Annotated in this window: 51 protein-coding genes and 2 pseudogenes (1 of these 53 running past the window's edge); 18 read left to right on the forward strand and 35 right to left on the reverse strand. The window is 40.1% G+C overall.

The features are described from left to right. Window positions 1-320: 320 nt before the first annotated feature. Window positions 321-881: a sugar O-acetyltransferase gene (locus ASC42_RS03495; protein ID WP_055440587.1), complete on the forward strand. Its 561-nt coding sequence runs from the start codon at window positions 321-323 to the stop codon at window positions 879-881. Window positions 882-908: 27 nt separating this feature from the next. Here the strand turns inward: ASC42_RS03495 and ASC42_RS03500 are convergent, their stop codons facing one another. Next, complete coding sequence (locus ASC42_RS03500; RefSeq protein ID WP_055440588.1) at window positions 909-1,730, reverse strand: undecaprenyl-diphosphate phosphatase; 822 nt, start codon at window positions 1,728-1,730, stop codon at window positions 909-911. A gap of 208 nt (window positions 1,731-1,938) precedes the next feature. Here ASC42_RS03500 and ASC42_RS14335 point away from each other — a divergent pair, with 208 nt between their 5' ends. Then, on the forward strand, window positions 1,939-2,070 hold the full coding sequence (locus ASC42_RS14335) for a hypothetical protein (protein ID WP_280790522.1): 132 nt from the start codon (window positions 1,939-1,941) through the stop codon (window positions 2,068-2,070). A gap of 231 nt (window positions 2,071-2,301) precedes the next feature. After that, window positions 2,302-4,488: a catalase/peroxidase HPI gene (gene katG / locus ASC42_RS03505; RefSeq protein WP_055440589.1), complete on the forward strand. Its 2,187-nt coding sequence runs from the start codon at window positions 2,302-2,304 to the stop codon at window positions 4,486-4,488. Between the two features lie 37 nt (window positions 4,489-4,525). Here katG and ASC42_RS03510 read toward each other — a convergent pair. The 11 genes and pseudogenes from ASC42_RS03510 to ASC42_RS03560 all read right to left on the reverse strand — a co-directional run. Next, window positions 4,526-4,750 (reverse strand): annotated as a pseudogene (locus ASC42_RS03510) (nucleotidyltransferase domain-containing protein); the annotation flags it as partial. Between the two features lie 166 nt (window positions 4,751-4,916). After that, window positions 4,917-5,300, reverse strand: coding sequence for an RNA-guided endonuclease InsQ/TnpB family protein (locus tag ASC42_RS03515; protein ID WP_245191137.1), 384 nt, complete (start codon window positions 5,298-5,300; stop codon window positions 4,917-4,919). Between the two features lie 229 nt (window positions 5,301-5,529). After that, entirely contained in the window at window positions 5,530-6,903 is a 1,374-nt protein-coding gene (locus tag ASC42_RS03520) for a M20/M25/M40 family metallo-hydrolase (protein WP_055440590.1), read from the reverse strand. A gap of 66 nt (window positions 6,904-6,969) precedes the next feature. Next, window positions 6,970-8,043, reverse strand: a complete 1,074-nt coding sequence (locus tag ASC42_RS03525; protein ID WP_245191138.1) for a tetratricopeptide repeat protein — start codon at window positions 8,041-8,043, stop codon at window positions 6,970-6,972. A gap of 138 nt (window positions 8,044-8,181) precedes the next feature. Next, window positions 8,182-8,976, reverse strand: coding sequence for a hypothetical protein (locus ASC42_RS03530; protein ID WP_245191139.1), 795 nt, complete (start codon window positions 8,974-8,976; stop codon window positions 8,182-8,184). Window positions 8,977-9,055: 79 nt separating this feature from the next. Continuing rightward, entirely contained in the window at window positions 9,056-10,039 is a 984-nt protein-coding gene (locus ASC42_RS03535) for a winged helix-turn-helix domain-containing protein (RefSeq protein ID WP_082435682.1), read from the reverse strand. A gap of 343 nt (window positions 10,040-10,382) precedes the next feature. Beyond that, window positions 10,383-12,287: a DUF1998 domain-containing protein gene (gene drmB / locus ASC42_RS03540; RefSeq protein WP_055440592.1), complete on the reverse strand. Its 1,905-nt coding sequence runs from the start codon at window positions 12,285-12,287 to the stop codon at window positions 10,383-10,385. Continuing rightward, window positions 12,284-15,787: a helicase-related protein gene (locus ASC42_RS03545; RefSeq protein ID WP_055440593.1), complete on the reverse strand. Its 3,504-nt coding sequence runs from the start codon at window positions 15,785-15,787 to the stop codon at window positions 12,284-12,286. The genes drmB and ASC42_RS03545 overlap by 4 nt, the downstream gene beginning before the upstream one ends. Window positions 15,788-15,802: 15 nt before the next feature. After that, window positions 15,803-17,344, reverse strand: a complete 1,542-nt coding sequence (locus tag ASC42_RS03550) for a DrmE family protein (protein WP_072242656.1) — start codon at window positions 17,342-17,344, stop codon at window positions 15,803-15,805. Continuing rightward, the gene (locus ASC42_RS03555; protein WP_055440595.1) at window positions 17,323-18,318 is read right to left on the reverse strand and encodes a hypothetical protein; all 996 of its coding nucleotides are present in this window, start codon (window positions 18,316-18,318) and stop codon (window positions 17,323-17,325) included. The genes ASC42_RS03550 and ASC42_RS03555 overlap by 22 nt, the downstream gene beginning before the upstream one ends. Window positions 18,319-19,279: 961 nt before the next feature. Further along, window positions 19,280-20,498: pseudogene (locus ASC42_RS03560) on the reverse strand (IS66 family transposase). A 397-nt stretch (window positions 20,499-20,895) separates the two neighbouring features. Here ASC42_RS03560 and ASC42_RS03565 point away from each other — a divergent pair. Continuing rightward, window positions 20,896-21,117, forward strand: coding sequence for a helix-turn-helix domain-containing protein (locus ASC42_RS03565; protein ID WP_055440596.1), 222 nt, complete (start codon window positions 20,896-20,898; stop codon window positions 21,115-21,117). Between the two features lie 12 nt (window positions 21,118-21,129). Further along, the gene (locus tag ASC42_RS03570; RefSeq protein WP_055440597.1) at window positions 21,130-22,317 is read left to right on the forward strand and encodes a phospholipase D-like domain-containing protein; all 1,188 of its coding nucleotides are present in this window, start codon (window positions 21,130-21,132) and stop codon (window positions 22,315-22,317) included. A gap of 143 nt (window positions 22,318-22,460) precedes the next feature. Here the strand turns inward: ASC42_RS03570 and ASC42_RS03575 are convergent, their stop codons facing one another. The 4 genes from ASC42_RS03575 to ASC42_RS03595 all read right to left on the reverse strand — a co-directional run bounded on the left by ASC42_RS03575 (window position 22,461) and on the right by ASC42_RS03595 (window position 27,675). Further along, a complete protein-coding gene (locus ASC42_RS03575; RefSeq protein WP_055440598.1) occupies window positions 22,461-23,237 on the reverse strand; it encodes a hypothetical protein in 777 nt (258 codons plus the stop codon). Between the two features lie 58 nt (window positions 23,238-23,295). Next, the gene (locus tag ASC42_RS03580; protein ID WP_055440599.1) at window positions 23,296-24,426 is read right to left on the reverse strand and encodes a DNA cytosine methyltransferase; all 1,131 of its coding nucleotides are present in this window, start codon (window positions 24,424-24,426) and stop codon (window positions 23,296-23,298) included. 497 nt (window positions 24,427-24,923) lie between these two features. Further along, window positions 24,924-27,356 carry a DEAD/DEAH box helicase family protein gene (locus ASC42_RS03590; RefSeq protein ID WP_055440731.1) on the reverse strand — a complete coding sequence of 811 codons (2,433 nt, stop codon included), beginning with the start codon at window positions 27,354-27,356 and terminating at the stop codon, window positions 24,924-24,926. Then, the gene (locus ASC42_RS03595; RefSeq protein WP_055440601.1) at window positions 27,349-27,675 is read right to left on the reverse strand and encodes a nucleoside triphosphate pyrophosphohydrolase; all 327 of its coding nucleotides are present in this window, start codon (window positions 27,673-27,675) and stop codon (window positions 27,349-27,351) included. Before ASC42_RS03595 ends, ASC42_RS03590 begins: the two co-directional genes overlap by 8 nt. Window positions 27,676-27,894: 219 nt before the next feature. Between ASC42_RS03595 and speD the strand changes: the two genes are divergently transcribed. Continuing rightward, complete coding sequence (speD, locus tag ASC42_RS03600) at window positions 27,895-28,668, forward strand: adenosylmethionine decarboxylase (RefSeq protein WP_055440602.1); 774 nt, start codon at window positions 27,895-27,897, stop codon at window positions 28,666-28,668. Here the strand turns inward: speD and bioC are convergent. The 8 genes from bioC to ASC42_RS03640 form a co-directional block, all read right to left on the reverse strand. Continuing rightward, complete coding sequence (bioC, locus tag ASC42_RS03605; protein WP_055440603.1) at window positions 28,661-29,428, reverse strand: malonyl-ACP O-methyltransferase BioC; 768 nt, start codon at window positions 29,426-29,428, stop codon at window positions 28,661-28,663. The two genes, speD and bioC, sit on opposite strands and share 8 nt — an antisense overlap. Next, window positions 29,421-30,101: an alpha/beta fold hydrolase gene (locus tag ASC42_RS03610; protein ID WP_055440604.1), complete on the reverse strand. Its 681-nt coding sequence runs from the start codon at window positions 30,099-30,101 to the stop codon at window positions 29,421-29,423. Before ASC42_RS03610 ends, bioC begins: the two co-directional genes overlap by 8 nt. Continuing rightward, window positions 30,098-31,267, reverse strand: coding sequence for an 8-amino-7-oxononanoate synthase (gene bioF / locus ASC42_RS03615; protein ID WP_055440605.1), 1,170 nt, complete (start codon window positions 31,265-31,267; stop codon window positions 30,098-30,100). The genes ASC42_RS03610 and bioF overlap by 4 nt, the downstream gene beginning before the upstream one ends. Before the next feature lie 64 nt (window positions 31,268-31,331). Continuing rightward, window positions 31,332-32,342 (reverse strand): FecCD family ABC transporter permease, encoded by a 1,011-nt coding sequence (locus ASC42_RS03620; RefSeq protein ID WP_055440606.1) that lies wholly within the window; start codon window positions 32,340-32,342, stop codon window positions 31,332-31,334. Next, window positions 32,339-33,313, reverse strand: a complete 975-nt coding sequence (locus tag ASC42_RS03625; RefSeq protein ID WP_055440607.1) for a FecCD family ABC transporter permease — start codon at window positions 33,311-33,313, stop codon at window positions 32,339-32,341. Before ASC42_RS03625 ends, ASC42_RS03620 begins: the two co-directional genes overlap by 4 nt. Before the next feature lie 60 nt (window positions 33,314-33,373). Further along, the gene (locus tag ASC42_RS03630; protein WP_425339066.1) at window positions 33,374-34,306 is read right to left on the reverse strand and encodes an iron-hydroxamate ABC transporter substrate-binding protein; all 933 of its coding nucleotides are present in this window, start codon (window positions 34,304-34,306) and stop codon (window positions 33,374-33,376) included. Further along, a complete protein-coding gene (locus ASC42_RS03635; protein WP_055440608.1) occupies window positions 34,242-35,102 on the reverse strand; it encodes an ABC transporter ATP-binding protein in 861 nt (286 codons plus the stop codon). The genes ASC42_RS03630 and ASC42_RS03635 overlap by 65 nt, the downstream gene beginning before the upstream one ends. 118 nt (window positions 35,103-35,220) lie before the next feature. Continuing rightward, window positions 35,221-37,518, reverse strand: a complete 2,298-nt coding sequence (locus tag ASC42_RS03640) for an EAL domain-containing protein (protein WP_055440609.1) — start codon at window positions 37,516-37,518, stop codon at window positions 35,221-35,223. Between the two features lie 194 nt (window positions 37,519-37,712). Between ASC42_RS03640 and ASC42_RS14430 the strand changes: the two genes are divergently transcribed. Continuing rightward, complete coding sequence (locus ASC42_RS14430; RefSeq protein WP_055440610.1) at window positions 37,713-38,999, forward strand: globin-coupled sensor protein; 1,287 nt, start codon at window positions 37,713-37,715, stop codon at window positions 38,997-38,999. An 87-nt stretch (window positions 39,000-39,086) separates the two neighbouring features. On the opposite strand, the gene ASC42_RS03650 is transcribed toward ASC42_RS14430, so the two are convergent. Both ASC42_RS03650 and ASC42_RS03655 read right to left on the reverse strand, forming a co-directional pair. Then, window positions 39,087-40,208 (reverse strand): glycerate kinase, encoded by a 1,122-nt coding sequence (locus tag ASC42_RS03650; protein ID WP_055440611.1) that lies wholly within the window; start codon window positions 40,206-40,208, stop codon window positions 39,087-39,089. Further along, complete coding sequence (locus ASC42_RS03655) at window positions 40,205-40,636, reverse strand: hypothetical protein (RefSeq protein WP_032099839.1); 432 nt, start codon at window positions 40,634-40,636, stop codon at window positions 40,205-40,207. The genes ASC42_RS03650 and ASC42_RS03655 overlap by 4 nt, the downstream gene beginning before the upstream one ends. A 120-nt stretch (window positions 40,637-40,756) precedes the next feature. On the opposite strand from ASC42_RS03655, the gene ASC42_RS03660 reads away from it, so the two are divergent. From ASC42_RS03660 to ASC42_RS03685, 6 genes are all read left to right on the forward strand, one after another. Continuing rightward, window positions 40,757-41,989 carry an aminopeptidase gene (locus tag ASC42_RS03660; RefSeq protein ID WP_055440612.1) on the forward strand — a complete coding sequence of 411 codons (1,233 nt, stop codon included), beginning with the start codon at window positions 40,757-40,759 and terminating at the stop codon, window positions 41,987-41,989. 71 nt (window positions 41,990-42,060) lie between these two features. Next, window positions 42,061-43,143 (forward strand): diguanylate cyclase, encoded by a 1,083-nt coding sequence (locus ASC42_RS03665; protein WP_245191140.1) that lies wholly within the window; start codon window positions 42,061-42,063, stop codon window positions 43,141-43,143. 52 nt (window positions 43,144-43,195) lie between these two features. Next, on the forward strand, window positions 43,196-44,170 hold the full coding sequence (locus ASC42_RS03670) for a hypothetical protein (RefSeq protein WP_055440733.1): 975 nt from the start codon (window positions 43,196-43,198) through the stop codon (window positions 44,168-44,170). Between the two features lie 13 nt (window positions 44,171-44,183). Beyond that, window positions 44,184-44,444 carry a hypothetical protein gene (locus ASC42_RS03675; protein ID WP_055440613.1) on the forward strand — a complete coding sequence of 87 codons (261 nt, stop codon included), beginning with the start codon at window positions 44,184-44,186 and terminating at the stop codon, window positions 44,442-44,444. 72 nt (window positions 44,445-44,516) lie between these two features. Continuing rightward, a complete protein-coding gene (locus ASC42_RS03680) occupies window positions 44,517-44,942 on the forward strand; it encodes an Hsp20/alpha crystallin family protein (protein WP_055440614.1) in 426 nt (141 codons plus the stop codon). Window positions 44,943-45,014: 72 nt separating this feature from the next. Further along, complete coding sequence (locus ASC42_RS03685; RefSeq protein ID WP_055440615.1) at window positions 45,015-45,803, forward strand: EcsC family protein; 789 nt, start codon at window positions 45,015-45,017, stop codon at window positions 45,801-45,803. Here ASC42_RS03685 and ASC42_RS03690 read toward each other — a convergent pair. Continuing rightward, window positions 45,800-47,443 carry a glycerol-3-phosphate dehydrogenase/oxidase gene (locus ASC42_RS03690; RefSeq protein ID WP_055440616.1) on the reverse strand — a complete coding sequence of 548 codons (1,644 nt, stop codon included), beginning with the start codon at window positions 47,441-47,443 and terminating at the stop codon, window positions 45,800-45,802. The two genes, ASC42_RS03685 and ASC42_RS03690, sit on opposite strands and share 4 nt — an antisense overlap. Window positions 47,444-47,837: 394 nt before the next feature. On the opposite strand from ASC42_RS03690, the gene ASC42_RS03695 reads away from it, so the two are divergent. After that, window positions 47,838-48,260: an Hsp20 family protein gene (locus ASC42_RS03695; protein ID WP_055440617.1), complete on the forward strand. Its 423-nt coding sequence runs from the start codon at window positions 47,838-47,840 to the stop codon at window positions 48,258-48,260. Between the two features lie 21 nt (window positions 48,261-48,281). Here ASC42_RS03695 and ASC42_RS03700 read toward each other — a convergent pair whose 3' ends face one another. Beyond that, the gene (locus tag ASC42_RS03700) at window positions 48,282-48,608 is read right to left on the reverse strand and encodes a YppG family protein (protein ID WP_055440618.1); all 327 of its coding nucleotides are present in this window, start codon (window positions 48,606-48,608) and stop codon (window positions 48,282-48,284) included. A gap of 154 nt (window positions 48,609-48,762) precedes the next feature. Here ASC42_RS03700 and ASC42_RS03705 point away from each other — a divergent pair, with 154 nt between their 5' ends. Further along, the gene (locus ASC42_RS03705; RefSeq protein ID WP_032099846.1) at window positions 48,763-48,975 is read left to right on the forward strand and encodes a YppF family protein; all 213 of its coding nucleotides are present in this window, start codon (window positions 48,763-48,765) and stop codon (window positions 48,973-48,975) included. A gap of 60 nt (window positions 48,976-49,035) precedes the next feature. Beyond that, window positions 49,036-49,203, forward strand: a complete 168-nt coding sequence (locus ASC42_RS14010) for a hypothetical protein (RefSeq protein WP_167338091.1) — start codon at window positions 49,036-49,038, stop codon at window positions 49,201-49,203. Window positions 49,204-49,235: 32 nt separating this feature from the next. On the opposite strand, the gene ASC42_RS03710 is transcribed toward ASC42_RS14010, so the two are convergent. Next, window positions 49,236-49,439 carry a hypothetical protein gene (locus ASC42_RS03710; protein WP_032099847.1) on the reverse strand — a complete coding sequence of 68 codons (204 nt, stop codon included), beginning with the start codon at window positions 49,437-49,439 and terminating at the stop codon, window positions 49,236-49,238. 427 nt (window positions 49,440-49,866) lie between these two features. Here ASC42_RS03710 and recU point away from each other — a divergent pair, with 427 nt between their 5' ends. Then, complete coding sequence (gene recU / locus ASC42_RS03720) at window positions 49,867-50,466, forward strand: Holliday junction resolvase RecU (RefSeq protein ID WP_055440619.1); 600 nt, start codon at window positions 49,867-49,869, stop codon at window positions 50,464-50,466. A 15-nt stretch (window positions 50,467-50,481) separates the two neighbouring features. Continuing rightward, window positions 50,482-53,100 (forward strand): transglycosylase domain-containing protein, encoded by a 2,619-nt coding sequence (locus ASC42_RS03725; RefSeq protein WP_055440620.1) that lies wholly within the window; start codon window positions 50,482-50,484, stop codon window positions 53,098-53,100. Window positions 53,101-53,130: 30 nt separating this feature from the next. On the opposite strand, the gene ASC42_RS03730 is transcribed toward ASC42_RS03725, so the two are convergent. The 6 genes from ASC42_RS03730 to ASC42_RS03755 form a co-directional block, all read right to left on the reverse strand. Continuing rightward, on the reverse strand, window positions 53,131-53,622 hold the full coding sequence (locus ASC42_RS03730; protein ID WP_055440621.1) for a YpoC family protein: 492 nt from the start codon (window positions 53,620-53,622) through the stop codon (window positions 53,131-53,133). After that, complete coding sequence (gene nth, locus ASC42_RS03735; RefSeq protein WP_055440622.1) at window positions 53,623-54,273, reverse strand: endonuclease III; 651 nt, start codon at window positions 54,271-54,273, stop codon at window positions 53,623-53,625. It abuts the gene before it with no gap. Window positions 54,274-54,286: 13 nt separating this feature from the next. Then, window positions 54,287-54,958, reverse strand: coding sequence for a DnaD domain-containing protein (locus ASC42_RS03740; RefSeq protein WP_032099853.1), 672 nt, complete (start codon window positions 54,956-54,958; stop codon window positions 54,287-54,289). Between the two features lie 67 nt (window positions 54,959-55,025). Beyond that, window positions 55,026-56,318 carry an asparagine--tRNA ligase gene (gene asnS, locus ASC42_RS03745; protein ID WP_055440623.1) on the reverse strand — a complete coding sequence of 431 codons (1,293 nt, stop codon included), beginning with the start codon at window positions 56,316-56,318 and terminating at the stop codon, window positions 55,026-55,028. Between the two features lie 114 nt (window positions 56,319-56,432). After that, a complete protein-coding gene (locus ASC42_RS03750) occupies window positions 56,433-57,620 on the reverse strand; it encodes a pyridoxal phosphate-dependent aminotransferase (protein WP_032099855.1) in 1,188 nt (395 codons plus the stop codon). Continuing rightward, window positions 57,617-57,671: the final stretch of a cell wall elongation regulator TseB-like domain-containing protein gene (locus ASC42_RS03755; RefSeq protein WP_032099856.1), read on the reverse strand. It continues 434 nt past the right edge of the window; only the last 55 of its 489 coding nucleotides appear in the window; the start codon falls outside the window, past its right edge; its stop codon occupies window positions 57,617-57,619. Before ASC42_RS03755 ends, ASC42_RS03750 begins: the two co-directional genes overlap by 4 nt.

The raw sequence follows: 57,671 nt of genomic DNA on the forward strand, positions 1-57,671 counted from the left end.
TCATCGACTTGGAGTTTCTGATACGATTGATTCACCGGTTCTTCGTCATCCCAGTCTGTGAGGGACTTTCCAAAAAGTACACCTAGTAAATAAATAATGATTTGATATTGGATCTTGATTATTTGGAGCATTTTGATTAATAATTGAGGTAACAAGCTTGTCACTCCTTTGTTTTGATTGGGTGTGGGGTTACCTCAATCGTACCAAAAACAGCAGGGGTGGCAAGCTTTTTTTGTCGAAAACCGCATAAAATCAATAAAAACTTAGGGTATGTCTTTAAAACTTTTGACAATACCAAGGAAAATAAAGGAGTTGAAAAAATGAAATCAGAAAAAGAAAAAATGGTAAGTGGTCAATTGTATCGGGCTACCGATCCAGAGTTAGTGAAAGAACGTGAACATGCCCGTAAATTAACAAGACTATTGAATGAAACGTTAGAAACGGAGCATGAACGACGTGTTTCTTTATTGAAAGAACTGTTTGGTTCAACAGGAGAACACGTATATATTGAGCCACCTTTCTATTGCGATTACGGATATAACATTCACGTCGGGGAAAACTTCTTTGCAAATTTCAATTGCGTTTTTTTAGATGTATGTGAAATTCGCATCGGAGACAATTGCCTTATTGGTCCCGGCGTTCATATTTATACTGCTACTCACCCCATTGATCCAACGGAAAGAGCATCAGGATTAGAATACGGAAAGCCAGTCATCATTGGTGATCATGTATGGATTGGTGGCGGAGCCATTATTAATCCAGGAGTAAATATCGGAAACAACGTTGTCATCGCGTCTGGTGCCGTTGTCACAAAAGACGTTCCTAATAACGTTGTCGTCGCGGGCAACCCAGCAAAAATAATCAAACAGTTAAACGTATAAAAGGCTCCCACGAAAGGAGCCTTTCACTTACGCAAAATAAACGATATAAATAACCGCTGCGAGCACGATGCGATAGATTGCAAACGGCACGAGACGAACGCGGTTAATTAAATGCAAGAAAAAGCGAATAGCTAGCAAGGCGAAAATAAACGCACTAATAAAACCAACAACAAAAAATGGTAAAGCATCAATCGTGATGTACTGCCAGTTCTTTAACAACGAAATGCCACTCGCCCCTGCCATAATCGGCACGGCCATAATAAATGTAAAATCAGCGGCAGCACGGTGGCTCATCCCGACAAGCACACCGCCTGAAATGGTCGATCCTGAGCGCGAAAACCCAGGCCAAAGAGATAAACATTGCACAAGACCGACAATAAACGCTTGCTTATATGTAATATCATCTACTGTTTGTGCAATTGTTCGTTTTCCGAAACGATCTGCTGCAATCATTAACAACGCCCCGAGCACGAGCCCAATGAGCACCGTTTCCGTTGAAAACAAATGTTCATCAATATAGTCTTCGAATAAAACTCCTAACACCCCAGCTGGCACAAGTCCAATAAAAATGTGCATGAGCGTTAAATGCGGTCCTGTTTTTTTGTCACGTTTACGCAAATAAAGCAACTCAAAAAACTTATCTTTAAACACAACAACGGCAGCTAAAACGGAACCGAGCTGAATGACGACTTTAAATGTATTTGCCCCATATTTCCCCAAAAACTCACCTGACTTCAACCACATATCGTCAACAATAATCATATGCCCCGTCGATGAAACAGGCGCAAACTCTGTCACCCCTTCGACTAGCCCTAAAATGATCGCTTTCATTAATTCAATAATATGCATGCATGTCCATCCTTTCTTAATTGGTGAAATATGTATAATTCCTTTTCATGACCTACTTCATTGTACTACAAACGCTCTATTTCTACTACACGTACATAAAAAATATCAAAACCATTCGCAAAATAATTATATAACAGATATTGATTTTTTAAATCTGTTATATTACAATGTAATTAACAAAAGAAACGTGTGAAAGGAGTTTTTGTTTATGGATATGTACACAAAAGCTTATCAACGATACGTTGAAAAATGCCATGAGTTTGGTATCGAAGCAATCGATTTAATCGAATTTATTCGCAACTTAACAACAGAACAAGTCAAGCATATGATCCAAAGTTAAAGATTGGAGTGAAACGATGAACGAACAAACAGATGTAGACGTATAAATCCCCCATTTTATTCTGCGAACAGAATGAAATGGGGGATTTTTATAATTTTTTAAAAAGAATATTTTTTATACTTTACTAACAAATATTAATTTAGTATAATTCTAATGTACTAATCATTATCACTATCAACGATTTAGCAACGAAACTGTATTGATTTATATGCACGAAAGGAGAATAAAAGAATGGAAAACAAATGCCCGTTCCATGGAAGTGTGACGAGTCATACTTCAAACAAAACAACAAACAAAGACTGGTGGCCAAATCAATTAAACTTAAACATTCTTCATCAGCACGACAGAAAAACGAATCCTCATGACGAAGCGTTTGACTATGCTGAACAATTTCAAACACTTGACTATTGGGCGTTGAAAGAAGATTTGCGCAAGCTCATGACGACAAGCCAAGATTGGTGGCCTGCTGACTACGGACATTACGGACCGTTGTTTATTCGCATGGCTTGGCATTCTGCGGGAACGTACCGCATCGGGGACGGACGAGGCGGTGCCTCAACAGGTACACAACGTTTCGCTCCGTTAAACAGTTGGCCAGACAACGCGAATTTAGATAAAGCACGTCGCCTATTGTGGCCAATTAAAAAGAAATACGGCAATAAAATTTCTTGGGCGGACTTGATCGTGTTAGCCGGCAACGTAGCAATCGAGTCCATGGGGGGAAAAACAATCGGTTTTGGTGCTGGCCGTGAAGATGTATGGCATCCAGAAGAAGATATTTATTGGGGAGCTGAAAAAGAATGGCTCGCCTCGGAACGGTATACCGGCGACCGTGAATTAGAAAATCCGCTTGCTGCTGTGCAAATGGGGCTCATTTATGTCAATCCAGAAGGTCCTGACGGCAAACCAGATCCGCTGGCAGCGGCGCGTGACATTCGTGAAACGTTTCGACGGATGGGCATGAACGACGAAGAAACAGTCGCGCTCATCGCAGGTGGTCATACGTTTGGCAAGGCGCATGGGGCTGGGGATGCTTCACATGTCGGTCCTGATCCAGAAGCAGCTCCAATTGAAGCGCAAGGGTTAGGTTGGATGAGCTCGTACGGAAAAGGAAAAGGTCGCGATACGATTACAAGCGGTCTTGAAGGCGCTTGGACACCGACACCTACAAAGTGGGATAATAGCTATTTGGAGTTGCTATTTGAATATGAATGGAAACTCACGAAAAGCCCAGCTGGCGCGTATCAATGGGAAGCAATTGATTTAAAAGAAGAACATTTCGCACCTGATGTAGAAGATGAAAATGTGAAAGTACCGCCGATGATGTTGACAACTGATTTAGCGTTGCGTTTTGACCCAGCATATGAAAAAATTGCTCGCCGTTTCTATGAACATCCTGAAGAGTTCGCGGATGCGTTTGCTCGCGCTTGGTTTAAACTTATTCATCGCGACATGGGACCAAAAGCGAGATACCTTGGTCCTGAAGTGCCAAAAGAAGATTTCATTTGGCAAGACCCGATTCCAGAAGGAGATGTGGAATTAACGGAGGCAGAAATTGAAGACATTAAAACACGCATTTTACAATCAGGACTCACAGTAAGCGAGCTTGTGAAAACAGCTTGGGCGTCCGCTAGCACGTTCCGCCATTCTGATAAACGCGGTGGCGCAAACGGCGCGCGCATTCGACTCGCTCCACAAAAAGATTGGGAAGTGAACGAACCGGAACGACTCGCAAAAGTTCTCTCTGTTTATGAAGACATTCAGCGCGAGTTACCTAAAAAAGTAAGCATCGCTGATTTAATCGTGCTTGGCGGCAGCGCCGCTGTCGAAAAAGCCGCACGCGACGCTGGGTTTGACGTTCGCGTACCGTTTATGCCTGGGCGAGGCGATGCAACAGAAGAACAAACGGATGTCGAAAGCTTTGCGGTATTAGAACCGTTTGCCGACGGATTCCGCAACTATCAAAAGAAAGCATACAGCATCACACCAGAGGAGCTTCTTGTCGACAAAGCCCAATTGCTCGGCTTAACCGCTCCAGAAATGACTGTATTAGTTGGCGGCTTGCGCGTCTTAGGGGCAACGTACCGCGATTTGCCTTACGGAGTATTCACTGACCGCATCGGTGTGCTAACGAATGATTTCTTTGTTAACCTCGTGGATATGAACTATGAATGGGTACCGAAAGAAGATGGCTTGTATGACATTCGCGACCGGAAAACAAAGGCAGTCCGCTGGACAGCAACGCGTGTCGACTTAGTGTTCGGATCGAACTCGATTCTTCGCTCCTACGCCGAACTTTACGCCCAAGACGACAACAAAGAAAAGTTTGTCCACGACTTTATTCAAGCTTGGGTAAAAGTGATGAACGCTGACCGCTTCGACCTGCGGAAAAAAACAAAAACATCGGTCACGATTTAAATGAAAAAAGCAGGCGGACGATGTTGTCCCCTGCTTTTTATTTCTCATAAATAATAACCCCATCACGCGCAATTTGCTGTGCGATTTCTTTGTTCAACGAGCCAGCAAACAACACATCGAATGAATAAATACCGATGATTTCATCAATCGCATCGATGACTTTCCACTTTTGCTTTCCTGTATAATCAATGCATAGATCAATATGAGAGTTATAGCGTACCATCCCTTTTCCACGCGAACCGAATAAAATGACTTTTGGAATACCGTTACAGAAAACTTACAAAACTTTATAAATAATCTATTCATTATTTATAAAGTTTACGTTTCTTTCCTTGTTCATCACGCCCAATTTCGCAAAAAGCTACTCTCGTTTGCTCGGCGCTCCGAAGGCTTTACTTCCCCACTAACGTATGGGTACATGTGGTGATTCACTTGGCATATTGTTTCAAGTTGATACTAGCGTTAAGATCACGGTCGATTTCTAGCCCGCACGCTTCGCAACGGTACGTCCGTTCCGATAAAGAAAGGTGGTCTTTCACATGACCACAACGGCTACACATTTTGCTAGACGGATAAAAACGATCTGCCACGATCAACTTGATGCCATGCCATGCACATTTGTACATCATTTGGCGCTTGAACGCGTGGAATGTTTGTTGTTGGATTGCTTTCGATAGCTTGCGATTTTTTAACATGCCACTTGTGTTCAAATCCTCCATCACGACATACGCTGGCTTGGCTTTCACCAACGTTGTTGTGATGTGGTGGGTATAGTTAAGTTGTATATTTTTTAGCCTTCGGCGTTTTTTCAAAACAAGGAACTCCAGTTTCTGTTAACTCCTTAACCATTCTCTTGGCTTTATTTGTTCTTTTTCCTTGTAATTTTTTATAAATTGTATATAGAGTTTTATGGATTTTTACAAAAATATTTTAACAGTTACTAACCTTCTTCCATTATACAACATTTAACACTCTATTTGGAGTCATTTTCTTATGCATCCACTAAAAAAGGACGTCCAAATGACGCCCCTTATTTTCACCTCACATCCACGTCACTGTTACCACTTCTCGATTGGCCATACGCACATCCCGTAACGTTTTTGAAAGTTCTCTCGAGTGAGTAAACACCGCTTGAATGAGCCGTACCGTCTCATAACAAGCATCTATATCTAATGTTTCATCGTCTGTATGTTCGCACTCGTATCCGACGGACAAGTTCACGCTTTGGATGCCATGTTGTGCCCAAATTCTCGTATCACTACTTCCACCAGCTGTGCATTTCCAGCCAGTTAACCCGGCATCGTAAGCTACTTGTTCGAAAAACTGTCCGTATCGAATATCGCAAAATGGCTGGGTCGTGCCGCATGACGTGACGATATCGCCCGTTCCCCTCCGATCGACGACAATTGCTGCATCAACGCCCCATAAAAAATATTCACTAAGCTTGCTTGCACCAACAAGCCCGCACTCCTCTTCAACCGTAAAAACAAATTTAACCGTTCCGTTAAACGAAGACGCTTCAAGCCATTTCGCTATTTCAAGCAACACTGCCACCCCAGCGCGATCATCCGCTCCTAAAATGCCTTCACTGCTCGACCAAATCGCTCCTTGTTTAACAATCGTTCTTCCTGGCGCAAACGATTCTACCGTATCTAAATGCGCATTCAACAAAATCGTTGGTCCATTCCCTGATTTATATGTTTTTTGCGCAAGCAAGTTTCCGTATCGATCGATTGTAATGTGATCGACATATGGTTCAAGTTTCTCATATACGACTGAGCGAATATGATGTTCATTTCCGCTTTCTCCTGAAACGCCAAGCAACTCTTCAAGCTCATAGAGAAATAGCATTTTGCGGATATAGGCTTCCCCTTGTTCTAACCAATCGATTTGTACTTTCCTCATTTGTTCAGCGAGGTCCAGAAGTCGTTCTCTTTTTGTCAAAAACACGACTTCAGGAAAACGAGACGGTCTCAAACGCACATGGACCTGCAATGCATGAAACAATTGCATCACTTTTTCCATATTGGTTTGCCCATCGAAAGATACATAAGGACGACGTTGGTCATGACCATCACAACAAGACACTGTACGCAATCCAAGACGATTCAACTCACGAATGACACCACTCATATACGTATCTAACTCAAATACTTTCGGCTCCGCTACCCCGATTGCTTCCCAAACGCCACGCTGATAAAACTCAACTGCTTCAAGCCATTGTTTTTCGCTAATCGGCGGACTCGCAATCGTTAATACATCGTCACAAAACGTATAATCGACATTCGCCATATCTAAACGTTTCAACAAAAACTCGGCGTTTTCTTTTCTCTCATTTGCGCAAATAAACTCATTCGGACTTTTTTCCTCCAACATAAAACCTTGACGAATAAATAGTTGATTCCATGTTTTCATCTCATCATCGCTCCTTTTCCTTATTTACAAACTTAGTATAAAAAAAGAGCGATGACACACATGTCATCACAAATAGTCTTCAAACATAAACGTATAATCGCTTCGATACATAATGATATAATCGACAGAACCGTTATAATAATAGGCGGTTTCGTCTCTAAATTGGCATGATTCGATTATATCGGGCACTTGAATACGACTTAGCCTTTCTCGAAGGCGCCTTACTTTTTGGACAAACGTATTTGTCGAAATTTCTCCATCCCGTCTAGGTTGAAAAAACATAGCCACATCATGTTTCGTTGCCGGACGCGTTTCATTTGTTTTCACCAAAAAATAACAAAGCATCTCCGCAGGATCACAAGGTAAACACACTTCCCTGCCGTGATAAGCTACAACGTTTTCCCGATCAGAAAAATAAACAACAACTGTATTCACAGGAGGATTCATCATGAGTTGTTCACATTCTTCTTTCGAACTATACGCTTTTCCATTCCGAGTCTGTTTCGTAAACGCTCGCATCGCTAAAATATTTTCACTTTGTTGCAACAACGTGTGCAAAGATGAAAGTTGCGCAGGCGCACCTTGATCGTTTATATAATCAGGAAATTTCTCAAGCGATCGATACGTTTTTTCTGCCATAAACAAAGCGCTGTTCGCTGAATACAGATGAGCATAATATAGCTGTTGCTCATTTAAGCAAAACTCCGGATTCGAATACGTCTTTTGATATTCAAGCGCTTTTTCAAAGTAACGCTGCGCCGTTGCGTACTCTTTCTCCTTATACGCTAAAAATCCGAGACGATAATGAGCAATCGGATTCGTTTTATCATACCCCAACGCGTCTTCAAAAGCTTTTTTCGCCATATAATCATCTTTCATAAGCTGCGTTTTCAAATACGTTCCGTAACGAATGAGATAAGCAACGAGCCTTTTTTTCACATATTCAAACCCATGCTCTTCTTGTTCCTCTAGTGAGCGCCTCGATAACTGCCTATAAATTTCTTTATACAATTTGACAATTTCATAATAAATCCAATCCTTTGCCATATCGCTATTCAATTCGTCCAAAAGCTGCTCTTCACGTTCGTATAATTCATCTAGGTTTATTGATTGTAATCTTCTTACTGGAGACTCTCGCAAGCAAATTCCCCCTATTCCTTCTTCTCAACAGCATTTTTTTCATTTTACCATAAATTTTAATAAATTGAGCACATATCCAAAAAATAAGAGAGTCGGATAGACTCTCAAAGCTAAACAGATAGTACCCAATGTTACCAGCTAATATGCTTTCTTTTGCATTTTGTCTTTCATCCATTCTACAAGTTTTGCGAAATCTCCGTTCTCAACAAATTGTTTTGCTTGTTCTTTCATTTCCCCTTTTCGTTTGAAAGTTGTTCTTTTCCATTTCCGAATTTCTTCGGCATGTGTTTGCAGTATTTGCGCCATTTGCACTGTATCTTGGTAAATTTTATTCATATCCCAATTCTCGTTTTCTTCTTTATGTGCGACAATGCAAGCGCCGGATTGTGTTCCGTAATGAACTGTCCATTTATAATGAAGAGAGCAATTGTTCAAATATTTTTCTTGGATGACCTCAAACCAGGCACCTTGAAATACTCCCGAAAGCTGAACGTTCGGCTCGTAACGATGATGACCGTTATAGCCTGCTAATGCAGTAATGCCCGCTAAATTTAACGATTTTACAAACATCGCCATGTTGGCATCTAAATCTAGCGCGTTAACTTTGATGCCGAATCGTCTTTGAACGAATGACTTCCATTTGTGATGATAGATGTTCATAGAAATCGGAAAACTTTGACCAGGTGCATTTATAATCCGTTTCATTATCGCAATTGGCACACGAGTCACAAGCACTTGAAATTTATTTTTTTGCCACATAGTCGGAATTCCTAGTTTATGAAGTAACTCACGAACTTTATGAATGTCAGTTTGCGTATTTCCTTCTGTTAAAACAATGAAGTCAGACTGTACTTCCACAAATACTCCCCTCATTTGCAGTGCCTCAGCAATACGAGCAGTTGCATCCATCATTTCTAATTTCATTAAATTCATTACTATCACCCTCCCAATTCGTTTGTAACTTTATCATACAAAAAGCCCGGTTACGAACTCGTAACCGAGCTGACTGTTTTCATTTACGTAAAACAACAGATGGAATATCTACTTTCCATACATATCCGTCTTCTGTAGTAACTAAAATATGATCAGAAATGTCTGTGCGCCCCATCGCCTGTGCAAGTTTTCTTCTTAAACTGGCAATGTACCTTTTCACAGCAGAACTGCTAACTGGGCGATCATGCCAAACAGCCTGTTCGATACTGCGTTTTGAGCATGATTTCATCTGATGTTCCATCAAATAACCAAGAATTTCTGCTTCTTTCCTTTCTAGCCTCACCACATCTTTACTCGCATGAATGTATTTTTCATCTGCAGACAAATCAAGAACAATACATTTTCCGTCTATTGCTTCGTCTTTCAGCTTGTCTGCTTCTCGTTTTGAGACTATCTTTCGTTCGTTTTCTTGTTCCTTCAGTAAAATTGGTTTTGTCATTCCCTTTTTTATTCTATCCATGTACAATTCCATAAACCAGCGATGCTCACCTATTTGATCCGTTTCACTCGCTTCCTTTATGTACCTCATTGCTTGTTGGGTATAACCAAGCCGTGCATATGCTAACGCAATATTACAAAGCAACTTTATTCGCTTGCTTCCGTCAATCCCTTTCTCCAATGCTTCCTTTGCATAAAAAAGAACAGCTTCCCACCTTTGATCCTCATCAGCAAGAATAAAAGATAAGTGATAAAAAGCATCTGGCTTTGTCGGTGCATAAATGGATGCCTGTTTCAACAGTCTAGATGCACTATGATAATTTCCTTTGCGGATTTTTTCATCTCTTCCCCACTGCAAGTACAATTCTGCTAGCGTAACGAAGTAGCGCGACTCTTTTGGATCAACTTGAATAAGCTTTTTGTAAAGTTCTATCCCTTCCTCTAACCACGCGTAAAGTTCGTCCCCTTCATCAACACATTCCCGTTCAAGCCAATCATCTTCCCAGTTTAACAGCTCTTCTTTTGTCATTTGGCTCTTTCCTCTCCCCTCCATGCTGTGTTTCATATTCTCCTGTCAAAGTGCTAATTACAAAAGCGTTACAATTTCATTCTGCTTGACGTTCGTTAATCTACTAATCCGTTGTTTTTGCCATCACTACCACTTCATTCAATGTTTTTTCATAGATAGATATACAACCGTTTGTTATTCTTTAGTGTTTGAATACAAAATAAACTCGTAGACACTTTGTAAAAAATTTAGGAAACGATGCTTCGACCGTTCCCTAATGCACTCACTATCTTAGTGATATCAAATTTATCTAGATATCCGTTCCAGTCAGCTAAATTAGACTCTCTTCTTCATCCTTTCACCGACTCCGAGAAGACGGCAATTTTTTATTTGATTCTAATCACACAATATTAAAAAAACCTATTTTCGGATGAACTAATAAACTTCGATCTAGAGATAGATTCTGCAATTCACAAGAAGTTTCAGGTATATAAGTACAACTATGACATGCAGCACCATTTAACTTGTTTAAACCTTGTCCGGAAGACATTCCAATTTCTGTGCAAACAGGGTCAGAGCTACACCATTTGGCTCTTTCAAGTGCTCTGTAAACAATCGGAAAAAAATTCTGTTTTAATCCCATTCTAACAAGTCCCCCAAATGTTCCGTCACTATCTCCTGATGAAGTATAAATAAGGATTCCCGATTGATTTTCATCTAGATAAAGACGTTCACGAATCGAAGCAGCATTATATCCACACGTTAGTGATAATTCATTAATAAGAATATGTGAGAAAGTATGAAGTAAAACATACCTCGGATTACTAATATTAGGGTCAATATAATTATTGTTTTTTCTATAACGCTTTAAATACTTTTCATAATATTCTTTTACATCCGATTTTTCTTCCCAAAGTTTTAATCTATCAGTATTTAACCTAAAAAATATTCCCTCACCATAAACTTTATATGCAGGTAACCAATTATTCTCTTGAAGACTCGCATTTTTAAATAACAGTCTCCTGCCCTCTCTCATCTCGGTTATACTTAATTCTTCTGTACCTACTTGCAATCTTCTGAATCCCGTCAAAACAATGGTTTCTTTTAATCTAGTCACACGATTCACATGACTAAACAAACTTTTTAAATCTCTCTCGTTTACTTCATCACACTCCCACTCTTTATGAACTTTTAAATTTTCTGAGTGATCAACAGCTTCGATTAAAGTCTCAAACTCTTTCTTACGCAACTGATGTTCTATCAAATAAGATTTGCTAGTACTTAGTTGTTCCGAACTAACATCTCCCTGTTGGATATATATAATTGCTCGCTCAATATCTGAATCGCTGTACTCATTAATCTCGGGTGGACATATTTTTTTTACAAATTCAATTTTTCCTTTGGTATTTTCATGAGTTTCCAATAGGGAACTAGTTATACCTCTTTTCTCAAATAAATTGATCAAAGACTCTATTTCTGCACTCCTATCGCCAGGAATGTGAATAGCACTAACTTTAATTGGAAAATATACATTTATTGAATTTTTCAAAACAGCCACAGGATATTCAGAACATTTATCTTTTTCTTCCAGTGAACCGTACCAAGGTTTCGTACCCGGACATGTGTACTCCTTCTCTACATTATCATTGAGCATGATACTTAGTGCACTTCTGTTGTTATTATGTTGGTCAACTTTATTTTTTATCATAACCCCTTTAAGAGATCGATCCTTTCCACAGCTACACTCCACTTTAAGAGAATCTAAGGTTGTTCCCCCGGTGGATAATAACTTCATTGTTCCTTCACATGATGTGTCTTCGTTTCTATGCACCCATTCTTGCCATGGAAAATCTGAAATATGCCCATGTCTGCAAACTATAACGAAAGGAACTTGAATCATTTTTACAGATCTATCACATTCTCTACAGTGATACCAACTTGTTCGAGATGAAAGAGGTAGCTGATGTAAAGTTTTACATTTAGGGCAATAGTGCCATGTTGGAAACCTCAATAAAGGTATATACACATCAGTATTGGTTTGTTGAATGACATTTCCCTCACCTTGATATTGATACCCTGCTCTAAAATCTGGTGGAAGAAAAAGTTTTTTCACTTGCAATAATGACTTTAACCTTGGTTCCTGTACTTCGTATTCGTGTAATGAATTTAATTGCTGTCCTTTAATATTGTAATACCATTTATCTAAAGCACCTATAATTGCAGTTTCTCCCTCTGGGCTCACCACAAGAGCACCAGGACCAAATGTCGTAATCAGTTGCCCCCTACGTAATGGAAGATCTTTCATGTAAATAATTCCTCCCATGAACTGCTTTTAGCATCATTTTTATCACAATTATATAAGTTACTAATTATACCACGACACTCAGCATCCACATTCCTCATAGAATTTATCATAGGGATAGATGAATGTTTTAATGTTATTGGAATTGTTGCCCCCGCTGGATACATAAATCCATCCGATCTATTATCCACTTTCCAAGATGTATAACTTCCTTCTAGTATGTTTTTTAGGATTTTTTTAAATCTATCTTTTAATTCGCTAACTTGTTCTATATCTACAAGCTCCGCTCTTTCTACCAATCGTCTATAAAACGGATATATCTTGTCTTCTAAATACTTCCTAGTCTCAATAGGATCCGGTGTTCGTGCCACCCTCATTGTTAGAGCTTGTCTTATGAAGCCAACTACCACAGCTGGTAGTGCCCTTTCGATGCAAGAGTCTGAAAACGGAGTCACACTGGTTGCCTCTACTTGTGCATATAGTTTCTGATGGTACTCCCTAAAGTGCTCAAAATGAGATTTATCTCTTGATTTCGTATTTAAATAAATAGTAAATATTAAACCTGGTCTTTCCCACCATCGTCTTCCAACACGCCCACTAACTTGAATATACTGGGCAGTCATTTTAGGTTGTCCAACAATGGCCATGACAGAAAGCCGATCTATATCCACTCCTACTTCAATAATATTTGAAGCAAAACATAAATCTATTGCTTTATTCTTGATGTCACCAACAACGTAACTGGCTTTTAAATCATCAATGGTTTGAGAAATTTCATGACTTTGTTTTCTGGATGTTAATTCAAGGAAGTTATTTATATACCTTGTTTTCTGAACTCTTCCTTTACGCATTTCCATAGCTTTCAAATATTGCGGAATATCCGTCTGAGCAAGTGTTAATCCTCCACCTAATTCCCGAAGAGTGTTATAAAACGCTAATAAAGTCCAATAAGGATCTCTTTCATCTTCTTTGATTTCAACGGAAGATTGTAGTATAGATGAAAACGTCATAACTTGTGCCATCATGCTTCCTACAGTACTTGTGTAAACACCTACGTATTTTCTACCTGGTTTTAATTCTCCAGTTTCATATCTAGCTGGTCTAGAGAAGAAAGAATCATCATGTTCTAGTCCCGGACTTGGAAATAATCTCGACTCTTTTCTCCCGAACAACCCCAATACATGTTCTTTAAAATGCTTAATTGTAGCTGTTGCAGCAATAATCTTTGGCTTGATAATCTTGTCATTAACTTTTTTTATACAAAGTTCTTCAATTAACACCTCAAACAAACCAGTCAAAGTTCCCAACGGTCCGGAAATTAGATGTAGCTCATCTTGTATAATTACGGATGGAGGAGAGACAAAATGATTCCCATCATGGTCTATACCAAATAATGATCTTGCTTTAGGTTCCCAAACCAATTGAACAAATTTATCAATAGTTCCAATTAAAAATGTAGGGCGCTTTTCATAAATAGTTTCGTCCACTATATAAATAGGAAGTTCATTATGGAAATCACACTTTTTATCAGGGCAATGAATGATCAGACTGCTATCTTTCATTTTATATCCGAGATAGAATCGTTTCTTACTATTTTTTTTTCCGTCTTTTGAAGAATAATAGCCAAGATGGGCTCCACACCAAGGACACGTATGGACAATAAAAGACGGACATCCATGTTTGTCGTTGATCAGACTAGACAGCATTTGAGAAGCTACTATGTTTTTGTTTGGTGTAGTTTTCGATCCAACCCAAATTCCTATTGAAAAAGGAGTATGACCAAGCTCCTTATCGTTTTTACGTCGAATATACTCTAATGCACACATTAAACGTGAAGCTCTCTGAAATTGGTCTGCAGTTAAAAGACGTAGCGTGTATCGCATTATAACATCCACACCTGCATCTAATGGATTGCGCAACCGTCTAAGAATCATTTGGAAAGCTACAACTCCCAAGTAAGCCTCTGTTTTTCCTCCTCCAGTCGGAAACCAAATCAAATCCACTATTTCCCTGTCTTTACTTGTTTCATCAGCCAACGATTCAATTGACATCAGGAAAAAAGCTATTTGGAAAGCACGCCATGTGTTTGATGCATCATTTAATTTGGTTTCATCCTTGAGAACTTCGTGTATCTGCTTATCAAATACTAATCTTTTTTCATCCATAAGGACATAACCGTTACGTTTTACCTTACCATTTTCTTGCTGAAGGAGAATCGCTAAGTTAGCTAGCTGAAAAGCACGAAGAATTTGTTCGTCCTCTAGCAACTCTAAACCTCTATTCATACGTCTTAAACTTTCCCAGCATAATTCTATATGCCTTGTTGCAGCTGGCTGTAAAGGTGGCGGGAGCAAAGGGATTTCTTTTTCTTTTTGAATAATCCAATTTTCATAGCCTTTTGTGAGAGGCTGTAATATCTCTTTAGGGTGTTTTTGTGATGATAACCCGGCAAGGTCACTCATTTTAATTGTTAATTTCCCACTTTCTAACTCAACATCTGGTGTCATACTTATAGTCTCATATTCTGGCATAAATGTTGTTTGGATAATTTTTACTTCCTTGGATTTTTGATCCCAATCAGTTGCACAACCGTGTCCAAATGCATAAACGTGTTCATGGCGATAAAGAAGATCTGTTGACGCATCCTCTTCACTTAGTATGTCGTTTAATTGATAAAGCTTTGGATAAGGGGAGAAGCTAGCATTACCTATTGTTTCAACTAACATTTCTGCTTGAAACAAAGTGACTTGATCACGCATTAAACCGCTTGCATCAGAACGATTTGTAGCACTAGTCGTTATAATAAAAAAGTTATTAATCTCTCGCAGACGAGCTTGAACTTGAATATTAAATTGACTAGCTCTTTCGTTTTTAGCATTGAATAAATTCACTTGGTAGTTCATATGTTTTTGAATATAAAGCTCTTTAACTGGGATGTACAGTACACCTTCTACTCCTTCTCGGAGCCACCAAGTATAGAAAGCAGTATCACCTTTCACTCGTACCTTGTGTGGCGTATAAGAACCACCTTTTACTACTATTTTCAATTTGGAAACATTTTTATCTACACAAAAAGTCATTCCGATAGTAGAGGGCATAAAATCATTTTTTTGAGGAAATAACTCTATATCTCCTTCAGTTTCCGTTGTTTCAACATCATTTTTATACTCGAATATTTGATCCAAAGTTTCATCATCATTCACATCATCTTTTATTGTAACTTCTACAACTTCATCATCCGTCGCTATTGTACCTACCGGAAAAAGCATTCCACTTACATAACGCTGTGACGGTTGCTCCCTTTGAAGAATTTCCTCTTTTACCCCTCCAACTATCCAATAATACGGTTTATACAAATCCTCTTTTGAATCTAATATCGTATTCCCTATGTGATTAAATAAAGCATAGTTGTCCCGTATTCTCCCAGGACCTATAATTTCTTCTCTTACACTTTCTATTACATGCTGTCGATTGCGAAGCGAACTTTCTAATGTGATTGACATAACATCACGTCCCCTTTACAAATCTTTTCTATATACCTTCATTAGATTGGACTGCAACACATTGTGTTTCGAACGATCAATTGCTACAACTCGATCGATATTAAAAGAGGCTCCATTGAAATTTGAAGATTTAAACGTAATAGATCCTTTTTGCTGTAATTCCTGACAAATAGATGGAGTAATTTCATTCATAAGCTTTCTAGATATAACCCTTCCCGCATCTCTATGTGCAGTCTGAATTTTTTTCATAGCTTGATAAATGTGGTCTACCTCATTTTTATCGTACTTCAAAGCTTGCAACAATAAGGGCAATTCTGTTGGACAAATACATTCTTCACCACACCATGACCGTATAGATTGAGAAGAAGCTGTTGTCATACCATACCTGTTGGACAGTATCTCGCTTACACGTTTAATTCCTTTTTTCATTACGTTATAACGAAGTCTCTTTTTCCATTTTTCTTGCAACAATCTCAAGTATTCAGCTTCTTCTCTTAGAATCTCATAATCTGCCACTTCTGCAATTAACTTGGTATCTCTTTCGTTCCTTATTATAATAAAATCATCTTCTTCTAAATCTTTTAACGTAATGTGGTTAACAATAACTTGATTTCTCTTTGTATTAAGAGATAGTACACGGATTTTCGAGTCATCGGGAACGAATATGAAACGACCGTTTTCTAACAAGACAATGCTTGCTTTAACCACATTATGTACATTCTCCCCTTTTTCATTTTGTTCTTCCAAAACTCTCTTAATAGTATATTTCACCGAATCTTCCTGACTAATCTCTACTCTATGAGTGTTTTTTATTTCTTTATCTATGCTAACATTCGAGTAAATTGTACTTATAATATCTTGTTGATGAATGTCAGAAAAAAAAGATTTTTGAGTTAACTTATTAGAAAACATTTCATAAGCAACAAAATAAGTGTGAGGTGCTTTTAAAGTATTAGTTGCGAAAGAACCATAATAGCTAGGGGTTCCAACAAATACAACTTCATCAAACATAACAACACTTTTTCTAAAATTATTTTCGGTATAATAGTTTATATCAACAGGTAGATTGATTCTACGATTAATCAATTCTTTTTCCTCTATAGACAGTGCTCTTTTTGTAATCAAAGCAATTTTATGCGAACGATTACAATTCTTGTTAATATGCTCACACAAAAAATCGGTCATATAGTTTTGTTCCGTCTCTAGTACTTGTTTTATAGACATTGCGAGTGGCTTCACTATTTTATCAAAAAAACTCGGATAACTATCTTTTGAAGACATCAACTTATCAATAATCGTTTTTTCCGCATCCTTACCAATTACTTCTGAATAGTTCAAAAAACTCCCACAAAGTTTGAAAAAAATTTTATTTAAGTAGCTATAAGTATCTAATAATTGTCCGTCATTATCAAACTTTTCAATGAGTTCTTGTCTAAAGTTGCTTAATTGTTCAGCAAATGAAAGAAGTTCACTGCATTTCACATGTTTAAAATGAATATGTTTTTGCAATGGGGAATATAGTTTATATATATGTCTCAGCAATGTCGTTCCCTCCATGCAAGTAGCTCTATACCATTGGGAACAGAAGCCCCATAAAGTTCTATATAGCTAGCTATCTCAGAAGTAATCATCTCAGTATCTCCCAAAATTATTCTCCTCGACACATCCGATACTACATCACGGATATGATTTTCGTGCTCTGACCTTCCTATAACTATTAGGCTGGGATTTTGAGCAAATAATCTGGACTGTTTTCGATAACTCAAGGTATCGGAAAATAAAACAGGTATATCCCTATTTATCATAAAAGTCTTTTTCATTCTTGGCGATAAGAACTTCCCATTAAAATAACTGCTGTTTTTTTGGACATTTTCTATATAAAGGAATTCGCCAATACTCCCTTTTTGACCATTTATGAAAAAACATATTTCAGACATCACCTCAATAAATTTCTGTCTGTCTCCAATAATGTAAAAATTATTTCCAGGATAAAATGAGACCTCTCCAAGCTGTTCATCAGAGTAAAGCGCCCTCATGAAAGGACTAGAAATCCTTAACTTCTGATTTTTTCCTACTTTCCTCCTTCTCCTAATATCAGAAAATTCTTCATCTAACAAAATGATTTTTTCCTTCCATTGTGACTCCGGTATCCCAAGTCGAATACCTCCATCTTGAATGAATAGTATAAATTCTCCATTCCTCACAGGGCTGGATTCCACTGATAAGACAGAGGCCTTCCGAGTATATCGATTATCTTGATATATAATTCTACTGCCTTTTTTCAAACTCAATATCTGCTGTCGAACTGAATTCTCCCCTCTCTTCACAGAGAAAATCTTATCAGCTATTCCCACAGCAACAAATAAAGCAAAATATTGTTCATTCGGTACAGAAACAACTACATTGGCACTCTTTTCATTTTTTATGCCTTCCTCATGCAAAAAAGCTCCTAAAGAAAAAGCAAATATAATCCAAGGAGGCAAGGGGTGCACTTTGTTATCAAGAAAAAGTTTTAACTCTCGGTGAATCATTTGCATCCTCCTAAAATTTTTACATTCTAGCTACTCAATATATATTTGATTACCATGTACATTTTTCTACAATGAGCATCGATAAGTTTATTTTACTCTTACATTAAAAATTGTTCATCATAATCAATGTTATTCTCATTGAAAATATCATATATGAACAGCAGTAATCCAACACTTCTTTTTGTTTTGTGGAAAAGTGATTTTTAATATAAACAAACTAGGTTTATTTGGTAAAAAATAATAATTTTTTATAATAAAAACCCATAAAATCACAAATTAACATAGAGCCTCTACGGCCATGATAGAAAGTTCAAGAGGAGGTACGCATAAAAAGGCTATTACGCTCCCTAATAAAGTCGTCCTAACCCAAATTCTTTGTAGACTTCTGCATTTTTATGTTCTAATAAACATTCACCATAGGTTTAACTTAATGAAATTATCTAAAGAAAATTTCGGAACACATTTTCCTCATAAAACTTACATACAAGCAAATAGTTACAATTTATCTGTTAGTAATGATATCACATTTCCAATCTTACAACAAAAGTTCTTAAATATTTAATCAGTATTACATCCTCTTTAGAACAATGACTTATGTAAGAATGCCTTTTCCCATGGTTATCTTGTTCCTAGGTACTCATATATAAAAGGAGTAGAAATAATATGAACGTCTTAAAATTAGAAATGATTACCGTTGTACACCTCGATTATAAATGGTGACACAGGACGTCAAACGCAACACCCAGATAAGTGTTTCATACCAAGTGTTCCACCTAAACTAGGGGTTAAGATGTCAATCTAGATGTATATAAAACCTAAGTTGTTAGTTATACAATCTTCTTCATCGAAACCTTGAATAATAGCTAAAGCTTAGAAAATATATTAATTGTAACTATTCACCCCGATAGTAGTATGTAGAGAAGCGCAACACAAATAGGGCATCCCTGTGATAGAAAACGCCCTAAGTGGTAGAAAGAACACGATCTATCGTTTCGCCCGTCAACAGAAGACATAACGAATCCCACACGTTTTTTTCGTGTTTCGCGAGTGTGGAAACGATGCTTCTTGTGATGCAAAACGACTGGGCGAATGTTTCTTCGCGAAACGTACCCGAAATGTTCTCTTTCACTTTGACCATGCGAAGATCGCGTTCGGCTTGGTTGTTGTCAAAGGGAACATGCACTTCACGTAAGAAACGTAGCGCTTCTTCCTTTCGTTTCTGAAGCCGTCGAACAAAAGCGAGTGCTTTTTTCGGAAGAGGCGTCATCGTTTCTAATCGGTGCTGTGCTTTCGTTAGAATGCGATCATACACTCGTTCCTATCGTTTCGCTTCTTTTTCGGAAAGTGCACCGTGATGAGCTTCGACGGCCTGTTTGGCGACTAACAGAAACGTCGTCATGCTCACTGCCCATGTATACCCTTGTTCGATGAAGCTTTTTAGCTTACGTAGATGTTAGAGTCAAGTAGGGATTCTTCGATCATGTCATATTGGATTCCAGAGCTTCGCGTCCTCGTTTCACCATATTGGCAAGAGTCCCTGTACTAACCGAGTGTTGATATAACACTTCGATTGTATCACTTAAACGCTTGTACGGGATCCATTGGGTGTGATGCAAATATACAGCGAGCGCCGTGAGCCGTGGACCGTATTGCACATGATTCGTGACATGTGGTGGAAACTCCGCTTGTTGAACACATCGGCAATGTGGACAAGATTTCACTTCACGTTCATGTTGTGTCACTTCGATCGTCATGGGAGGGAGATCAAACACTTGACGGACATCGACTTTGAACGGTTTGACTTCGCGCAAAGAAGCCCCACATCCTTGACACGCGTTCACACGATGGACGACACGATGATGTGGATGTTCCACTTGACGGAGCGTCGTTCCTTGATGCCCTTCTTGTCCGCCTGGTTTGTTGCCAGATGGCTGACGAGAAGAATGGGTGTGAAAACGGTCAGAAGATGGGGGCAAATGGCTATTGGAGCTGTTTTTTTTCGTGCGTGCTTCCAGCTCTTGAACGCGGTACTTGAGTTGTTCATTTTCTTTGTGCAGCTGTTTGTTTTCTGTCAACAGTTGCTCAATGATTTGTTGTTGGTGAGTAATGAGCTTCTTTTGTTGTTGGACTTTGCCGATTAAGCTCTCAACCGTAAATACAGCTTGTTGTGCCGTCAACATGCGATTCACCTCCTTGTCTATCAATATTCACATCATAGACAGGAAAAGCAAAAAATATTCAGCTGACTTGATTATGTGGCTGAATAGTTATCAAATTTTTGTATTTATATATTATACAGTAGAATAATTCCTTTGCATCGATTAAACATAATGAACAAATAATCTAGCATAAATCAAGTATTTTTTATTGTAAAAAACGGATTATATCATCAGGAAAAATCAAGAATATTTGCATCAATCCCAATAACATATTCACCATACTGCTTCATACTCGATTAAAATCTGTAGTCATAAGTTTTCTATAGGCAAACAATATTTGTTTTCTATTCGCAAACTTATGACTGTTTTGAAAGCTTTGGATGGTAATATAAAAACAATATTCCAATGGAGGGGAGGGATGAAGGTGGTTGAATATCTAGGAACACGTATTCAAAATGCACGCGAACGGAAAGGATTGAGTGCAAGTGAAGCCGCAAAATTGGTTGGCGTTTCAAAGAGCACTTGGTCATTATATGAAAGTGATAAACGCACACCTTCTGTGGACACTTTAAAAATCATTGCTGAAAAACTGAATGTTTCAATGGACTATCTTGTAGGGCTGAAGAGAGAAATAGAATGAGGAGGACGACCAATGTTATACAACAAACAACCGTTAAGTAACCAAACTGCTTACAAACAAATGTTAAGATTAACAGGTGCATTATCCAATTTATTTTCGGAAAGTGATTCACCTTATTTGGTTTCTCGAAGTGTAGAAAATGCATTTTGTGAAGCCTTCGGTGCAGAAAACCTAGGGCGTGCTGACTGTTCAGCGGATGCTTCATTACATAGAGTTGGAGTAGGCATTAAAACTTTTCTTCATGGCAACGGTCGTACACTTCAAAAAATTGCAGAATTTAATAGAGACTCAGATTTATATCGAAACAGATCATACAAAGAACTTGTTTATATAATTGCTAAACTTCGTAACGAAAGGATCGAGTTCACTAAACGAACTTATAATCTTCATACAATGATTTACCATTGTGTAACAAGGTTACCAGGAAAAATACTTATTTATGAAATGCCTATGGACTTGATAGACGTTTCAAATATTAAAAATATAGAAGTCAGCAATAATAAAAACACAATTACCTTTGAAGACGGACGAAATGAATACAGCTTTAATGTCACTAAAAGTACGTTGTATAAGCGCTTTTATACCAATATTCCATTAGCTGAAATTAATGTCGAAATTCTTCCTAATCCTTATGCGATGCTCGCAAAATTGTTCAATCTCACTCTAGAGCCTATAGTAAGAGAGGACACTGTACCTCCTACTGTATCTCCTTATGATACTTTGAAAGCTAAGGAGTATATCTTGTTGCCACTTTTTTCAGACCGTGGGGCCAAAAGACATGTTCCGGAAAAAAGTGGGCTCAATCAATGGAATGCATCTGGAAGAACGAGAAATCCAAATGAAATTTATATACCTATACCTTCTTGGATTCATAAAGTCTTCCCGACTTTTTTCCCACCACGTGACCAAAGTTTTCAGTTGCAACTCCCGGACAAATCTCTCCTATCAGCTAAGGTTTGTCAAGAAAACAGCAAAGCACTCATGTCTAATCCTAATAGCGCTCTCGGGGAATGGCTTCTCAGAAAAGTAATGAGATTGAAAGAAGGCGAGCTTCTTACTTACGATAAACTAAAAATATTAGGCATTGATTCTGTGACAGTGTATAAACACAGCGAAAAATACTTTTCAATTGATTTCTGTAGCATAGGATCATATGATGAGTTTCAAAACGAATTCCAAAAAATAAAAACTAATGTATGAGTTGAATTTTGTTTTTCCTAAATAAAATTACTTTGTCCGTACGTAAAAGAGGCAACTAATGTATTTATATCTGGCAAGTGAGAGGCTCCTTCGCGCGCGCGAGGTCTCTCTGAGTTTGCCATTTTTCAATTTTTAAATTTACATTAAATGTTACTCTTCAAGTAACTAACTAAATCCTTTATATCCATCATATCCCCTGCCTGAATATAATAATTGTCTGCATCCATTACAGTTCTTGATGAGTTCAACATCGCTCCCTTAGGAATAACAAAGTTTCCTGCAATCAACTTGACAAGTACCTCTCTATCTATGAATCCAGGTATATCATAGTTAAAACGTTGTGCAAAAATGGTTCTTTTTAAGACGTTTTTCTCAACCTTATTTGAATAATATAATTTATTTTTCTTCATTAGGAATGAAATAGAAGGGGATATCCTTACTAGGATAAAAACATCATAAATCCCGTTCCCATTACTTAGATTAGGGATGTATTGTCCCTTTGAATCCCAATCTGCCTTTTCTAGTAGCAACAACTGTCCATATTTTTTCGTCGATTTTACAGCAATTTTGAGACCATTTATTTCAAAATCACTCGTGTCCCATATTCCCAATTGGTGTGTCTTTAAGTCAGGATAATTCAACAAAATACCGTTCTCCTTAAAATAATCATATATTGCAAATTCACCTAGTTTTCCTTGAAAAGTATCAGTAAAGATTTCTCCATTTTTTCTTCTGTATGTTCCCCCACTTCGATGATCTCTGTGTGCACCTTTATTATCAAAACTCATATCATACGCAAAATTAAATGCATTTTCCAAGGTTAACGAATCAAAGCTACCCATGCTACTAAATTCCTTAGGGTTTGTTAAATAGTAGATATTTTCGTTTTTTTTGTTTTTTTCTATCCTTAGCTTTTCCATAAAATAAACCTCCCCATCCAAATAATAAAATATATTAAAACGGATGGGAAGGTTTGATTTACACAAAGAGTTCTAATTGTTCTATTTCTTTTGAGCTAGTATCCTTGTCATAATTATCGGTTATGTCAGTATAAACTGAATCCAATGCTTTAATTATATTTTCTGCAATTGCCCTCACTACCGGAACAGAAACAGAATTTCCTGCTTGTTTATAAATGTGTGAGTCGGCCATTCCCTTAGGAATTTTGAATTCCTTAGGGAAACCCTGAAACGACAACGCCTCACGCGGTGTAATTTTTCTTATTCCATAATCATCAAGAATGAGCGGAACATTGTGTCCTCCTGTACCCATATTAGCAGTAAGTGTCGGACATACATTACTTTGGTTCTCTCTCACATAAACTCTTCGTAGCTGATATACAGTGTCTTTTCTACGCATAGCTTCTGTTAACATAGGGTAGTATTGTGACTTTTCAGTATAATAATATTTATCCTCCTGCTTCTTTCCTCTTTCCAAAATATCATCTATTGTCTTTGTTAAAGGCTGTGGCTGAGGAAAGTTAAAACTCGCCAATGCTCTCTTATCTTTAAATCCCACAATAAAAATACGCTCCCTATTTTGTGGAATGTTGCCATAATCCATTGTATTCAAAACTTTGCTCGTAAAATAATACCCTTCTGCATATAGCATTTCCTCAATAACTTTAAATGTTCTGCCACCATCATGGCTTTTAAGATTTTTTACATTCTCTAAAAGAAATGCCTTAGGCTGTGTTGCACGGAGAAATCTAATAATATCATAAAATAGAGTACCTCTAGGATCTTTTGCTTCAGTATGTCCACTACATTTTGGACATACAGGGATTCCCATATATTCTTCAAAAGTTACTAAATGTTCATGACCACAACCTTTACATTTATAGTGCATACCGTGCCTTCTTCCAGCGATACTAAAAGCTACGCAAGGCCAACCAGCTGTTAAAATATCTATCTTCGGAACACTATACTCATTAACTTTTCTAACATCCTCCTCAATTAAAGTATGTTTAAAATTCTCCCTATAAGTAATACATGCATTCTTGTCCATTTCGTTTGCCCAAATAACTTCCGCTCCAGCTTGTTCAAAACCTAAATCTATACCCCCGATTCCTGCAAATAAACTCGCCACTTTATATTTTTTTCCAGACATAATATAACATACCTCCTCAAGAACGAATGTATGTTCTTTCATAACTGATATAAATCATTCTACCATATATCGAAGATCTCTGCCGCCTCCTATGTCTGGATTTCATCGAAAAATTTAGTGCAGTAGCAAGCCAAGAACATAAAATCAAAGCTCTTTTATGAGAAAATATAAGAACGTCTGTTCCGTGAAATTTTGGATACGCTTTCTTAATATACTCTTTTCGTTCTAGGATAATCCTTTCAATTCCATGTAATTATTTAACAAGAATGTTATTCATTCCAAAAAAATTCATACGTCGCAATTATCTTCCGAAACGATCCTTCGTCTTTGATCGGAAACAGTTTTCTTCCTACACATGTATAGTAGCATTGATGGTGTATAACTGTATTAATTACATCGAGAATGACTCGGTCTTGCCGTTTAAATGTTTTTCTGCAAATTGGACAGCGCAAGTTTTCAAGAATGGAATACATGAACACTCATCCCCTTTGCTTTTCTTATTTCCGAATGCCTCCCCCGCTTTTCCTCTCAAAATACGCATGCAACCGATATTCGCAAATTTCTTGCGTCCATTCGTATAAAATGTACTCGTCTTCCGTCGAGATGGAGAAGGTGGGCGAGAAGACGTTATTTTCAAACGAAAGAAGTCCGTTGGAACTGCCGCTCCATTTCGTCATCGGCATTTTGGCGATGAGTTTGGCGACTTTTTGTTCGTCGTATTGCCATAAGCGTTTCGTTTCTCCGTCAGAGAAATCGATGCGCTTTCGGTATTCTTTTTCAATCAAATATTGATGGAAAAATGGGGCGACTTCGGTTGGCGTGATTGGCAAATGCCAGCGTGACGGCCCGCGGTTTAACATCGCCTGCAAGACGACCATTTTGTAGCTTTTTGTCATCACTGTTCGCTCAACTTCCGTAAGCCAAGCTTCGTATTTCAAAAACACTTCTTTTTCCCTCTCGGATAATTCGTTCGCCCAGTAAAGAAAGCCGACGTACGATTGAAACTCATCGCGATATTCTTTTGCGATGCTGCGACCGTGCAAGTGAAGTTCAAGATACGTTGGGCGACGACCAAGTTGCTGTTTGACGTCCTCGTAGTCAGTAAAGAGCTTTTCTTTGCGCGGTTGTCTTTTTCTACGCATCTCTTCTAATAAATGAACGACGCGAACATCAAAATCGACAACACATCCGTTAGGGGTAACAGGAATCACAGACTTTTGTTTTTTTCTTTCTTCTTTTTGCGTATCAAATAAGGCTAGCTTCACATCGGCATTGCGATAGTTTCCGATTAAGTCGATAATGACACAATATTGTTTTTCTGGATGAAGACGCAAGCCGCGCCCGACTTGTTGGGTGAAAACCGTTAATGACTCTGTCGGACGGACAAATAATAGCGTATCGACCGCGGGAATATCGACGCCTTCGTTAAACAAATCAACAGTAAAAATTGCGTCTAATTTACCTTTTTCAAGTAGCTCAATCGCTTTCGAGCGCGTGATATGTATTTGTTTGGAATGCAAACTAATCGCTCGATAACCGTGCTTAGTAAAATAATCAGCTAAAAAATCCGCTTGACGAATCGATGAACAAAACACGAGCGTTTTCGTTTGCTTATATTTCTCCCAAGCTTGCAAAATGCGTTCTGCCATTTCGTGCCGAAGTTGTGCTTGCAATAGTTGTTCTTCATCGTAGCGGTTGCCGCACCAAGCGATTTTCGTATAATCTGTATCGTCATATACGCCATAATAGTGAAATGGCGCAAGCCACCCGCGCTGTACCGCTTCGATAAAATCAATGCGGTACGCCACATTTCCGTCGCAAAGCGCGTATACGTCTTTATAGTCATTACGATCAGGCGTTGCGGTAATGCCGAGTAAAAATTTCGGATGGAAATACGCAAGCACCCGTTCATATGACTTCGCAGCGGCATGATGAAATTCGTCAATGACAATGAGATCAAACGCGTCTTTCGCAAATATTTCTAAATGTTTTTTCATGCTTAGCGTAAAAATCGACGCAAACACGACGTCGGCTTGTCCTTCTTTCATTTTGCCGTCGTAAATACCGAACGTCTTATTCGAAAGCACTTGCGCAAACGAACGCTTCGCCTGATGTAAAATTTCTTCGCGGTGCGCTACAAATAGCACTCTTTGAAACTTTCGAGCAAAAAAAGCAGCCAAGTACGTTTTCCCTAATCCTGTCGCCATGACGACCATCGCTCGATCATAACCTTCTTCGTATGTAGCCTCTAGCTGAGCAAGCGCTTCTACTTGCGCAAAGCGTGGCTGAATGGTCCCGTATGAAGCCTTTTCATCATAAATCATTTCCGTTTCTTCTTTCTTTGTCGTTGGAAGCATCAACTCTACTTCCTCTAGCTTCGTCCATTGTCGCACGAGATTTGTATGACGTTGATGATAATCGTCATATTGTTGTTTATATTGCTTTAACGTTTCGGTATTTACTTGTACCGTTTGTTCCGCATAAAAAAGAGTTAAAAACTCATTCATCACTTGAGCAAATACACTTTCTTCCACACATTTAGGCACGCCAACATTCCATTCAACGCCACTTGTTAATGCAGAACGCGATAAATTCGATGAACCGATAATAAAATATCCATCATTTTGATTTTCAAATAAATACGCTTTCGGGTGAAAAGAAATACCGTTACTTTTCCATAACCGAACTTCAACATTCGGATGGATCGCTATAAGTTGACGTAAAGCTTCTGGTTGTGTGACATATAAATAATCCCCAGCACAAATTTTAATATCTGCTCCTCGTTCAGCGGCTTTTCTTAACGTTTCTTGGATGACGTCCACGCCCGACTTCATCACAAACGACGTCAACATATAAATCGTCGAGGCTGTTTCAATATGTTCATTTAGTTTTTCAATTAGATGACTTTTGACAAACTCGATTTTACTCATCATGTACCTCAATTAAGAAAATTTTCTCTTTAAACCCTCCTCGTTTTTCCGCTTTCGAGGCACGAACGGCTTCGACTTGTTCGATCGTTGCCCCATGGCATTCGGCAAGCGCATGTATAATTTCTAATACATCCGCTAATTCTTCCACCGCTGTGACATCATCTGATGCGTTCATATATTCCTCTAATTCCTCGAATACTTTCTTCCGCAACTGTTCGCGATATTCTCCATCACTTAACGTGCGCATTGTAAACGTCTTTCCAGCTTCCTCAATAATGTTCGGAATCAAATCCCGAACGAGTTTGTTATAAACAGGCATCGTATCCTCTCCTTTTCTGTCCATCTCCCTCTATTTTACAATATTACCCACCCTTTTGAAATAAAAAACTATGTTTAAGGGCTTTATTATATGAACACAAAAAATAAAGCTCACTTTCTCACATTCCTCCCTCATCTTTTTCCTTCCCCTCCCCATACATACAAATCTCCATAAATCGACAACATAATAAACAGCATACATAAGAAAGGAAGGTTTATGATGAAACTACACGGATTTAATAACTTAACGAAATCGCTTAGTTTTAATATGTACGACATTTGTTATACGAAAACGGCAAGCGAGCGGGAAGCGTATATTGCATACATTGATGAAGTGTATAATGCGGAGCGGTTGACGAATATTTTAAAAAACGTGGCGGATATGATTGGAGCGCACATTTTGAATATCGCCAAGCAAGATTATGTTCCTCAAGGGGCTAGCGTCACAATGCTTATATCAGAAGGACCGATTGAAGTGCCAAAAGAAGAACCGCCTGTGCCACAAGCGGTCGTTTGTGCGCTCGATAAAAGTCATATTACAGTGCATACATATCCAGAATATCATCCGAATGATGGGATTAGCACGTTTCGGGCTGATATTGATGTTGCAACGTGTGGAGAAATTTCGCCGTTAAAGGCGCTTGATTATTTAATTCGTTCATTCGAGACCGATATTATGATTATCGACTATCGTGTACGAGGATTTACACGCGACATTTCTGGAAAAAAGTTATTTATTGATCACGATATTACATCCATTCAAAACTACATTCCTGACGACATTCGGAAACAATACGATATGATTGATGTGAACGTGTATCAAGAACATATTTTTCATACGAAATGTAAATTGCGTGAGTTTGATTTAGACAACTATTTGTTTGAGTTGTCAAAAGATCAACTGACAAAAGAAGAAGTTGAAGCAATTACACATAAATTGCGTATTGAAATGGATGAAATTTTTTACGGAAAAAACATGACACCACCTAAGTGATGTCAATCCAAATGCAATGATATGTCGCACGAATGAAGCCATTTTCAGCAAATCGGCTTTCGTATTCGTTCATCATCGTTTTAAACACGGACGGGCGTTGACAATAACGTCCAGACGTACTATTTGTTGCACCGATGTGGCGAAGGGATAAGAAAAAGTCGCGTACCGACGGAAAATATTCTACTTCCATGCGCTCATGCCCCCGAGCATAAGGATGCATGTGAAGCCAATCGGAAAACGTCGGAAACGATGGCCCGATACGAAGCGGCTCATCAATATGTTCGCTCGCTAAAGCGTAAGCAAATGATGTGTGCAGCTCGTAAAACGTTCGGTTTCCGAATGTGGAGAAAAGCAGTTGACCGCCTTCATTCCGCTGATTAACAAGTTTAGCAATCGTTCGTTTCGGCTGGACGAACCATTGAAACGTCGCGTTAGAAATGATGATATCATACATTTCGTCGATCGGTGCTTCTTCCACATCTGCACATAACCACGTAATCGGTGCGTCGCCAAGCCTTTGTTTCGCCATTTGAATCATACCCGGGGCGATGTCGACAGCTGTTAGCTTCGCATGCGGATACGCATCGTGTAACAACTTCGTTAAATATCCTGTACCACACCCGATTTCTAAAATCGTTTTTGGAGGGCGAGCGATATGCTTCATTAATTTATGTGCCATCTTTTTTTGTACGTTAGCAAACTGATCGTACGTCTTTGCTCGTTCGCTAAATCGTTTTTGCATCAACTGTTTATCAATCATTGCTTCCACCACCTAACCATGTTTGAATGACATGAGCACACGCATATGGTTGCGTGACGTGTGGTGCATGTCCGACGTTTCGTAAAAGCTTCAACGTACAATTCCTTGTTCGCTCGTATATATACTGCGCAGCTTGGGGAGGGCAAATGCGATCTTGTTCACCGTGAATAAGTAAAAGCGGCACATCCATTTGTTGTAGCTGGTCTCGTACATCTGTCGCTAGTAAATAATCTAATCCGAGCAACAAGTCAGACGTTCGATCATGCATATGTGGAAATGGTCGTGCTTCTTTCTCTCCCCACAACATATCAATAAACGACTGAATCGTTTTATTTGTTTGTCGTACTACTTGTACTTTCATACGCTCAACAACGCGCGCATGCCAACCTGCATGATAATTTTCGGATGTTGTAAACCGGCTTGTGCCACCGATACATACAAGATGCGTAACATACGGGTGCATACCGAGTTGTAAAGCGACAAGCGATCCAAGGGACCAACCGATAACAAGCGAAGGAGCGTGCAACGCTTCTTTGGCTTTCGTAAAAAAATGATTCACATCGCGCATATGCTCCCATTCAACGATCGTGACATCATTTAGCTGAAGCGCTTCAATGAGCGGGGTAAAAACGTCACTTTTCATCCCCCACCCAGGCAATAATAACACGTTCATGCGATCAGCCCCATTTCTTTTCCAACTTCAAAAATATGCGAAAGCGCCCAATCAATTTGTTGGTTTGTCATCGTCGCCATGAGTGCAAAACGAATGCGCGCTGTGCCTTCTGGTACAGTTGGTGGGCGAATCGCAACAGCAGCAATACCACGCTCGCGCAATTGAGCACTAAACGCAAGCGCCCGTTCGTTGTCGCCAACAATGATTGGTACAATGTGCGTCGTGCTTTCACCAATATGAAACCCTACCTGTTGAAGACGTGTACGGAAGTAATCGCTTAATGCATGTAAATGGTGACGCAATGTGATCTCACGTTGTACGATATCAACAGCTGCACAAATGGCACCGAGAACGCTTGGAGGTAATGCGGTTGTAAAAATAAATGGACGCATCGTGTTCATCAAATAATCAATAAAGACGCGTTTTCCAGTGACGTATGCCCCATATGCACCAAGCGCCTTACTACATGTCCCCATATGTATGTCAATATGTTGTGCGAGTTGAAGTTCGTGAGCCATTCCTTCTCCATTTTTCCCATATACACCACTCGCATGTGCTTCATCCACGACGAGCATGGCACCGTACGTTTCTTTTAACATAACGAGATCACGTAACGGTGCAACATCTCCGTCCATACTGAAAATTGTATCCGTCACAATGATTTTCCGTTTATGTCTCTCTGCTTTCTTTAATAACGTCTCCAAATGATCCATATCGGCATGGCGATAGCGTCTCACTTCCGCCCGGCTTAATATCGCGCCATCCACAATGCTTGCATGATTCCATTTGTCGCTGAAAATAATTGCATCTCGTCCTGCTAAAGAAGAAAGAATGCCGATATTTGCTGTGTATCCACTATTGACGATGAGTGCGGCTTCACAACCTTTCCAACGGATCAACGCTTCTTCTGCTTGTTCATATAGGGAATGATTTCCAACGACAAGGCGTGAAGCAGTCGCTCCAACGCCGTATCTTCTTGTTGCTTCGATGCTGGCATGAATTAACCGTTCGTCATTTGCGAGACCTAAATAGTTGTTCGATGACAAATTAAATAGATGACGTCCGTCCATATGTATAAAACAACCGTCACTTTCTGTTTTGACTAATGTTCGTTTTTGCGCTTTGCCCGCAAGTTGTTCGATATGTAATTGCAATTCCTCCCACAATGCACCTCTCCTCCTTTTTGTAAACCTTATAAACAAAAAAGTTTACACTTATCGTATCATACGTTTATTTCTTTTTCCATAATAAATAAACAAAATAAGGTGCACCGATGAGCGATACGAGCACACCGGCAGGGAGGCCATCTGGTTCAATAAGATTTCGTCCAATCGTATCAGCAAGCAATAACAATGCACCACCCATCAGCATGGCGACAGGTAAACTTAACTCATTGCGCGGTCCAACAAGCGCACGAGCGATATGTGGCGCCATTAAACCAACAAATGCGATACCGCCTGTAACGGACACTGCCGATGCAGCAAGTGCGACCGCTGTAAGCAATAAAACAAGTCGTTCCCGATCAAGTGATAGCCCGATGCCGATCGCTACCGGGTCGCTCAATTGCAATACATTAAGACGATGGGCTTTATATAAAACAAAAGGGACAAGAATCATCAGCCAAGGCAATAAAGCGAGCACAAACGCCCAATCTGTCCCCCAAATGCCCCCTGCTAACCATTTCGCAATAAAATCGACTTTCGTGCGATCAGCACCTGAAACGAGCACAATCATGAGTCCTGAAAACGCTGTTGCGCAACCGATCCCGATTAACACGAGCCGAATCGGTTGAAGCCCCGTTTGTTTATTGTATGATAACGCATAAATGAGGATGGCTGTAAGTAGCGCACCACAAAAGGAAACAAGCGGAATGATATAAGCAAACGATGTAGCTTGAATCGGAATAAATAAAAAGAACAGAGCAACTGCCACACCAGCACCAGCGTTTATACCGACGACACCTGGATCAGCTAAATCGTTGCGCATAATGATTTGTAAAATCGCACCTGATAACGCTAATGCCATTCCTGCAAGCAACGTGAGCGCGATGCGTGGTAAGCGAATAGAAAAAAGAACGAACTGTTCTTTAAACGTCCCTTCACCTAATAGCACCGGAATGAGCCGGTCGAAAGATAAAGCGGAATAGCCTGTCCCCATGCTGATGATGGCCGTCATGCAAATGAACATAAGCAAAACGAGCAAAATGATGCGCTGTTTTTTTCGTAACTGAGGTACGATCATAACATTTTCTCTCCTTTACGCACAATGAAAAGAAAAAACGGAAGCCCCATAACCGCCACAACTGCGACAACGGGTGTCTCATATGGTGCATGAATCATTCGTGCGATTGTATCTGCAAGCAACATAAACGTTGCCCCACCGATCGCGCTCATCGGCAAAATAAAACGATAATCTGTTCCGACGAACGAACGAACAAGATGGGGAATCATTAAACCGACGAACGCTAAGTTGCCAACAAGCGCAACAGACGCACCAGCTAGTACAATGACGATGAAAAAAAGAATCGTTTTTACACGCGTCAGTTGCTGGCCAAGTCCGACGGCTACTTCTTCACTCATACTTAAAATCGTTAACTGTCGACTTTGCCAAAAAGCGATAAGCATGGCGAAACAAATGAATGGGGTAACGATTTTCAGTTCATGCCATGTCGTCCCCATCATCCCACCAGCTGTCCACATCGATACATCTTTTGACACTTTATATATGAGTCCAATCCCTTCTGCGACCGCATATAAGAAGGTAGAAATCGCGGCACCGGCTAGCACGATGCGAAACGGTGAAAATGACTTTGCACCGATGCCAAATACGAGCAAGCCACCGAGCGACGCACCAAGGAAGCAGGCAAATACGGTTTCGATATAGTTTGCGTCAGGAAAAAAAGCAAACATTGCGGCTAACGCGGCGTTCGCCCCTGCTGTCAGTCCAATTAATCCTGGATCGGCCAATGGGTTTCTCGTCATCCCTTGCATAATAGCACCCGCAACAGCTAACGCTGCGCCCACAACGACAGCTGCCGCTTCACGCGGGAGACGGACTTCATAAATCATCATTGTTTGTTCGCTTGTCTCTGGCGCTGTCATCGCGAGCCATACATCTTTAATTGTCGTCTCTGCAGCTCCGATTACGATAGAAAAAACAAACATCACTAACCATATGCATAAAGCAAATATAAATTTTTTCAGCATATACATCCTCTCTCTTCTCTCACATAAAGAAAGAGGAATTCGCGACGAACTCCTCTTTTTACTACATTACTCCCCTAAAAAGTGCTTTTTGAAAAACTCAAGCTGATACTCTAGCGTAATTGGATCGTTAAAGTAAAATTCTTTTGCGTTTGCTTCAAAGACGCGATTATTTTTTACAGCCGGAATGTTTTTATATGTTTCTGTTTCTGTAAATGAAAGGTCACCATCTGCGTTTTTGCTGAAGATGACATAGTCTCCAGCAAATTGCGGAAGCACTTCAAGGGAAATCGCATAGTATCCGTCTTTCAATGCATGTTCTTCAACTGCTTTCGGCATTTTTAATTTCATTTCTTGATATAAAATTTCTGTACCACGACCCCAGTTATTGCCGAATACGTACAATTGCTTATCGAAGTTTTCAATGACCGAAACGGTTGCATTTTCACCAATTTTCGCACGAATGTCTTCGCCAGCTTGTTGCGCACGCTTTTTGAAGTCATCGATCCATTTTTTCGCTTCTTCTTCTTTATTCAATAGCTTTCCAATTTCTAAATGTTGTGTTAAGTAGTCGACTTTTCCGTACGTATATGTGACAGTCGGCGCAATTTCCTTTAATTTATCTAAGTTTTTATTTGTTGACGCTGCAATAATTAAATCTGGCTCAAGTTCGATAATTTGTTCCAAACTTTCATCTGTTACTTCCTTTGCATCTTTTAAATATGGCTCATAACGCGGGTTCATTTTTGCCCAAGAGTCCACACCAACAATTGGCACATCTAACGCCATCACACTACCTGCTAAAAAGGAAGATAAAACGACAACGCGCTTTGGATTCGTAGGCACTTCGACTGGACCTGTTTCAGATTGATATGTCATTGTTTTTGGTTCGTTTGCCTCTTTTACTTCCTTTTCTTGTTCTTTTTCAGCTGCTTGATTACCGCACGCACTCAAGATGAGGACGAACAAAAGAAGAATGGACATCATTCGCTTGTTCAACATGTTGTGCATCTCCTTTTATTAAATGATATGTGATACACATCGGTTTGTTTGTTCGAGGGTCGCGGCCGATTTCTGCGTCGATATGAAACACTTTTCGTAATACGTCGCGCGTCATCACTTGTTCGCACGTTCCTGCTTGAACGATTTTTCCGTCTTTCATCGCGATCATATAATCTGCAAAGCGTGCTGCTTGATTTAAATCATGCAACACCATAATGATCGTGCGCTTTTGTTCGCGGTTTAAACGTTGCAACAATTCGAGCACCTCTAATTGATGCGCCATATCTAAATACGTCGTCGGTTCATCTAAAAAAATGATATCGGTCTCTTGCGCAAGCGCCATCGCAATCCAGACGCGTTGTCTTTGACCACCTGATAGCGAGTCAACGGAGCGATGTTTAAATGCGATCGTTCCGGTCACTTCAAGCGCCCAATCGATAACTTCATAGTCTCGCTTCGTTAGCCGGCCGAATCCTTTTTGATACGGAAACCGTCCGTAAGAAACGAGCTCACCGACCGTTAAACCGCCAGGGCTTTCCGGCGTTTGCGGTAAAATGGCCATTTTTTGCGCCAACAATTTCGTATGCTCTTGCGAAATTTGTTTCCCGTCTAAAATGACCGCTCCCTCTTGATGACGAATAATGCGCGTCATCGCTTTTAAGAGCGTCGATTTTCCGCACCCGTTCGGCCCGATAATTGTCGTTATTTTTTCATCTGGAATATGTACAGTTAACCGATCGACAATGGTGCGCTCTCCATATCCGATCGAAAGTTGCTCTGTATACAACCGCGACATATGTTTACCCCCTCGAACATGTAGTCAACTAATCGGTATTGAGAATTAATATCAATACACATTGTAATTTACATGAATTGATTATCATTGTCAATGATTTTTTATAAAAGAACCAACTTCAATCAGTTAGAAGCTGGTTTTCGATGTACGTTTTTGAAAAAAGGTGGGCAGACACGGGCTTTCCGAGCACATATCCTTGAATTTCATCGCATTGTAACGAGCGAAGAATGTGCAATTGTTGCAACGTTTCTACCCCTTCTGCAATGACGCGTAATTTTAAGTTTTTCGCAAGTAAAATGATAGCTTTTACAACAGCAACGTCTTCTTTTTCTTCTGTAATTCCGTCAATAAATGGTTTTGCAATTTTTAAACGATCAATAGGAAATTTACGTAAATAACTAAGTGACGAATAGCCTGTTCCGAAATCATCAATCGAAATGCAAACACCGAGCTGTTTTAATTGTTGTAGCTTATGGATTGTATATTGTTCGTTAAATACAGCCACCCCTTCTGTAATTTCTAAATCGAGGTGGTTTGGGGACAAGTTCGTTTGTTGTAAGACCGAATGAATATGTTCAACAAAGTTTTCTTTTAAAAATTGTTTTGGTGAAATGTTGACGCTCATACGAAACGATCGCCCGATCTGTTCGTTCCATGCTTTCACTTGACGACATGCTTCTTCCATCACCCATTCACCAATCGCAATAATTTGCCCTGTTTCTTCGGCAATCGGGATGAACACACTTGGTGGAATCATACCGAGCTTCGGGTGAATCCAGCGAATGAGCGCCTCCATCCCAATTAATTCCCCTGTTTGCACATCAAATTGTGGTTGATAAAATAGCGTAAACTGTTTTTTTTCGATCGCTTCGTGAAGCGCGGTTTCAATGGTCGTTTTTTGTGAGATAACGCGATCCATTTCACCGTTAAAAAACCGATATTGGTTTTTCCCGTGTTCTTTCGCGCGATACATTGCCATATCCGCATGTTTCATTAACGTATCGCCCGTTTCCCCATCATACGGATACACCGCTACTCCTACGCTAAGCGATACACGCATATCTAAATGTTGAACAGCGATCGGTTGCTGACTAATAGAAACGATGTCATTGACAAAACGACGAAGCTCATCGATATGATGTAACGGTGTAAAAATAATTGTAAATTCATCACCGCCTTGTCGAGCGACAATGTCGGTTGGGCGAGCTTTTTCTTTTAATACCTTTCCAATGTGTACAATTAATTCATCCCCAATGTGATGGCCAAAATAGTCATTAATATGTTTAAAACGGTCAATATCAATAAAAATGACAGCGAGACAACGTTGCTCATTTTTAGCATGAATAATCTCCCGCTCAAGCTTGGTGACGAATGCTCGCCGATTGAAAAGTCCTGTTAAAAAATCGTGATTTGCGGCATAAGCAAGTTGTTCGTTTACATATGTTAACTCCCTTGTTCGTGTCGCCACTTTCTGCTCTAAGTCGTCATTTAATATTTGAAGTCGTTGCAAAAGTTGTCGATTTTCTTGTAGCGTCATAAATTGACGAATGAAAATCAACCCGACCGCAAACACAAGACAGGCGATGACGATGCGATCGTCTGGGGAAATAAAAGGAGCACACATTAAAATAAGAAAACATACATACGGAAAAATGACTGTGATGACGGAAAGATGTTCTCTTTTTTGAAACAATAAATCTCCATCTTTGGCGCGATAGCCTGACAACCCGATCATAAGTACACTTAAAATCCATAACGGATCTAACCATGAATTGGATTCATAATGAAATTGCATCATTTGTACGAAATAAATAGTATCTGTAAATATAAAACATCCAACACCGACAATATTCCATAACCAAATGCGGCGAACGTTTGTTGCAAAAAAGAGAAACAAAAGTAAAAATAACATGACGAGATCAAGAAGTGGATAAGTAACTAAAATAGAAATGTATAACACTTCTTCTTCCAAATAGGTGATTGGTTGAACAATGTATATCCAGCTATATGCCATAATGACGCATGTCACAATGAGTGCATCCCATAATGACTGCCATATGACAACGGTTTTTTGCTGTTGCATCACGATATATACTAACGCTGCAATGCAGGCAAGAGAATATAAAATATAAAATACGTCTGCCCACCCTGGAAACGGTGGCTCTGTTTGTAACGCCCATTCATATATGCGATAAATCATTTCAGCAATAAAATAAAAAATTGCACCAGCGGTCATCCATGTCCAAAATACACGTTCATTTGTTTTTATACGAATGGACGCTCTCCATAATAAAAGGATTGAAAGAAATATGCCACCTAACGAAAAAAATGAGCCAACAATCACTTCTGTTTGTCCAGACATAATAAATAATGCCATGTAGTAAGCGATGACATATAAAAATACGATGACTTGCACTCGCATCCCTCCTTTTCTCACATCATATGCGCAAGAAAAAGAAACGAATAGGACAACTAGCCGAGCGCTTAAAAATGTGTTTTTTAGTTGTTTATTTAAAACAATGTTTAATATATTGGGAGCGCATTATTGTTCGTCAATTCATAATGCAAGGAATATAATTGTATTACAACAATAACAAGGAGTGATGTTCCATGCTTTTTGCTAAATATAAAAAACAGTTTCCGCCATTTCACTTAGACAGTAGAGAACCTATTGTACATACAACAAATGAAGTGAAAGCACGATTGTCTTACATGGGAGTGAAAGAAGGACATTTACAACTATTGCGGGAAATAAAACCGCTCGTTATGGAACATGTTGATGAGGCAGTCGAAGATGTGCTTAATCGTTTATATTCGTTTTCACTATTGCAGTCAGTCGCACATGCAAAAACGACGCGGGAACGTTTAAAACAAGTATTTGTTGAATATGTTGACTCTCTCTTTTCAGCAACAATTAATGAAGATTATATTTCTTTTCGGAAACAGCTCGGTAGTAATCATCATAAACGTGGCTTACCAATCGAATGGATGATCGCAACATATGAAGCAATTGTAACAGCTCTGCTTCCACGCCTATTAACATATGCGGAACAGGAAGGGAGAATTGATCGGTGGACTCACATAATAACTGCTCTCTTTCATCTTATTAACTTTGACTCACAACTCATTATGAGTGCCTATATGGATGATCGAATGCAACAGTTGGAGCAACTAACTAAAAAACAAACCGCCACTCAATTACAATTACGTGATATGGGTCAGCAGCTTGCCGCTTCAATTGAGCAAACGGAGGCAGGGCTAAGTGAAGCTGGAGAAAAAGCAAGAAGAGTGAGAGAACAAACAGAAATGACGCAGAAAAGTAGTCAAAACTTATCTAGCCTTATGAACTCAACAGAACAACAAGTTGAACAAACGCGCAAAACATTCGATGAAGTGGTCGATAAAGTAAACGATGTACTTACGATTTTACAACAATTATCTAACTCATCTGAAAGTATACGTAATACGTCTTCTCAAATTCAAACGATTGCGGATCAAACAAATTTGCTCGCTTTAAACGCTGCAATTGAAGCGGCTCGAGCAGGAGAAGCAGGAAAAGGATTTGCTGTCGTTGCTGATGAAGTACGAAAACTAGCTGAACATACAAAACAAATGAGCACACACATCATTGAAGGAATAGAAACGAACTACCATCAAGTTGCAACCCTTGTCCACAAAATGAACGATATGAGTACAATGGCAAAAGAAGCTTCTAGTCAAGTTGAACAAACAAAAGGAGCAATGGTTGCTTCAAAAATGGAACTCGATCATCATACTCATCTGTTCCAAGAAAACCAACAACAAATCGACTATATTTTACGATCCATTGAAGAAATTCATCGCGTGATGAAACATTTATCTTCCTTGTCTATGCAATTAGTCGAACAAGCGGAATAAACAAGGGGTGCTTCTCCCCTTGTTTGTTGTTTATTTAGAACAATGTTTAATAAAAATAAAAAAAGGCGTAAATGAAACGGTTCTCAACTAGGAAAACCGTTTGAACGTACGGGCAAGGTTGCGTGCTTTCGTATATAAAAGTGTAGCAGCAGATTGCATACATTGTTCTACCGTCATCGGTTTTGTCGCAATCGCATCGCAACTAACAAAATATGTATATAGTTTTTCAAATCCATCGCCGAGACTGCCGGACAATAAAAAAGCAGGGACGTCATATTCGTTCGCCAGTTGTCCAACGTAACACGGAACTTTCCCGTACAACGTTTGCTCGTCGCTTTGCCCTTCTCCCGTAATGACAATATGTGCACATTTCATTTTTTCCGGCAGTTGCACCGTTTCCCCGACAAGTTTTGCTCCAGACATTAATTTTCCCCCAAGCAATAAAAAGGCAAAACCTAAACCGCCTGCCGCTCCAGCTCCCTGCTCATGTGCATATGAACGACCAATTTGCTGTTCAATAGTTTGTGCATACGTATGTATCCATTGATCTAATATACGAATCGTTTCATCATTTGCTCCTTTTTGCGGTCCAAATACGTACGATGCCCCTCGCTCCCCATAAAGCGGATTATCGACATCACATGCAATGAGAAACTCGCTTTCGTATACACGTCGATCAACGGATGTCATATCAACATAGGCAATATGCGGTAAAGAAGACGGGATCGGAGGCAACGGTTCTCCTTTGGCGTTCGTAAACGTGGCACCGAGCGCACATAACAGACCGAACCCACCGTCGTTTGTACTACTTCCCCCAAGCCCGATGACGAAACGCCGGTACCCCGCATGAAGCGCTGCCATAATCACTTCCCCAACACCATACGTGGTCGTGTGAAGCGGATTGCGCCTTTCCATTGGAACAAGCGGCAAACCGATGACCTGAGCAACTTCAATGACCGCTGTATCTTGAACAACACCATATGCCGCCTGTCTCGTTTCAAACAGCGGACCGCGAACTGTGACATATTGAAAAGAGCCGTTCATCGCAGAAACGATCGCTTCCATCGTCCCTTCTCCCCCGTCTGCCATCGGAACAGCGACGACTGTCGCTTCTGGATATTCACAGCGAAACGCTTCTTTAATGATGGTGCACACTTCGCTCGCTAATAAACTTCCTTTAAATGAATCGGGTGCAATGACTACATTCATCCGCTCACCACCTTCTTTAATACATTTTTTCCGTCTTGTCGAACAAACACAACGGTCATAATCGTTCCACGTTCGCGCGAAAACGGCTCGCTTGTTACCATTCGTTCATCATCACGATAAGGAGAACGATATAAATCAAATAAAAATGTTGTCTCATCCACCGAATCGATAAATATAATTTCCGCAAACCATTCACCGTTCACATACGAAAGCGGAGGTCCGTCTTGTCGTTCCATCGAAATGAGCTTTTTTTCTTCACCCATTTCACAAAAAGCGACGCCAACATCATCTCCCGCACAAAAACCGATGAGCGGTTCTGTCGTCGTAAATGTGAGCGTCTCTCCTTTGACTTGTACATCAACCGTTCGTTCATGAGCACAAATAAACATGCCTTCAACATAAAATAATTGTTTGTCACCACATTCCATAAGTCAGTCCCTTTCCAATGATGTTCCTTAATAATAAATAATAATACAAGTGAAAATGTTTTCACAACATCATTCCTTTTGTTAAAATAGTAGTATGCTTTACAATAAGGAGGCGTTGTTATGTTAGAAAAACAGTTACAAAAATACGCACAACTTGCTGTGCGTGTTGGGGTAAACATTCAACCTGGGCAAACGTTGTTTATTAACGCTCCGCTACCGTCTGCTCCACTTGTGCGCGAAATTGCTAAAAAAGCGTACGAAGCTGGGGCAAAACATGTGCATGTCGAGTGGAGCGATGAAGAAATCACGTACATAAAATTTAAACACGCGCCAGAAGAAGCGCTTCATGAATACCCGACATGGCTTGCGAAAGGACGCGAGGAAGTCGCCGAAAAAGGTGGAGCGTTTTTAAGTATTTATGCACCGAATCCAGACTTATTAAAAGATATTGATCCTGCACGAGTAGCTGCAGCAACAAAAGCAGCAAGCATGGCGTTGCAACATTACCGTAGTCGCTTAATGGCCGATCATAACTGCTGGTCTTTAATTGCTGTGCCGACACCAGCATGGGCGAAAAAAGTATTTCCGAATATGGATGAGGACGAAGCTATTGCAAAATTATGGGACGTTATTTTCCAAGTCACTCGCGTCGACCAAGACGATCCGATTGATGCGTGGAAAGCGCACAATGAAAAATTAGCGCGCATTGTCGATTATTTAAACAACAAACAATATAAACAACTCATTTATGACGGACCGGGCACAAATTTAACTGTTGCGTTGCCGGATGGACATATTTGGGCTGGTGGCGCAGCAAAAAGTACAGACGGCATTGTATTTAATCCAAATATGCCGACAGAAGAAGTGTTTACAATGCCGCATAAAGATGGAACGAATGGTGTTGTGCGCAATACAAAGCCACTCAACTACGGCGGAAATATTATTGACGGCTTTACGCTTACATTTAAAGATGGTAAAGTTGTCGATTTTACAGCAGAAGTTGGCTACGATACGTTGAAACATTTGCTCGATACAGATGAAGGTGCACGTCGATTAGGAGAAATTGCACTCGTACCACATCGCTCGCCAATTTCACAATCAAATCTTGTGTTTTATAATACGTTATTTGATGAAAATGCTGCCTCACATTTGGCGCTCGGCAAAGCGTATCCGACAAATATCGAAGGCGGCACAAATATGCGCACAGAAGAATTGCTTGAACGTGGAGCAAACGATAGCTTAGTGCATGAAGATTTTATGATCGGTTCTCATGAATTAAATGTCGATGGGATCACAAAAGATGGTGTACGTGAACCGATTATGCGAAATGGTGAATGGGCGATTTCTATTTAAAGATGTTGCGGCGTTTGTCCGCAACATTTTTTTTCATTCGCATATATTGGCAAAGAGAGGAGGAGCGAGGGATGATCAAACAATTTATTGCCAACAGCGGGATACTTATTGCTGGTTTTTATTTAATTAGTAAATTTTTCCCTTTAAACATTCATAAACAATCTCCTTTTTATATGCGCCTACTTGCTGGAGCTTTTTGTGGCTTATTAAGCATTGTGCTTATGCTTTTTTCCATTCCACTTGGACATGGAGTTATTGCGGATTTGCGCCACATTCCACTCATTGTCGTCAGCTACTACGGCGGCATGCCAAGCGCACTGGCGGCAGGGATCATTATGGGAGCAGGACGATTTTTATTCGGTAATATGTTTGCATCGCTCGTTTCTTTTTTTATTTCTCTTGCGATTGCAATCGGCTGTGGGCTAATAAGTCGTTGGATGAAGCGAAACATCGCGGTAACAACGTTTTGGATGAACGTTTACAGCATGTGTTTCATTTCGATTGCCTTATTCATTAATATTCCAGATCGCTACATTTACACTGAAACGTTAGTCATTTTCTGGCCCATCTCGATTATAGCCACATATGTAGCCGCTAATATTTGTAAAGATATTCGCCAATCAAAAGATTTATTGCAACATTATAAAGCATGGGCAACGACTGATTTTTTAACGGGGCTTTATAACGTTCGTCAGTTTCATACTGCATTAAATGAAAAAATGGCACAAGTCAAGCAACAAAACAACTGTTTAGCGCTTATTTTATTTGATATTGATCGCTTTAAATCAGTAAATGACGTGTACGGACATGATGGTGGAGATGTCATTTTACGTCATCTTGGTGAGCTCATTCGCTCGCTCGTTCCGAAAAACGGTCTAGCGTTTCGCAATGGTGGTGAGGAATTTTCGATCCTACTTATCAGTTGCGAACATGAAGCAGTAACATTTGCCGAGCATGTCCGAACAACGATTGAGCGTTATCCCTTTGTCGTACAAAAACAAACGGTGCATATTACAGTTTCCATTGGCATTTCACTTTTCCCGACGCTTGCAACAAATGAAACAGAACTATTTAAACAGGCGGATATCGCCTTATATGAAGCGAAACAGCAAGGACGAAATCGTACGGTTGTATATAAAGGAACACTTGCATGAAACGTCAAACTATACGACAATAAAAGTAAAAACGATTAAAGGAGCGACACATATGAAACAACGATCGAAGTTATTCATTAGCATCGTTGCAGCTGTCACACTGCTCTCTGCTTGCAACGAACAAACAACCGCGCCAGCAAAACAGCCTGTTGCAAATAAAGAGCAACAAAAAGAACAACCCTCGCTTGAATTGACATCTGTTGAAAGTACGAATCAACCGTTTACGATTTCTCTATTACCAAAATTTAGTTTAGAAGCTGAAGAGCCTGGAAAAGATGTCGTCATGCATGAAAGTGAGCAAGCGCAATGGATGCGCATTGAACTTTTACCGAAAGAAGCGAAAGACCAAATCGAAACGTACGCAAAAGAACGAGCAATGGCTGTATCCGAACAAACAACACCGTTTGAAGGAACGTTGCCATTTGAAGATGCGATTGCGTATGAGGCACATGTGGATGATAGTGTCGTTTATATTATTGGTGTAACAGGAGATGCCCCGATGTTTTTAACGGTATTTACGAAAAAAGAAGATAACTGGCTTGAGACATTTATGACGATGGCAAAAACAATTAAACGTACAGCAACGATCGAAAATGAAACGGGCGAACAAACAAGCGAATCATTTTACACATATAAAAGTAGCAATCAACCGTTTCAAGCGAATATTTTAGACGGTTATCAAGCAGAAGCAATTGAACCAGGCAAAGATATGATTTTTCTTGATGAAGAAAAATCATCGATGACGGTCGAACTCATCGATGAAGGGGCAGATTGGTCACTTATCGCAGAACAAGCTGAACAATATGTAAAAGCGAGCAGTAAAGACGGGACGGTCGAAAAAATAACATGGACGAAAGGAACGCGTTTGAACGGTGCGGATGTATATAAAAGTGCCATTGCAGATGGTGAAGTATATGTATTCGTTGTAAAGAACGGAACACCGATGCGACTGACTATTTTTGTCCAACAAGCGAATGAGTTAGATCCGTTTTTACAAATGGCAGAAACGATTGAACGCATTGATTAAGGGGGGAGTTTTTTTGGAACTGTTAGAAGCGTATCGATCATTATGGTCAAACCGTTCGCTACCCGCAACGGAAAATGAAGCAGAAGAAGTGTTAATCGATGCGATTCGGCGCGATTTATTAGATGAAATGACACATCCGCGTTTAAGAAAATCGCCTTACGAGAAATTTTCATTGGCGATCAAGCGTATTGCGTCATCATCGCTTGATGCTAAACAACAATACGAACTCGTTCGTTTATACGTACAACAGCTCGAAAACTTGCCTTCCCGCTAAGGCAAGTTTTTTGTATAACATCCCGTCATTTGCGCAAAATACGTAGCGAATATGATACGAGGAGGTTTTACGATGGATCCATTTCGTTCATTAGATGTCATGCGGCGGGATATAGAACGTATGTTTTCTAACTTTCCTTCGTTTTTTTCGCACGTAGATGATGTGTTTCGCATGCCTCGCGTCGATGTGCATGAAAATGAAAAAGAAATGATTGTGACGTGTGACATTCCCGGGCTAGAACGAAAAGAAGACGTCGATATTCATATTGATCATCAAACGCTGTCGATTAGTGGACACGTACGCCGGCAACATGACGTGCACGATGAACATATGCATCGGCAAGAGCGGTTTTTCGGAAGGTTTTACCGTACGATTCCTCTCCCTTCCCCTGCTGCACATGAAAACGTGCAAGCATCGTATAAAAATGGGGTGCTTGAAATTCGCATTCCGAAAGTACAAGCGAGCGACAAAAAACGAATTGACGTACAATTTCATTAACACCGGCCATATCGCCGGTGTTTTTTGAAACTTTCTTTTTTGTTACACGTATATATACACGAGGTGAGCGGAATGGATGACAAATCGTTTTTAATCGATCAATTACGCGAAATTGAAAAATGGGAAAAAGAACAAAAGCGCATTTGGTTTTGGGAAAAAATAAGCCGTTTGCCATTTGTTTTACTTGACCGTTTAACACCGGCATGGATACATAAAAAAATGGCACATCTTCTTGATGAGCTTGGCCAATATATTCAAACAGGTGGACAATATTTAGTGAATAAAGGAGCCGTCCTATCTTCATTTTATGGTAAGATCACGTTAAATGAAGTGCGCGCGATTCCGTTACAAAAGATGAATGAAGCTTGTGAGAAACTTGTAGCAAAACGAAAAACGTTTGCGACATATCAAGGGGCAACGACAGGCTTTGGTGGCGCACTGACGTTACTGCTCGATGTTGCTGTCGTTCTTGGAACAGCTTTAAAAACATTGCAAGAAATTGCAATCATATACGGATTTGATCCACATGAAAAAGAAGAACGATTGTTTATCTTAAAATGTTTACAATTCTCGCTCGCTGACGTCGTTGGCAAGCAAGCGATTTTAAACGAATGGTCATCCAAGAGCGAACAGCAAACCATTTCTCAATTGCAAGGATGGCGAGAAATCGTTTGGGCGTTTCGCGATCAATACGGTTGGAAAAAATTATTTCAAGCTATTCCTATCGCAGGAATGGTATTTGGCGCATGGACGAATCAAGCAATGATTGCTGATATAGCTGAAACGGGTGCGATGTTTTATCGAAAACGGCGCATTATGGAAAAACTTCAAGAAATGAAAAAGGCGGGAGAACCCGCCTAACATTCCGTACATGGAATGACCGCATCATGAAGCGCCATGTTTACTTGTTGTTCATATTGGTTTCGTTCTTCTTCTGTCCAATTGAAATATGATTGCATACATGCAACGACTGCTTCTTTTAGCTCGCGAACAGTAGCGATGTCGAAAAAGAGGGCACCTGTGCGACGAATGAAAAAGTCAAGGGGTGTGACGGTCATTTCGTGTTCGAGCGCATATACACACATCACATACCAATCGAGCGGAAGGGACGTTTTATTTCGATCATATGTGTTTGTAAGGGCAAATAAATGATCGACATTCGTACCGTATCGTTGAACGAGTCGCTTCGCTTCGTCTTCTGTAAATCCGTAAGCAAGCCCTTCAGCTACTTTTTTTGACATAAACGTATGCCATTGATTTGCACCGCCAACGTCCCCGCCGGAAATCGCCAAATGTTTTGTTTGACAAGGTGAATACGTCTTTCCTAGCTGTTTAGCAATAAGATCAACGACCGTTTCCGCCATTTTTCGATACCCTGTTAATTTTCCACCTGCAATTGTAATAAGGCCGGAAGGAGATTGCCAAATTTCATCTTTTCGAGAAATCTCTGATGGATCTTTTCCTTCTTCGTAAATTAAAGGACGTAAACCAGCCCAACTCGATTCAATATGCTGTTTTGTAATATGAACAGAAGGAAACATGTAATGAATGGCACGCAATAAATAGTCGCGATCGTCACTTGTCATTTTCGGATGAGCACGATCGCTATCATAAAACGTATCTGTTGTTCCAACATACGTTTTCCCATCGCGCGGAATCGCAAATACCATGCGACCGTCAGGTGTATCAAAGTATACCGCTTGTTTAAGTGGAAAATGTGCTTGGTCAATGACAATGTGCACACCTTTTGTTAAACGTAATTTTTTTCCGACATTTGAGCCGTCTTTTTCACGAAGTATATCAACCCATGGACCTGCCGCATTGACTATTTTTTTTGCATATATTGTAAACGTTTGCCCTGTGATTTGCTCCCGGCATATGACGCCAATGACACGTCCGTTTTCGTCGTACAAAAACGATTGTGCCTGCACGTAGTTTACCGCATGTGCTCCACATTCTACCGCTTTTTTCACCACTTCAATCGTCAGTCGGGCATCATCTGTTCGATATTCAACATAATAGCCGCCACCGAGCAATCCATCTCGTTTAATTAACGGTTCTTTTTGTAGCGTCTCATCTGCTGATAACATCGTTCGTCGTTCTTCTTTTTTGACGCGCGCTAAATGATCGTACACCCATAGCCCGATCGATGTGCTCCATCTGCCGAACGTGCCACCGCGATGAATCGGCAATAACATCCATTCCGGAGTTGTCACGTGCGGACCGTTTTCATACACGATTGCCCGCTCTTTTCCTACTTCCGCGACCATTTTCACTTCGAACTGTTTTAAGTAACGTAATCCGCCATGAACGAGCTTCGTTGAACGGCTTGACGTACCTGCTGCAAAATCTTGCATCTCAACAAGCGCTGTTTTCATTCCGCGCGTCGTTGCATCGAGCGCAATGCCACAACCAGTAATTCCTCCACCAATGACGAGCACATCATACGTTGTTTTGCCCATTTCCTCAATCATTTGCATCCGTTGTTTTGCTGAAAACATAACGATCCCCCTTGTAAGAACAAAAAGAGACCAAAACAGGCACAATAAGCTTTTGCTTATTATGCATGTATGGTCTCTCTTCGTCTCTTGACATGTATGAACTTTAGTTTCATTGTATCATATGCGTGGAAAAAGGCAACTGTTTTGCACAAAAAGCCATTTAATAGCTGAACGTGGCTTGCATAAGCTAATATTCATTCCTTTTTCTTTATATTTGTTTACAATCTGTCTCGCGTTTAGTCGCTTGTTTTCCTTTCTTTTTCTTTGCACGCGATCTCTTCCTTTCTCATCTCTTTTATATATTTACGAATGACAACATAAAAAGTTTCGCGCACGATTTACTTTTTTCCTGCATATATTACGAACAAACGTATGTTATAAGGAGTGAGTGCTGATGAAAAAAGATTTGTCTCATATGCTCGATTCATTTTTCGATGATCGGTCGTTAAAAAAAATGTTGCATGCGCTTGATGAATATGTTCATCGCACATTTTCACCTGTTTATATTCCGATTGATGTGCGTGAAACAAATGAAGAATACATCATTATTGCCCATATTCCAAACGCAAAACGTGACGGTATTCATTTGCAGTTCATAGATGATACACGCCTGTTACTATCGGTCATTTACGATGAACAGACGGAAACAATTGATGATGAAAAAAAAATTGTTCATCGCCAACGCACATATGAACGAGCAATGAAATCTATTTTTCTCCCTTATCCTGTGGGTGAATCAGACATTCACGCATCATTTCAAGACGGTAAGTTGATCATTCGTCTCCCACAGAAAAAAACATTTATCCCAATTGAATAGCGATACGAAAAAACGCAAACGTTACAATTTAAACGTTTGCGTTAATCCTTTTACAAGCCCGCTCATTTGGTTCATGACTTGCACCGCCTGCCCCATCGTATTCATCATTTTTGTTATATCGTACGTTCCTTCTTTTGTTTTAAACTGCTCAAGCAAGCTTGGCGGTTTCGTAAATGGAGACAGCGGCGGCATAAAAGGAGAAGCGGTTGGTGGAGCGAATGGAGGCATCGACGGTACAACTGGCGGAACGACTGGCTGGGTCGGAAACGAAGTCGGTTGGGAATAGTATGGATAATAATGAACAGGTGGAATATGTGGCATTTGCATAGTAGACCATGGTTGATACATAGCTTCTCATCTCCTTTCATTACATCATATTCGTTTTTTAGCTAAATGGTTCGTGACTAATCATGTCAATCGATGTCGGAATTCTCAATTTTTTGAATTTAACATGTCGTCTTTTTTTATGTTATGATAAGTGCAAAAGGGGGAGGGAATAATTATGACAATTATTGAATTAAAAAACAAATTTATTGCGACAAAACAATATGAGCCGATTGATGCAAACGAATTGCTTGATTTTGCGCGCCAACTGTATTTGCGCAACGAATTGCCGCTTGGTGTGTATCGCCATCTCGTGCGCGATTTAGAAGCGCTTGGTGCTTACAAACCTGATGATGAACGAGTAAAGCAATATTCAGGAAGTGCTGAATGATTTGTCCCCTCTTGTGCCATGCTAAGTGAGACGTTAGCATGACAAAGGAGGCATGAGAAAATGGGTCGTGGTGTTCATTTTCACCATAAGAAAAAAGGTCATGAAAGCAAAAAGCCAAAACATGGCGAATTGGCGTCATCGAAAGAACGTGAAGTGGTTGACTACGCCATTGATACAGTAGGAAATGAAGAACATCGCCCGGTGACGATTGAACGGGTAAAAGAATAGAAGGTGGCTGCTATGCCACCTTTTTATATCTTTTATATCGCTGGAGCGAACGTATATGTTTCTTTTTTTTCCATTTGTCGTTCCATGTTGTCGAGTTGGCGTTCGATATCTTGTAAACTATCTTGCTGCATATCGTAATGTGCAGCCATTTGTTCTTCTGTACGCTCTTTTAATTTATGTTCCAACTGCTCAATCTCCTCAAACAACTGTTGTAGTTGCATTTGAATATGTTCCATCCTCCAACTCCCCCTTTCGACCTTTGCCATACACATTCGCCATCTTTCACTTCCTCCCTTCTCACTTGACAAAACTAGAAGAAATTCGGCAAACAAAGTGTTATGTGTACAAAATTCGACAAATCCATGCGCATGTTTTTGACATGATCGGTCAAAATAAAAAGACGAAAGGGGGCATTGTGATGGCCAAAAAAGAACAAAAGAAAAAACAAAAGCCAAAGCAAGAAGAAACGTCAGGTTTTGGCGACAAGAAGCTAGAAGGTCCAAATCAACCTTCTACATAAGAGAGGCAAGGGGATGACGTTCCCCCTGCCTCTTTCTTTTCACCTTCCCCTTCCCTCAAAACATCTTTCTTTTTCTAATTTTCATGAAAATGACGAACAGACGAAACATATGGTATAATGGTGAACATTCAAGGGGGGATGATATGTTGAAATATCCGAATGGGCGAGCGTATGAGAAAAAAGAACATGAGCGCACGTTGCGTGCTAGCGCTGCAGATACGTATGGCAATCGCGGAATGACGCTCGAGGCAGATTTAAATGAAACAAACGCTTATTATTTAGCTCAAGGTATTGCCGTCATTCATAAAAAACCGACGCCTGTGCAAATTGTGCGCGTTGATTATCCGAAACGAAGCGCTGCCGTCATTAAAGAAGCGTATTTTAAACAACCGTCCACAACGGACTATAACGGCGTATACCGTGGGAAATATATCGACTTTGAAGCAAAAGAAACACGAAATCGTACATCGTTTCCGCTTCAAAATTTTCACGAACACCAAATTGAACATATGAAACAAGTGCTAGCCCACGGAGCGATTTGCTTCGTGATTTTGCGTTTTACAAAGTTTGATGAGACATATTTATTGGATGCACATTACCTCCTTGAATATTGGGAGCGCAAGCAACAAGGTGGTCGCAAATCGATAACAAAGGCGGAAGTCGAAAGACATGGTTATGTCATTCCGCTTGGCTATCACCCACGAATCGATTATATTCAAATTGTGGACAAACTATATTTTTAGAATAGGAGGAACGATATGGCGAACTATCGTTCACGAACAGAACGAAAACAAGCGGAACAAAAAAAACAACGTCCGCGTGAGCGAGGGCGTTCAATGATGAAAAAAATTGTGCTTATTATGTTGCTAATCATGACCATTGGTATGTTTTCTGGTGTAGCAGCGTTTGCGTGGATGATTAAAGATGCTCCTCCACTTGATGAAACGTTGTTGCGCGATCCTTTAGCGTCAATCGTGTACGACGTGAACGGTAAAAAAGTGGCAGAACTCGGGCAACAAAAACGCATTTACGTATCGTATAAAGATATTCCGAAAGTGCTTGAAGAAGCTGTACTCGCCACAGAAGATGCTCGCTTTTACAAACACCACGGCTTTGATATTGTACGCTTTTTCGGAGCCGTTGTAGCGAATATTCGCGAAGGATTTGGAGCTGAAGGCGGAAGTACAATTACACAACAAGTCGTAAAACTTTCTTTTTTAACACCTGAAAAAACGTTGAAACGAAAAGTACAAGAATTATGGCTCGCCATTCGGCTTGAGCAAAAATATTCAAAACATGAAATTTTAGAAATGTATTTGAATAAAATTTATTATTCAAACCGAGCCTACGGCGTCGCAAAAGCAGCCGAAACGTACTTTGGCAAAACGGATTTATCACAATTAACGCTTCCAGAAGCAGCATTGCTCGCCGGCATTCCGCAAAGCCCGAACAATTACAATCCGTTTACACATCCAGAAGCGGCAGAAAAACGGCGGAATACTGTATTGTCGCTTATGGCTAAACATGGATTTATTTCAAAAGAAGAAGCCGAAGAAGCGAAAAAAGTACCTGTACAATCACTATTAACAGAAAATAAACAACAAAGTACGATCCCGTACGATTCATTTATTGATCAAGTGATTGATGAAGTGACAGAAAAAACAGGCCTTGACGTGTTCACAGCTGGATTACAAATTTATACAACGCTAGATCCAAACGCTCAGTCGTATGTGGAGGAATTACTCAATTCCAACGAAGTCATTCGCACAAACAAAGCTGATTTCCAAGCTGGTATTGCTCTAGTCGATACAAAAACTGGCGAAATTCGGGCACTTGGTGGCGGACGTAAAAAAGAAGAAGGAGTCACGTTTGGATTTAACTATGCTACAGATACACGGAAACAGCCCGGCTCAACGATTAAGCCGATTGTCGATTACGGTCCAGCAATTGAATATTTAAAATGGTCGACATACCATCAATTAAAAGATGAACCGTATCAATACTCGGACGGAACGCCAATCAAAAACTGGGACGGCAAATACGAAGGACAAATGTCGATGCGAACAGCGCTTGCCCGTTCTCGAAACATTCCAGCGCTAAAAGCGCTCCAAGAAGTCGGCTTAGAGCGAGCCAAACAATTTGCGAACAAGCTTGGCATGGGCTTTGAAGAAATGCATGAAGCATATGCAGTCGGTGGCGTCGGCAAAGGGGTATCTCCATTGCAAATGGCAGGTGCATACAGTGCATTCGGAAACGGTGGCATTTATATTGAACCGCACGCTGTAAAAAAAGTCGTATTCCCAGATGGAACAGAAGCAGATCTTCGTCCAGAGCCAAAAGCTGCAATGAAAGACTATACAGCATTTATGATTACCGATATGTTAAAAACAGTCGTTCAGTCAGGAACAGGGACAGCAGCAAACGTACCAGGGCTTCATATTGCGGGAAAAACCGGAACGACAAACTATGATGAAAAAGATCGTCGTAAGTACGGTCTCTCAAAAGGTGCCGTTCCTGACAGCTGGTTCGTCGGCTATACGCCAAACTATACAGCGGCGATTTGGACCGGATTTAGCAAAAAAAGTAGCGAAGCATATTTATCAAAATATGAACAACAATATGCGAAGCAATTGTTTAAGCGCGTCATTTCTCACGTAGATGATGGCAGCGGCGGTGACTTTAAACAGCCAAAAAGCGTTGTCAAGCTAGCCGTAAAAAAAGGAACAAATCCGCCAAAACTAGCGAGCGAATATACGCCAAAAAGTGAAATTACGTACGAATATTTTGTTCGCGGTTACGAAGAACCAACAGAAGTAGCTGAAGATAAACAAGAAGTGGTTGAACCAGTAAAAGACTTACGAGCACAATACGATCCAGCGACACAAACGATTTCGTTGTCGTGGTCGTATACAATCGATCCAGAAAAAGATATATCGTTTGAAGTACGGCAAACGGTAGATGGACGTAAGCCAACCGTCATTGCTAAAACGAAAGATTCACAGCTGACCGTTGATGCGAAAGAAGGCTCGGTGTACTTGTTTGAAGTATATGCCGTCGCAGCAGATGGCACACTAAGCGCACCAACTACAGCGCTTGTGCAAATTCCGAAAAAAGAACCGGAGCAACCAAAAGAAAATGAAACACCGGGACAACCGGGAAACGGAGAAACTCCGGAGACGCCAGCAAATCCGACCGAGCCAAATCCAAACAATCCGGGGACACCGACAAACCCGACCGAGCCAAATCCAAACAATCCGGGGACACCAACAAACCCGACAAATCCGACAAACCCAAATAACAATTCATCAACAAATTCGTCGGGAGCAAACAATCAACAACGAAATGGAAACAATAACGGGACAACAAATCGTCAATAATAACATAAGAAAAGAGACTGAGTGCAATTCTCAGTCTCTTTTTTGTTGAACCATTTGTTTATAAAATAGCTTCATGAGTTCGGTAAATAGTTCATCTAATTGAACAAAAGAATGATGAAGGATCGGACGAGCAAAAATAAACGAAAGCCGATCAACGACATTTAACGGGCTGAGCGGGAGCGATCCCACTTCCTTTTCCCAATGGCATACGTCACTTACTGCTCGTTCATTGAGCCAATGTAGCGCACATAAAAAGTAGCTAATCCCTCGAACCATTCCGTCTTTTGCTTTATTCCCTTGACGAGTTGCAAACAACGGAGCAAACTCACGTTTTTCTTCCTCCCAAAGTTGAAATATAGCGGGAAGCGACTGCTCTTTCCGTTGCCACGGCTTCTCCTCTTGTGTCATATCATAATAAAACGGCACGTGCTTCATCATCATCGGAAACGGTTGAAACGTAGGAATATTAATGGAATCGATCGAAAAAAAGAGCGGATGTTGAAACGTTTTTGGAACGATCATTTACATCTTCCCTTTCATCCTTTTTTTTCCTTCTCGACAAAGATGCAACAGTGGACAAACGCCGCATTTCGGCGATTGTGCTTTACAATGATAACGTCCAAAAAAAATAAGGCGATGATGGGTCACCGACCATTCTTCTTTCGGAATTTTTTTCATTAGTGTTTCTTCTACTTCTAACACGGAATCTTTCCAACGACAAATACCAAGCCGTTTACTCACTCGTTCGACATGCGTATCGACAGCAATCGCAGGAATGCCGAATGCAACAGATATGACAACGTTCGCTGTTTTTCGGCCGACACCCGGGAGCGTCATTAGTTCATCACGACTTTTTGGTACTTCTCCGTTATATTGCTCGATTAATATACGACATAGTTGCTGAATGTTTTTTGCTTTATTGCGATATAGTCCGATCGAACGTATGCCTTGTTGAAGCTCTTCTAGCGAAACAGACACGTAATCTTCTGGTGTTTTATATTTCTCAAATAGTTGTCTCGTCACTTTATTGACGAGCGCATCTGTACATTGCGCGGATAAAACAACAGCGATTAATAGTTCAAACGGATTGCGATGAATGAGCTCACAATGCGCGTTTGGAAACATGTTTGCTATCTCATCTAAACAGTAGCGAATTTGTTGCTTCGTTAACATGTAACCATCCTTTCTACGACTGTTCAAGCCAATTATAAATCGGAACGGTTGGTTTATATGGTTGCTCTTGCTTCACTTGGTTTTTACGAAACTTTTTGGCATGTTGTTGTGCTTGTTCAATCGTTTTAATCCCATTCTTTTTCCATTCGAATAAAATACGGTCGATATAACGGAAATTTAGTTTTCCCGACAATACCGCCTCGCGTAGCGCCGCTTTAATGATTACGGGGTCGTGTTCGTCTTGATCCATCCACATCGCTAGCGTCTCACATTCCATTGGGGAAAGCGGGCGACCGAATTCATGTTCAAAAACGGTGTACAATTGTTCCTCTTGCTCTTCTTCTTGTTTCTTGCCTTGAAAAACAGCACGAATGAGCTTTTCCCAAAGCGGATCAAGCGAGTAACATTCACTATGGATGTTGTTATCCATTCGCTCTTCAATAGCCAAAAATCCCTTTTGTACAAGCTTTCGCAGCTGTTGCATGCACATTTCAGAAGAAATGGTCATACGTGCAGCAATTTCATCTGGGGTTGGAAATGACGTTCCTTGTTCAAGAAACGAATGGATGTGTAACAATAACATAAACTCTGTTTCATTTAATCCAAGCGCTTTATAGTTCGTTAATAATAACCGTGGAATGGCCACACTTCCTTCACGAAAAAAGCGAATCATTTCATTATCCATGTCAAACACCTCACGCTCTATTATATCATAAAACAAATCCCCCATGTGAGCACGGGGGATTTCATCATTATGGATATAAACGATTAAGTAAACGTGGAAACGGAATCGTTTCACGAACGTGTTCGACACCACAAATCCAGGCGATGGTTCGCTCAAGCCCTAGTCCGAAACCTGAATGTGGGACAGAACCGTATTGGCGAAGCTCTAAATACCATTTATATGCATCAAGCGACAATTGGTGTTCTTCTAACCGTTGTTTTAATAAATTGTAGTCGTGAATGCGCTCTGAACCGCCAATAATTTCACCGTATCCTTCTGGAGCGATTAAATCCGCGCAAAGAACGACTTCTGGGCGATTTGGATCTGGCTGCATATAAAACGGCTTTAATGTCGTTGGATAATGTGTAATAAATACCGGTTTATCAAAACTTTCCGCAATCGCTGTTTCATGTGGTGCACCGAAGTCATCGCCCCATTGAATGTCGTCGAATCCTTTCTTATGAAGAAGCTGAATCGCTTCATCATACGTAATGCGCGCAAATGGCGGCTTGACATTTTCGAGCTTAGACGTATCACGACCGAGCGTTTTAAGCTCTAGTTGGCAATTTTTCAATACGGACTGCACAATATGGGAAACGTATTGTTCTTGTATTTGTAAGTTATCTTCAAATTGATAAAACGCCATCTCCGGCTCAATCATCCAAAACTCAATTAAATGACGACGCGTTTTTGATTTTTCCGCGCGGAACGTTGGACCGAACGAAAATACTTTGCCAAGTGCCATCGCTGCTGCTTCCATATATAGTTGTCCACTTTGTGAAAGATACGCATCTTCATCAAAATATTTCGTATGGAACAATTCTGTCGTTCCTTCTGGCGCACTTCCTGTTAAAATTGGCGGATCCACTTTCACAAAGCCGTTTTCACTGAAAAATTCATATGTGGCGCGAATGACTTCGTTACGAATTTTCATAATCGCATGTTGGCGCTTCGAGCGAAGCCATAAATGGCGATGATCCATCAAAAATTCAATACCATGTTCTTTTGGTGTAATCGGATAATCAACAGCCATATGAATAAGTTCAATGTTTGTGACAGATAGCTCATATCCAAACGGTGAACGATTATCTTCACGCACAATACCTGTGACATATAGCGAACTTTCTTGTGTTATGCTTTTTGCCGATTGAAATACGTCTTCACTTACTTGCGCTTTTTCTACAACTCCTTGAATAAAACCTGTGCCATCACGCAACTGTAAAAAAGCGATTTTTCCGCTTGACCGTTTATTCGCAAGCCAAGCGCCAATCGTTACTTCTTGCCCTACATATTTATGTACTTCTGCAATCGTCGTTTTCACAAAAATTCCCTCCAAAGACGTTCAACTGTTATGTACATCATCAATATTATACATTTCGACAAAAAAACGCAAGATGATCGTTCTTACACGTAAAGAAAAGGCTAGTCATATCGACTAGCCGCGCGTTTTTTCATTGACAAATGTTGCGATACGGTCGAGCGCCTGATGAAGTAATTCAAGCGATGTCGCATATGATAAGCGTACGTTATTTGGTGCACCAAATCCTGAACCAGGGACGAGTGCGACTTTTGCTTCTTCAAGCAACGCTTCGACAAACGCATCGACACTTTCGTATCCCGTCATTGTTGCCGCTTCTTTTGCATTTGGGAACAAATAAAATGCACCTTGTGGCTTGACACACGAAAAGCCAGGAATTTGAATAAGGCGATCGTAAATAATATTTAACCGTTCTTCAAACGCTTGCCGCATTTGTTCGACTGGCTCTTGAGACCCGCTATATGCAGCAATGGCAGCATATTGGGCAATCGATGTTGGGTTTGACGTGCTATGGCTTGCTAAATCTGTCATCGCACGAATAATATCGGCATCTCCTGCTGCATAGCCAATGCGCCATCCTGTCATGGAATGTGACTTCGAAACTCCGTTAATGATAATCGTTTGTTTTTTCAATTCAGGCGAGAGTTGGGCAACAGAAACATGTTCGTGTCCACCGTAAACGAGTTTTTCATAAATTTCATCAGAAACAATCAACACATCATGTGCCAAACATACTTCACCGAGCGCTTGTAGCTCTTCTTTCGTATAAATGACGCCCGTTGGATTGCTTGGTGAGTTAATAATGACTGCTTTCGTGCGATCTGTAATCGCTTGTTTCAATTGCTCCGGTGTAATTTTAAACTCATTTTGTTCGAGCCCTTCAACATATATCGGGACGCCACCTGCTAGTTTCACTTGTTCTGGATAGCTCACCCAATACGGCGTTGGAATAATGACTTCATCACCTTCGTCTAAAATGACTTGAAATAGCGTGTAAAGGGCATGTTTCGCTCCGACACATACAATAATTTCTGACGGTTTATAGTCAAGTTGTTGGTCTTGCTGAAATTTTTTAATAATCTCTTCTTTGAGTGTTGCTAATCCACCAGATGGCGTATATTTCGTATGTCCATCGTACATCGCTTTCACAGCCGCTTCCATAATGTGTTGCGGCGTATTAAAATCTGGTTCACCGGCGCCAAGCCCAATGACATCGTACCCTGCTGCTTTTAGTTCTTTCGCTTTCGCTGTAATAGCAAGCGTTGATGATGGCGTTAATGATGCAACGCGCTTCGCTAACTTCATGAATCCTTCCCCCTCGCAAAATGATATCTTTTCAAAAAGGCCCCGTCTTCA

The sequence above is a fragment of the Anoxybacillus suryakundensis genome (assembly GCF_001418025.1).
GTDB classification, from domain to species: Bacteria; Bacillota; Bacilli; order Bacillales; family Anoxybacillaceae; genus Anoxybacillus; species Anoxybacillus tengchongensis.

Coding starts and splice junctions, on each gene's coding strand:
- ASC42_RS03495 (WP_055440587.1), top strand. CDS start 321: ATGAAATCAGAAAAAGAAAAAATGGTAAGTGGTCAATTGTATCGGGCT.
- ASC42_RS03500 (WP_055440588.1), bottom strand. CDS start 1,730: ATGCATATTATTGAATTAATGAAAGCGATCATTTTAGGGCTAGTCGAA.
- ASC42_RS14335 (WP_280790522.1), top strand. CDS start 1,939: ATGGATATGTACACAAAAGCTTATCAACGATACGTTGAAAAATGCCAT.
- katG (WP_055440589.1), top strand. CDS start 2,302: ATGGAAAACAAATGCCCGTTCCATGGAAGTGTGACGAGTCATACTTCA.
- ASC42_RS03520 (WP_055440590.1), bottom strand. CDS start 6,903: ATGAAAACATGGAATCAACTATTTATTCGTCAAGGTTTTATGTTGGAG.
- ASC42_RS03530 (WP_245191139.1), bottom strand. CDS start 8,976: ATGAATTTAATGAAATTAGAAATGATGGATGCAACTGCTCGTATTGCT.
- ASC42_RS03535 (WP_082435682.1), bottom strand. CDS start 10,039: ATGAAACACAGCATGGAGGGGAGAGGAAAGAGCCAAATGACAAAAGAA.
- drmB (WP_055440592.1), bottom strand. CDS start 12,287: ATGAAAGATCTTCCATTACGTAGGGGGCAACTGATTACGACATTTGGT.
- ASC42_RS03545 (WP_055440593.1), bottom strand. CDS start 15,787: ATGTCAATCACATTAGAAAGTTCGCTTCGCAATCGACAGCATGTAATA.
- ASC42_RS03550 (WP_072242656.1), bottom strand. CDS start 17,344: ATGGAGGGAACGACATTGCTGAGACATATATATAAACTATATTCCCCA.
- ASC42_RS03555 (WP_055440595.1), bottom strand. CDS start 18,318: ATGATTCACCGAGAGTTAAAACTTTTTCTTGATAACAAAGTGCACCCC.
- ASC42_RS03565 (WP_055440596.1), top strand. CDS start 20,896: ATGAAGGTGGTTGAATATCTAGGAACACGTATTCAAAATGCACGCGAA.
- ASC42_RS03570 (WP_055440597.1), top strand. CDS start 21,130: ATGTTATACAACAAACAACCGTTAAGTAACCAAACTGCTTACAAACAA.
- ASC42_RS03575 (WP_055440598.1), bottom strand. CDS start 23,237: ATGGAAAAGCTAAGGATAGAAAAAAACAAAAAAAACGAAAATATCTAC.
- ASC42_RS03580 (WP_055440599.1), bottom strand. CDS start 24,426: ATGTCTGGAAAAAAATATAAAGTGGCGAGTTTATTTGCAGGAATCGGG.
- ASC42_RS03590 (WP_055440731.1), bottom strand. CDS start 27,356: ATGAGTAAAATCGAGTTTGTCAAAAGTCATCTAATTGAAAAACTAAAT.
- ASC42_RS03595 (WP_055440601.1), bottom strand. CDS start 27,675: ATGCCTGTTTATAACAAACTCGTTCGGGATTTGATTCCGAACATTATT.
- speD (WP_055440602.1), top strand. CDS start 27,895: ATGAAACTACACGGATTTAATAACTTAACGAAATCGCTTAGTTTTAAT.
- bioC (WP_055440603.1), bottom strand. CDS start 29,428: ATGATTGATAAACAGTTGATGCAAAAACGATTTAGCGAACGAGCAAAG.
- ASC42_RS03610 (WP_055440604.1), bottom strand. CDS start 30,101: ATGAACGTGTTATTATTGCCTGGGTGGGGGATGAAAAGTGACGTTTTT.
- ASC42_RS03620 (WP_055440606.1), bottom strand. CDS start 32,342: ATGATCGTACCTCAGTTACGAAAAAAACAGCGCATCATTTTGCTCGTT.
- ASC42_RS03625 (WP_055440607.1), bottom strand. CDS start 33,313: ATGTATATGCTGAAAAAATTTATATTTGCTTTATGCATATGGTTAGTG.
- ASC42_RS03630 (WP_425339066.1), bottom strand. CDS start 34,306: ATGTTGAACAAGCGAATGATGTCCATTCTTCTTTTGTTCGTCCTCATC.
- ASC42_RS03635 (WP_055440608.1), bottom strand. CDS start 35,102: ATGTCGCGGTTGTATACAGAGCAACTTTCGATCGGATATGGAGAGCGC.
- ASC42_RS14430 (WP_055440610.1), top strand. CDS start 37,713: ATGCTTTTTGCTAAATATAAAAAACAGTTTCCGCCATTTCACTTAGAC.
- ASC42_RS03650 (WP_055440611.1), bottom strand. CDS start 40,208: ATGAATGTAGTCATTGCACCCGATTCATTTAAAGGAAGTTTATTAGCG.
- ASC42_RS03655 (WP_032099839.1), bottom strand. CDS start 40,636: ATGGAATGTGGTGACAAACAATTATTTTATGTTGAAGGCATGTTTATT.
- ASC42_RS03660 (WP_055440612.1), top strand. CDS start 40,757: ATGTTAGAAAAACAGTTACAAAAATACGCACAACTTGCTGTGCGTGTT.
- ASC42_RS03665 (WP_245191140.1), top strand. CDS start 42,061: ATGATCAAACAATTTATTGCCAACAGCGGGATACTTATTGCTGGTTTT.
- ASC42_RS03670 (WP_055440733.1), top strand. CDS start 43,196: ATGAAACAACGATCGAAGTTATTCATTAGCATCGTTGCAGCTGTCACA.
- ASC42_RS03680 (WP_055440614.1), top strand. CDS start 44,517: ATGGATCCATTTCGTTCATTAGATGTCATGCGGCGGGATATAGAACGT.
- ASC42_RS03685 (WP_055440615.1), top strand. CDS start 45,015: ATGGATGACAAATCGTTTTTAATCGATCAATTACGCGAAATTGAAAAA.
- ASC42_RS03690 (WP_055440616.1), bottom strand. CDS start 47,443: ATGTTTTCAGCAAAACAACGGATGCAAATGATTGAGGAAATGGGCAAA.
- ASC42_RS03695 (WP_055440617.1), top strand. CDS start 47,838: ATGAAAAAAGATTTGTCTCATATGCTCGATTCATTTTTCGATGATCGG.
- ASC42_RS03700 (WP_055440618.1), bottom strand. CDS start 48,608: ATGTATCAACCATGGTCTACTATGCAAATGCCACATATTCCACCTGTT.
- ASC42_RS03705 (WP_032099846.1), top strand. CDS start 48,763: ATGACAATTATTGAATTAAAAAACAAATTTATTGCGACAAAACAATAT.
- ASC42_RS14010 (WP_167338091.1), top strand. CDS start 49,036: ATGGGTCGTGGTGTTCATTTTCACCATAAGAAAAAAGGTCATGAAAGC.
- ASC42_RS03710 (WP_032099847.1), bottom strand. CDS start 49,439: ATGGAACATATTCAAATGCAACTACAACAGTTGTTTGAGGAGATTGAG.
- recU (WP_055440619.1), top strand. CDS start 49,867: ATGTTGAAATATCCGAATGGGCGAGCGTATGAGAAAAAAGAACATGAG.
- ASC42_RS03725 (WP_055440620.1), top strand. CDS start 50,482: ATGGCGAACTATCGTTCACGAACAGAACGAAAACAAGCGGAACAAAAA.
- ASC42_RS03730 (WP_055440621.1), bottom strand. CDS start 53,622: ATGATCGTTCCAAAAACGTTTCAACATCCGCTCTTTTTTTCGATCGAT.
- nth (WP_055440622.1), bottom strand. CDS start 54,273: ATGTTAACGAAGCAACAAATTCGCTACTGTTTAGATGAGATAGCAAAC.
- ASC42_RS03740 (WP_032099853.1), bottom strand. CDS start 54,958: ATGGATAATGAAATGATTCGCTTTTTTCGTGAAGGAAGTGTGGCCATT.
- ASC42_RS03750 (WP_032099855.1), bottom strand. CDS start 57,620: ATGAAGTTAGCGAAGCGCGTTGCATCATTAACGCCATCATCAACGCTT.